Source organism: Pseudoalteromonas sp. C12FD-1 (genome assembly GCF_037414265.1).
Taxonomy (GTDB): Bacteria; Pseudomonadota; Gammaproteobacteria; order Enterobacterales; family Alteromonadaceae; genus Pseudoalteromonas.
Genome location: NZ_JBBEVD010000039.1, coordinates 1 through 56,290, shown reverse-complemented (window position 1 = coordinate 56,290; position 56,290 = coordinate 1). Strand labels below are relative to the sequence as shown.

The 56,290-nt window shown below is 40.6% G+C and carries 54 protein-coding genes and 1 pseudogene; 25 read left to right on the top strand and 30 right to left on the bottom strand.

Translation table 11 applies throughout. The features are described from left to right. Window positions 1-336: 336 nt before the first annotated feature. The 6 genes from WDB87_RS04065 to WDB87_RS04040 form a co-directional block, all read right to left on the bottom strand. Window positions 337-1,026, bottom strand: a complete 690-nt coding sequence (locus WDB87_RS04065; RefSeq protein ID WP_337849136.1) for a LuxR C-terminal-related transcriptional regulator — start codon at window positions 1,024-1,026, stop codon at window positions 337-339. Between the two features lie 271 nt (window positions 1,027-1,297). Then, on the bottom strand, window positions 1,298-1,819 hold the full coding sequence (locus WDB87_RS04060; RefSeq protein ID WP_337849135.1) for a hypothetical protein: 522 nt from the start codon (window positions 1,817-1,819) through the stop codon (window positions 1,298-1,300). Between the two features lie 58 nt (window positions 1,820-1,877). After that, entirely contained in the window at window positions 1,878-3,428 is a 1,551-nt protein-coding gene (locus tag WDB87_RS04055) for an EAL domain-containing protein (RefSeq protein WP_337849134.1), read from the bottom strand. A gap of 123 nt (window positions 3,429-3,551) precedes the next feature. Then, window positions 3,552-4,175, bottom strand: coding sequence for a GDSL-type esterase/lipase family protein (locus WDB87_RS04050; RefSeq protein ID WP_337849133.1), 624 nt, complete (start codon window positions 4,173-4,175; stop codon window positions 3,552-3,554). Continuing rightward, the gene (locus WDB87_RS04045; RefSeq protein WP_286248858.1) at window positions 4,175-4,687 is read right to left on the bottom strand and encodes a DsrE family protein; all 513 of its coding nucleotides are present in this window, start codon (window positions 4,685-4,687) and stop codon (window positions 4,175-4,177) included. The genes WDB87_RS04050 and WDB87_RS04045 overlap by 1 nt, the downstream gene beginning before the upstream one ends. A gap of 64 nt (window positions 4,688-4,751) precedes the next feature. Continuing rightward, window positions 4,752-5,225, bottom strand: a complete 474-nt coding sequence (locus tag WDB87_RS04040) for a flavodoxin family protein (protein ID WP_286248856.1) — start codon at window positions 5,223-5,225, stop codon at window positions 4,752-4,754. Window positions 5,226-5,302: 77 nt separating this feature from the next. Here WDB87_RS04040 and soxR point away from each other — a divergent pair, with 77 nt between their 5' ends. The 3 genes from soxR to WDB87_RS04025 all read left to right on the top strand — a co-directional run bounded on the left by soxR (window position 5,303) and on the right by WDB87_RS04025 (window position 7,584). Beyond that, the gene (gene soxR, locus WDB87_RS04035) at window positions 5,303-5,767 is read left to right on the top strand and encodes a redox-sensitive transcriptional activator SoxR (RefSeq protein ID WP_337849132.1); all 465 of its coding nucleotides are present in this window, start codon (window positions 5,303-5,305) and stop codon (window positions 5,765-5,767) included. 94 nt (window positions 5,768-5,861) lie between these two features. After that, a complete protein-coding gene (locus tag WDB87_RS04030; RefSeq protein WP_337849131.1) occupies window positions 5,862-6,509 on the top strand; it encodes a hypothetical protein in 648 nt (215 codons plus the stop codon). Continuing rightward, window positions 6,499-7,584: a rhomboid family intramembrane serine protease gene (locus WDB87_RS04025; protein ID WP_337849130.1), complete on the top strand. Its 1,086-nt coding sequence runs from the start codon at window positions 6,499-6,501 to the stop codon at window positions 7,582-7,584. Before WDB87_RS04030 ends, WDB87_RS04025 begins: the two co-directional genes overlap by 11 nt. A gap of 60 nt (window positions 7,585-7,644) precedes the next feature. On the opposite strand, the gene WDB87_RS04020 is transcribed toward WDB87_RS04025, so the two are convergent. Both WDB87_RS04020 and WDB87_RS04015 read right to left on the bottom strand, forming a co-directional pair. After that, window positions 7,645-8,151 carry a DUF6795 domain-containing protein gene (locus WDB87_RS04020; protein ID WP_337849129.1) on the bottom strand — a complete coding sequence of 169 codons (507 nt, stop codon included), beginning with the start codon at window positions 8,149-8,151 and terminating at the stop codon, window positions 7,645-7,647. A gap of 25 nt (window positions 8,152-8,176) precedes the next feature. Further along, a complete protein-coding gene (locus tag WDB87_RS04015; RefSeq protein WP_337849128.1) occupies window positions 8,177-8,548 on the bottom strand; it encodes a DUF1294 domain-containing protein in 372 nt (123 codons plus the stop codon). 53 nt (window positions 8,549-8,601) lie between these two features. Between WDB87_RS04015 and WDB87_RS04010 the strand changes: the two genes are divergently transcribed. Then, the gene (locus tag WDB87_RS04010) at window positions 8,602-9,132 is read left to right on the top strand and encodes a hypothetical protein (protein ID WP_337849127.1); all 531 of its coding nucleotides are present in this window, start codon (window positions 8,602-8,604) and stop codon (window positions 9,130-9,132) included. 60 nt (window positions 9,133-9,192) lie between these two features. Here the strand turns inward: WDB87_RS04010 and WDB87_RS04005 are convergent, their stop codons facing one another. Next, window positions 9,193-9,735, bottom strand: a complete 543-nt coding sequence (locus tag WDB87_RS04005) for a carboxymuconolactone decarboxylase family protein (protein WP_337849126.1) — start codon at window positions 9,733-9,735, stop codon at window positions 9,193-9,195. A gap of 112 nt (window positions 9,736-9,847) precedes the next feature. On the opposite strand from WDB87_RS04005, the gene WDB87_RS04000 reads away from it, so the two are divergent. Continuing rightward, window positions 9,848-10,435 (top strand): TetR/AcrR family transcriptional regulator, encoded by a 588-nt coding sequence (locus WDB87_RS04000; protein ID WP_337849125.1) that lies wholly within the window; start codon window positions 9,848-9,850, stop codon window positions 10,433-10,435. A gap of 87 nt (window positions 10,436-10,522) precedes the next feature. On the opposite strand, the gene WDB87_RS03995 is transcribed toward WDB87_RS04000, so the two are convergent. The 5 genes from WDB87_RS03995 to WDB87_RS03975 all read right to left on the bottom strand — a co-directional run bounded on the left by WDB87_RS03995 (window position 10,523) and on the right by WDB87_RS03975 (window position 16,009). Continuing rightward, window positions 10,523-12,643 carry a methyl-accepting chemotaxis protein gene (locus tag WDB87_RS03995; RefSeq protein WP_337849124.1) on the bottom strand — a complete coding sequence of 707 codons (2,121 nt, stop codon included), beginning with the start codon at window positions 12,641-12,643 and terminating at the stop codon, window positions 10,523-10,525. Between the two features lie 97 nt (window positions 12,644-12,740). Next, a complete protein-coding gene (arsJ, locus tag WDB87_RS03990) occupies window positions 12,741-13,964 on the bottom strand; it encodes an organoarsenical effux MFS transporter ArsJ (RefSeq protein ID WP_286248766.1) in 1,224 nt (407 codons plus the stop codon). A gap of 29 nt (window positions 13,965-13,993) precedes the next feature. Then, entirely contained in the window at window positions 13,994-15,004 is a 1,011-nt protein-coding gene (locus tag WDB87_RS03985; protein ID WP_337849123.1) for an ArsJ-associated glyceraldehyde-3-phosphate dehydrogenase, read from the bottom strand. Between the two features lie 38 nt (window positions 15,005-15,042). After that, window positions 15,043-15,396 (bottom strand): metalloregulator ArsR/SmtB family transcription factor, encoded by a 354-nt coding sequence (locus tag WDB87_RS03980; protein ID WP_286248758.1) that lies wholly within the window; start codon window positions 15,394-15,396, stop codon window positions 15,043-15,045. A 184-nt stretch (window positions 15,397-15,580) separates the two neighbouring features. Beyond that, the gene (locus tag WDB87_RS03975) at window positions 15,581-16,009 is read right to left on the bottom strand and encodes an organic hydroperoxide resistance protein (protein WP_337849122.1); all 429 of its coding nucleotides are present in this window, start codon (window positions 16,007-16,009) and stop codon (window positions 15,581-15,583) included. Window positions 16,010-16,145: 136 nt separating this feature from the next. Here WDB87_RS03975 and WDB87_RS03970 point away from each other — a divergent pair, with 136 nt between their 5' ends. Then, a complete protein-coding gene (locus WDB87_RS03970; protein ID WP_337849121.1) occupies window positions 16,146-16,604 on the top strand; it encodes a MarR family winged helix-turn-helix transcriptional regulator in 459 nt (152 codons plus the stop codon). Here the strand turns inward: WDB87_RS03970 and WDB87_RS03965 are convergent. Beyond that, window positions 16,593-17,492 (bottom strand): LysR family transcriptional regulator, encoded by a 900-nt coding sequence (locus WDB87_RS03965; RefSeq protein WP_337849120.1) that lies wholly within the window; start codon window positions 17,490-17,492, stop codon window positions 16,593-16,595. The two genes, WDB87_RS03970 and WDB87_RS03965, sit on opposite strands and share 12 nt — an antisense overlap. 147 nt (window positions 17,493-17,639) lie before the next feature. Between WDB87_RS03965 and WDB87_RS03960 the strand changes: the two genes are divergently transcribed. The 3 genes from WDB87_RS03960 to astB all read left to right on the top strand — a co-directional run bounded on the left by WDB87_RS03960 (window position 17,640) and on the right by astB (window position 21,515). After that, complete coding sequence (locus WDB87_RS03960) at window positions 17,640-18,650, top strand: zinc-binding alcohol dehydrogenase family protein (RefSeq protein ID WP_337849119.1); 1,011 nt, start codon at window positions 17,640-17,642, stop codon at window positions 18,648-18,650. A 2-nt stretch (window positions 18,651-18,652) separates the two neighbouring features. Next, on the top strand, window positions 18,653-19,756 hold the full coding sequence (locus WDB87_RS03955) for an L-dopachrome tautomerase-related protein (RefSeq protein ID WP_337849118.1): 1,104 nt from the start codon (window positions 18,653-18,655) through the stop codon (window positions 19,754-19,756). A 412-nt stretch (window positions 19,757-20,168) separates the two neighbouring features. Continuing rightward, window positions 20,169-21,515 carry an N-succinylarginine dihydrolase gene (gene astB / locus WDB87_RS03950; RefSeq protein WP_337849117.1) on the top strand — a complete coding sequence of 449 codons (1,347 nt, stop codon included), beginning with the start codon at window positions 20,169-20,171 and terminating at the stop codon, window positions 21,513-21,515. A gap of 251 nt (window positions 21,516-21,766) precedes the next feature. Here the strand turns inward: astB and WDB87_RS03945 are convergent, their stop codons facing one another. Further along, window positions 21,767-22,618 (bottom strand): mechanosensitive ion channel family protein, encoded by an 852-nt coding sequence (locus WDB87_RS03945; RefSeq protein ID WP_337849116.1) that lies wholly within the window; start codon window positions 22,616-22,618, stop codon window positions 21,767-21,769. A 283-nt stretch (window positions 22,619-22,901) separates the two neighbouring features. On the opposite strand from WDB87_RS03945, the gene WDB87_RS03940 reads away from it, so the two are divergent. Next, window positions 22,902-23,582: an SDR family oxidoreductase gene (locus tag WDB87_RS03940; protein ID WP_337849115.1), complete on the top strand. Its 681-nt coding sequence runs from the start codon at window positions 22,902-22,904 to the stop codon at window positions 23,580-23,582. 154 nt (window positions 23,583-23,736) lie between these two features. On the opposite strand, the gene WDB87_RS03935 is transcribed toward WDB87_RS03940, so the two are convergent. From WDB87_RS03935 to WDB87_RS03920, 4 genes are all read right to left on the bottom strand, one after another. Beyond that, a complete protein-coding gene (locus WDB87_RS03935; protein WP_337849114.1) occupies window positions 23,737-23,913 on the bottom strand; it encodes a DUF6429 family protein in 177 nt (58 codons plus the stop codon). Window positions 23,914-24,103: 190 nt separating this feature from the next. Next, complete coding sequence (locus WDB87_RS03930; RefSeq protein ID WP_286248739.1) at window positions 24,104-24,367, bottom strand: Txe/YoeB family addiction module toxin; 264 nt, start codon at window positions 24,365-24,367, stop codon at window positions 24,104-24,106. Continuing rightward, window positions 24,360-24,614 carry a type II toxin-antitoxin system Phd/YefM family antitoxin gene (locus tag WDB87_RS03925; RefSeq protein ID WP_286248737.1) on the bottom strand — a complete coding sequence of 85 codons (255 nt, stop codon included), beginning with the start codon at window positions 24,612-24,614 and terminating at the stop codon, window positions 24,360-24,362. Before WDB87_RS03925 ends, WDB87_RS03930 begins: the two co-directional genes overlap by 8 nt. 186 nt (window positions 24,615-24,800) lie before the next feature. Beyond that, entirely contained in the window at window positions 24,801-25,259 is a 459-nt protein-coding gene (locus WDB87_RS03920) for a hypothetical protein (RefSeq protein WP_337849113.1), read from the bottom strand. 706 nt (window positions 25,260-25,965) lie between these two features. Between WDB87_RS03920 and WDB87_RS03915 the strand changes: the two genes are divergently transcribed. Beyond that, window positions 25,966-27,279 (top strand): M20/M25/M40 family metallo-hydrolase, encoded by a 1,314-nt coding sequence (locus WDB87_RS03915; RefSeq protein ID WP_337849112.1) that lies wholly within the window; start codon window positions 25,966-25,968, stop codon window positions 27,277-27,279. Window positions 27,280-27,294: 15 nt separating this feature from the next. Here WDB87_RS03915 and WDB87_RS03910 read toward each other — a convergent pair whose 3' ends face one another. Next, window positions 27,295-28,194: a LysR family transcriptional regulator ArgP gene (locus WDB87_RS03910; protein ID WP_337849111.1), complete on the bottom strand. Its 900-nt coding sequence runs from the start codon at window positions 28,192-28,194 to the stop codon at window positions 27,295-27,297. 105 nt (window positions 28,195-28,299) lie between these two features. Here WDB87_RS03910 and WDB87_RS03905 point away from each other — a divergent pair, with 105 nt between their 5' ends. After that, a complete protein-coding gene (locus tag WDB87_RS03905; RefSeq protein WP_337849110.1) occupies window positions 28,300-28,902 on the top strand; it encodes a LysE/ArgO family amino acid transporter in 603 nt (200 codons plus the stop codon). Between the two features lie 58 nt (window positions 28,903-28,960). On the opposite strand, the gene WDB87_RS03900 is transcribed toward WDB87_RS03905, so the two are convergent. The 3 genes from WDB87_RS03900 to WDB87_RS03890 form a co-directional block, all read right to left on the bottom strand. Next, a complete protein-coding gene (locus WDB87_RS03900; RefSeq protein WP_286248733.1) occupies window positions 28,961-29,758 on the bottom strand; it encodes a response regulator transcription factor in 798 nt (265 codons plus the stop codon). A 121-nt stretch (window positions 29,759-29,879) separates the two neighbouring features. Beyond that, on the bottom strand, window positions 29,880-30,596 hold the full coding sequence (locus tag WDB87_RS03895; RefSeq protein ID WP_286248732.1) for an SIR2 family NAD-dependent protein deacylase: 717 nt from the start codon (window positions 30,594-30,596) through the stop codon (window positions 29,880-29,882). Then, entirely contained in the window at window positions 30,593-31,609 is a 1,017-nt protein-coding gene (locus WDB87_RS03890; protein ID WP_286248731.1) for a Kelch repeat-containing protein, read from the bottom strand. The genes WDB87_RS03895 and WDB87_RS03890 overlap by 4 nt, the downstream gene beginning before the upstream one ends. Before the next feature lie 405 nt (window positions 31,610-32,014). Here WDB87_RS03890 and WDB87_RS03885 point away from each other — a divergent pair, with 405 nt between their 5' ends. From WDB87_RS03885 to WDB87_RS03875, 3 genes are read left to right on the top strand one after another with little or no spacing between them, the layout of a single operon-like run. Continuing rightward, the gene (locus tag WDB87_RS03885; protein WP_337849109.1) at window positions 32,015-34,075 is read left to right on the top strand and encodes a TonB-dependent receptor plug domain-containing protein; all 2,061 of its coding nucleotides are present in this window, start codon (window positions 32,015-32,017) and stop codon (window positions 34,073-34,075) included. Window positions 34,076-34,083: 8 nt separating this feature from the next. Continuing rightward, window positions 34,084-34,617: a YfiR family protein gene (locus WDB87_RS03880; protein WP_286248729.1), complete on the top strand. Its 534-nt coding sequence runs from the start codon at window positions 34,084-34,086 to the stop codon at window positions 34,615-34,617. A 2-nt stretch (window positions 34,618-34,619) separates the two neighbouring features. Further along, window positions 34,620-36,653 (top strand): putative bifunctional diguanylate cyclase/phosphodiesterase, encoded by a 2,034-nt coding sequence (locus WDB87_RS03875; protein WP_337849108.1) that lies wholly within the window; start codon window positions 34,620-34,622, stop codon window positions 36,651-36,653. Window position 36,654: 1 nt separating this feature from the next. On the opposite strand, the gene WDB87_RS03870 is transcribed toward WDB87_RS03875, so the two are convergent. The 5 genes from WDB87_RS03870 to trhP form a co-directional block, all read right to left on the bottom strand. Continuing rightward, on the bottom strand, window positions 36,655-37,290 hold the full coding sequence (locus WDB87_RS03870) for a methyltransferase family protein (protein WP_286248727.1): 636 nt from the start codon (window positions 37,288-37,290) through the stop codon (window positions 36,655-36,657). A gap of 97 nt (window positions 37,291-37,387) precedes the next feature. Further along, the gene (locus WDB87_RS03865) at window positions 37,388-40,333 is read right to left on the bottom strand and encodes a TonB-dependent receptor (protein WP_337849107.1); all 2,946 of its coding nucleotides are present in this window, start codon (window positions 40,331-40,333) and stop codon (window positions 37,388-37,390) included. 394 nt (window positions 40,334-40,727) lie between these two features. Continuing rightward, window positions 40,728-42,065, bottom strand: a complete 1,338-nt coding sequence (locus tag WDB87_RS03860) for a methyl-accepting chemotaxis protein (protein ID WP_286248725.1) — start codon at window positions 42,063-42,065, stop codon at window positions 40,728-40,730. Between the two features lie 133 nt (window positions 42,066-42,198). Further along, on the bottom strand, window positions 42,199-42,453 hold the full coding sequence (locus WDB87_RS03855) for a YfhL family 4Fe-4S dicluster ferredoxin (protein WP_337849106.1): 255 nt from the start codon (window positions 42,451-42,453) through the stop codon (window positions 42,199-42,201). Window positions 42,454-42,461: 8 nt separating this feature from the next. Then, the gene (gene trhP / locus WDB87_RS03850) at window positions 42,462-43,853 is read right to left on the bottom strand and encodes a prephenate-dependent tRNA uridine(34) hydroxylase TrhP (protein ID WP_337849105.1); all 1,392 of its coding nucleotides are present in this window, start codon (window positions 43,851-43,853) and stop codon (window positions 42,462-42,464) included. A gap of 393 nt (window positions 43,854-44,246) precedes the next feature. On the opposite strand from trhP, the gene WDB87_RS03845 reads away from it, so the two are divergent. From WDB87_RS03845 to der, 10 genes are all read left to right on the top strand, one after another. Then, on the top strand, window positions 44,247-44,921 hold the full coding sequence (locus tag WDB87_RS03845) for a DUF4760 domain-containing protein (RefSeq protein ID WP_055020189.1): 675 nt from the start codon (window positions 44,247-44,249) through the stop codon (window positions 44,919-44,921). Window positions 44,922-45,111: 190 nt separating this feature from the next. Beyond that, window positions 45,112-45,543, top strand: coding sequence for a nucleoside-diphosphate kinase (gene ndk, locus WDB87_RS03840; protein WP_004586996.1), 432 nt, complete (start codon window positions 45,112-45,114; stop codon window positions 45,541-45,543). 183 nt (window positions 45,544-45,726) lie between these two features. Next, window positions 45,727-46,857 (top strand): bifunctional tRNA (adenosine(37)-C2)-methyltransferase TrmG/ribosomal RNA large subunit methyltransferase RlmN, encoded by a 1,131-nt coding sequence (locus WDB87_RS03835; protein ID WP_286248722.1) that lies wholly within the window; start codon window positions 45,727-45,729, stop codon window positions 46,855-46,857. 126 nt (window positions 46,858-46,983) lie between these two features. Beyond that, the gene (gene pilW / locus WDB87_RS03830) at window positions 46,984-48,888 is read left to right on the top strand and encodes a type IV pilus biogenesis/stability protein PilW (protein ID WP_337849104.1); all 1,905 of its coding nucleotides are present in this window, start codon (window positions 46,984-46,986) and stop codon (window positions 48,886-48,888) included. After that, the gene (locus tag WDB87_RS03825; RefSeq protein WP_337849103.1) at window positions 48,885-49,781 is read left to right on the top strand and encodes a RodZ domain-containing protein; all 897 of its coding nucleotides are present in this window, start codon (window positions 48,885-48,887) and stop codon (window positions 49,779-49,781) included. Before pilW ends, WDB87_RS03825 begins: the two co-directional genes overlap by 4 nt. Before the next feature lie 5 nt (window positions 49,782-49,786). Further along, the gene (ispG, locus tag WDB87_RS03820) at window positions 49,787-50,905 is read left to right on the top strand and encodes a flavodoxin-dependent (E)-4-hydroxy-3-methylbut-2-enyl-diphosphate synthase (RefSeq protein ID WP_055016093.1); all 1,119 of its coding nucleotides are present in this window, start codon (window positions 49,787-49,789) and stop codon (window positions 50,903-50,905) included. A gap of 395 nt (window positions 50,906-51,300) precedes the next feature. Then, complete coding sequence (hisS, locus tag WDB87_RS03815) at window positions 51,301-52,581, top strand: histidine--tRNA ligase (RefSeq protein WP_286248716.1); 1,281 nt, start codon at window positions 51,301-51,303, stop codon at window positions 52,579-52,581. A gap of 19 nt (window positions 52,582-52,600) precedes the next feature. Next, the gene (locus WDB87_RS03810) at window positions 52,601-53,221 is read left to right on the top strand and encodes a YfgM family protein (RefSeq protein WP_286248713.1); all 621 of its coding nucleotides are present in this window, start codon (window positions 52,601-52,603) and stop codon (window positions 53,219-53,221) included. 10 nt (window positions 53,222-53,231) lie between these two features. Further along, window positions 53,232-54,410, top strand: a complete 1,179-nt coding sequence (bamB, locus tag WDB87_RS03805; RefSeq protein ID WP_337849102.1) for an outer membrane protein assembly factor BamB — start codon at window positions 53,232-53,234, stop codon at window positions 54,408-54,410. 74 nt (window positions 54,411-54,484) lie between these two features. Continuing rightward, a complete protein-coding gene (gene der, locus WDB87_RS03800; protein WP_089349382.1) occupies window positions 54,485-55,951 on the top strand; it encodes a ribosome biogenesis GTPase Der in 1,467 nt (488 codons plus the stop codon). 58 nt (window positions 55,952-56,009) lie between these two features. Here the strand turns inward: der and WDB87_RS03795 are convergent. Continuing rightward, window positions 56,010-56,228 (bottom strand): annotated as a pseudogene (locus tag WDB87_RS03795) (zf-TFIIB domain-containing protein); the annotation flags it as partial. Window positions 56,229-56,290: the final 62 nt, after the last annotated feature.

Here is a 56,290-nt window from a genome sequence, read left to right as displayed (position 1 = left end):
GAAATAGCTTAATCATTTTACTGAGTTACTGGCAGGTGTATTTTGCTAGACGCTTACGTTCAAACTAAACTCTAAGAGCTTATTAGATTTATCGTAAAACAAAAAAAGCCCAGCAGTGCTGGGCTTAAGGTCACTTTAGGAGTAGTTAATTAAATGACACTGTAATGATGTTAGAACATACATTTTCAGTTACACATAATTGGTAATCGTACGATGGTAATGTAGCACCACGTACGTAGTCGCGGTAACGACCGTTGTCTGATGTAGTATCAACCAGCTCACCGTATATAAAATATTTTTGCTTAAACCGACATTAAATGTATCCAATTAGCATAATTACTTAGCCATAGGTAATAAAACCGATATATAACGCTGAGCCCAATTTGCCAATTCTACACGGTTGCGCGAATTGGTTTTTTTAAAGGCACTGTACAAATGCGTTTTAACGGTGTGGTCACTTATATTAAGCTTATCGGCAATAGCGTTATTGCTCGCCCCTTGGGCAATTAAATGAATAACCGATTTTTCTCGCTTCGTTAAATGTGCGTAATCGTCTTGCTTAATCTCTATATTATCGCTTAAGTTATTAAATGAAGCTGCAACAGCCAGTAAATCGTTAAATGCTTGAGAAATGACCTTACGAGTAAACCAAAGCTCTCCGGCACTTACCCTTACCAATCCTTTAAAAATATCTTCAGGCTCGTCTGATTTATAAAACACACCATTTATATGATTTAGTAATAAGTTTTTTTCACAAACACTTTCTTTATCTACATTAAAAACAACAATGCTGTATTGCTTAGCTAAGCATATTAGATCTGCTGGAATTAAGTCGTGCCAATTATTATTAGCACCATCAATTAAAAACAAATTATAATGACCGCGTTGCTCTGCTTTAGGCAAAGTATCATCCATTTTGATATTGCCAAAAAGCGCCTGGATAGTTTTTAAAATAGCTGTGTAGCTTTCAGTGTGAAAAGATGATTGGAATGTGGTTTTTACAAAAATGGCCTGCTGCAGTGACATAAATCTCATCCTTGAAATGTTTATGATACGTTAGCTAAATTATATACAATTTACAATGCGATTTTTGTATGAAATATGGCACTACGAATACTCATACTATTTAGAGGAATTTCTTATATTGCATAGTGTTACAAAAATATAATCGTTAAAACCTGTATGAGTTACTGCTCTGATCAGTGAGTTCAAGAAACATGCAAGTATCTTAATTCTACAAATAGCGCTATTCTCATATATTAAATGGCTGCATCAAAACATCACTGGGTTACACCTGTTACTTTACATTCGCTTTGAATTTATTTAATGCCTCTACCGAAAAGCCCCTATCGTAAAAATATAAAATTTTACCTTGGCTATCTATTAAAATAACGCGTGTATTGTTGGGGTTTTGATTACCTGTAAATTTTTGCACAGTTTCACCATCTTCATAAATAGTGATTACCCCACCCCATAACTCTTTTGGAATGCCCTTACGCATACCGCTGTCTATAAATGTACTAAACATTCGCGGAGCCATGCCTGCTATGGTGGGCAGTTCGTAAGTTGGCAATGTAACCCCTGTCATGTCTAAGCCAATTAACCAACGGTCTATGTCAAATTGGCTGTCTTGTTTATAGCCAATGAGTAACAAGGTTTTACCGGTTTTAAAATCACTTGGTATAGTTACGATTTTTTCATCTAGGCTTTGGCCGCTAATGGTTGGAAACTGCTTACCTAAAATTTGCTGGTTTGGGTATTGGGCTGAGCATGCGCTAAGCATTAACACCATAAATGCGCTGGTTATTATTTTAATCATTTTTAAACCTTACACTGTTATAAATACCCTACTGATACGTGCGTGAGGTAAAACACGTTTAAATTGTTTGTAATTTTAAATACGCTTTAAACTCACTAAGCGCCATGGGTTTGGCGTATTTCCAGCCTTGGCCGTAATGTACGCCAGCTTGTTTTAGTATGGCTTCTTGCTCATTTGTTTCTATGCCCTCTGCTACACAGGTGTAATTAAATTTACGTACCAAGGCCATTATATTAGGGATCATCGATGCCTTTAAGCCTTGTGTGGTTATGTCTTGCACAAAGGTGCGGTCAATTTTAAGTTGATGAAAGCTCAAGTTTTGTAGATTTTTTAAGTTAGAATAACCCGTACCAAAATCATCTATCGATAAATTAAAACCCGCCTCAACCAAGCTTTTAAAATGAGTATGGGCAACTGTTGAGTCTAAATATTCGTCTTCTGTTATTTCTAGGCAAATAATAAAGCGCGAATCAGTAAGTGCCGGTATGTCTTTTAAAAGCGCAATGTTGCCTGTTTCTACATCGTAAGGAAAAATATTAATAGAAACTTTAAAGTTACGTGGCAACTCCTCAACGGTAGTTAGCTCATAAAGTACTTTTTCAATCATAGCTTGAGTAAAGCGCCACGTTAAATTTGTTTTTCGGATAATAGGGATAAATTGGTCTGGGAACAAAACCCCGTATTTATCTTCAAAACGGGCCAATGCCTCACAACCAACAACTTTACCTGTTTGCAAACAAATAATAGGTTGGTAGGTCCAATAAAATGAGCCTTTTTTTAGCCCCTTGCGCACGCGCGTAATAGTTGAGCGCCTAGCCGCTAAGCTGTAGTCAATTAATAGCCCACTCGATACACCAGCTAACGAAATTAAAATAAGCGAAATAATCAATAAAAATTGATTATCTGCAAAAAATTGGCTCCACGGTAGTTGCGCTGCTGCGCAGTATCCTGGGTTATCGGTACTGCATTTAATAATTGACTCATAAGGTAAAAATGCATTACTTTTTACCTGCTCATAAACCCCTTTAGAGCCTGCTAGATGAAACATGTTATCGCTGTTTTTATAAAGCACTTCCCACTGAGGAGAAACAATCACTTTGTCGTTAAAGGCCCGCGTATCTACAATTAAATTGTAGCTGCCTTGCCTTACAATGATTACTTCCATTGCTCGACCACTAAACAAAAGCAAATACAACTGCGGTTCGTACCTTACTCTTACAGATTTATTATCGTTAGTGTCAGTGCGGATATAATCAGGTGGGTTATCTTTAATAGCCTTGGCTAATTTACCAGCTCCAGTCGTACACACAAGTTCATCATTTATAAAAAAGCCAATATCTATCACGTATTGTGCATCAAACAATGCGCGGCGCATTTCTATTAGTGTATTGTTGTTACATTGTTTAGCGTTCGAGTTATTAAGGCGGGTTAAAATGCTTCTGCGCTCTGTAGCTGCAGCATCAATGTGTTGAACAATATAATTTGAGTCGCGCGCTAACTGACGGCCTAGTTTTTGTGCAGCAAAATAAAGTAATGTACTAGCACATATCGCAAAAACTACGACACCGCTTATTACAGCAATTAACGACCTACGTTGATATTGTTTCATAACACCTTTTAAAGAAGCAGTGTAAGACAGGTGCAATAATAATTGCATATCTGTGCATAAAAGCAATTAAGCTTGTAAAATAATTAAACCACATTACATTTTTAATTTATTGATTTGGTTGCATTATAATTGCAAAACCACTTGGCTTATCAGCTCGCTTAACTGCTTGTGGCCTTGGGAATTTAAATGTATACCGTCACTCCCTAGAGGGGCTTTAAGTTTTGAAATATCAACATAATTAAGCCCATATTCTTGTGCTATACGTTCAAAGAGTGCGTTTAAAGGCAACAACTTTTGTTCGTAATTTAAATAAATACGACTTAACCCAGGCTGAGGATTAATAAATAAAGGACCAATAATAATTATTTGGGGTAAATCTGCAGGCGAGTAAAACTGCTCAATAGAGCTGATTAACTGTGTAACGCTAGTTGCTATATCTGCAGGTGCTAAGTTAAAACGCTTTTTTAAATCGTTAGTACCAAGTGCTATAACAATAATACTCAGCACATGCTGCTCTAAGTAGGGTTTTAAATAGCGAATCCCATTAAGCTCCCCCGTAAAAGGCGGGTTATTCACTAGCGTACGATTTGGCTGTCCTGCCTCTATTACTTTATATTCAGAGCCAAGCTGCTGATTTAAAAGCATTGTCCAACGAGCACTTTCATCATAGCGCTTACCTGTTTCGGGGTTTAAGCCCCACGTATTAGAATCCCCAAAGCAGAGAATTTTTTTTGTTATTTGTGTCATTAAAATGGATTGAGCGTATAGCCTTGTTGTTGTAACTGAGCGTGCGCGGTCATGGCAGAAAGCGACATGTTTACGCCATCAATTAACTGCGCTGGCGTTACTTTAAAGTGAGTAGCAGATTGCCCGCACACATACACTTTAGTGTTCTTAGCAAGTAGCTGTTCAATTAAGGCTTGGTTTTTATTGTTAGCACTAAAGCGTTTTTTATATTCGCTATTAGCTAACACATCAACACTTGCGCTGCCGTGCACAACTAATGCAAGTTGTATGTTTTCAGGCTTTACACCATGCGCTACATGCATATTAATAAAGCGCGCTAACGAATTTATTGCATGATTTTGCTCGCCTTTTTTAGCGCCATCGGCAACATCAAATGCTATTTTAAATACCGTAGAGCTATTAATTTTATCGTGCTTAGGTACATCATAATAATTACCAAACCCTTTAATTGGTTGCTCATTAGCACTAACAAACGAGCTATAAAGCAGTACTAACCCTAATAAATATTTCATAAAACAATCCTGTGTTTTTAATATGATTACTAAACTACCAGAGACAACCAAAAAAGGCTGCAATTTAAGCAACCTTTTGGGTACTTTTATGGCTGTGGTTAATAAACTGCATACCTAAATAGCTAAAGGTATTTTTAAACTGCTCTATAAAACACGCAGGCGCTTCGGTTGATGACGCATTAGAAAGCACAGAAAAATGCTTACTACGCAGCGTTCGTAACTTTGGTTTTAATGCTTCATCGTCCATGTAGTCGGTTATTCTATCAATAAATAACTTCATTTGTACTGTGGTGCTGTACCAATAAACGGGTGAGGCAAACACCCAGTGGTCATACTTTAAAAGCGCTTCAAATACAGCGTAAAAATCATCACTTTTATAGTTTTTGTTATAACAGTACGGCGCTATTTTATAATCATCTAAGCATATTACCCGCACATTATTTTGCTCAGCAAAGCTGTTGACGTGTGCCTGCGTATTACCATTTTTACGTGCGCTTGAGTAAATAATAACAGTGCTACGCTCAAGTTTTAGTTGCATTTAGTTAGCTCCTTTTTTAATGTTGCAAGAAGCTTAAAACCTCAAGTTATATTGAGGTCAAACGGAAATTTAAAATAATGCCAATACAGCAAAAAAAATTAACTGAAGCCAACCTAACCGTAGGTTATGTCGCCAAGCGCAGCGGCGTAAAAGTATCAACCTTGCACTTTTACGAAACAAAAGGGCTAATACGTAGTTGGCGCAATAGCGGCAATCAACGCCGCTACAAAAAAGATGTACTGCGCCGTATAGCGGTAATAAAAGCCGCACAAGCCATGGGAATAACACTTGATGAAATTAAACTCACTCTGGCCACATTACCTGAGCAGCGCACACCCACACAAGAAGACTGGGCAGCCCTTTCAAAGCAATGGCAAGCACAGCTAGATGAGCGCATAGCGTATATGCAGCGTTTGCGCGACCGCGTTGATGGCTGTATTGGTTGTGGGTGCTTATCAATGAGCAAATGCCCTATTTATAACAAAAACGACCACTTAGGCGAAAACCAAAGTGGTGCTGTGCTGTTAAATTCATCCAGTTAGCATTAAAGGAACATTTATCGGCAAGTCGCATTGATAATTAGCTACAATGTAAGTACTCTATTACGTCTAAAAAGGAAGCAATTATAAGGATATAGTGTTGGAACCTACTAACCAAGCCCCACACAATAACAGCTCTAAAAACCCAGCGACCACACAAAAATTGGCACAGGCCTTAAAAACGGTCGATAACAAAGAGCTCAAAAGTACTGGCTTTTGGCTAAATCAGTTTTTTATGGTGATCTCTACTATTTTTGGCGTGTATTTAGCCGCTCAGAGCGGTTTAGAGCAAGCACTTAAATTTGATAATTTTAGCAAAATGGAAGATAACTATTATTTACGTACATCATTGTTTGATGAAGTAACCGATAATGTTAAAAATGTAAGTGAATATGCCGAACTTTTAGCTAAGAGCCCACCAAAATCTGAAATGGAATATTTTAAGCCAACGCTTGAAAAATACATATGGCAAACAATGCAATACTCGCCAACAACGCTTGAAACCCCCAGCGAACTGTTGACCCAAATACGCCGTTTTTATTCTCGTTCAGAGTTTTTAATTAATGCAGCCGTTAGTAGAAAAACCTCAGCTAAGCATGCTGCAAGTGAGCTTAACAAAATAGCAGAACAACTAAAAACAACGACCCTTCCTCAATTAAAAAATAGTGCCGAACAATTAAAAAAAGAGCTAAAGCAAAACGATATTTCAGTCGGCTCATTAAAGGAGTTAACACATGCCAACTAAACGCTGCCCTCATTGTAAAGATCATCCATTAGAAGTAACCCAATATCAAGGTGAAGAAATTGACATATGCCGAGAATGCGGTGGCTTATGGTTTGAAAAAAACGAAGTTAATAGAATGATCAGCGAAATAAATGAAGGGCCAGAAGGTGATAAATTTGAAACACATTTTGGAGAATCTTTAGGTGTCTCTGAACTTGATTGCCCAGATTGCAGTAAAAGTTTAGAGCGTTTTCATCTTCTTGAGGCCTATCATACCGAAATTGATGTATGTAGACATTGTGATGGCACATGGATTGATAGAGACGAGTTGGAAAGCGTAGAAAAAAGCCCCGAATTAAAAAACAGCTTACGTGAGCTTAATCAAAAAGTAAGTTGGAAAACCTATCTTTTTCAATTTTTAACGCAAATGCCAGTTGAATATAATATAAAACCACAAAAAACACCGTGGGTGACCCGCAGCCTTATTGCTTTAAATACACTCATTTTTGCACTGTATTTTTCAAATCCAAATGCCTTTAATTATGTTATTGATAATTTTGCGATGACACCCGCAGATTTAAGCCAAGGCAAAGAGGTATGGAGTGTTTTAACGTGTGTATTTTTACATGGCTCTATTATGCACTTAGTGGGCAATATGTATTTTTTACACATAGTTGGCGATAACCTAGAAGATGTATTAGGCCATAAGCGCTTTTTAATGTGGTATTTAGTGTGCGGATTACTTGCTTCGTTTGCCAGCTTCATTGTAAGCCCTATGTCGTCGATTCCTGGTGTAGGTGCAAGTGGCGCAATTGCTGGTTTATTTGGTATGTACTTAATGTGGTTTAGGCATGCAAGCCTTACTTTTATGTTTGTAATTTACCAAAAAAAGCTTTCTGCGGTGTGGTTTTTCGCGATTTGGTTAGGGTTTAATATTTTTGGTGCAATAACAGGCCCAGATGGAATTGATTATGGCGCACATATTGGTGGGTTTATAGCAGGCTTAATTATTGGTTACTTACTAAAAAACAAAATTTTAGAGGGAAACCCAATAATTCGTTTGCTTAATCAAAGCGAAGCACAGTTAAAACGTTAACAGTTGCTATAAAGCCACTGATAGATAAGCATTAGTGGCTTTATTAAGCTAACTTAATCCCTAGCGTATACAACGCGTATAAACTGTATGAAATTGGCCAGAGTTTTTTATCGGTATATCGTACGTTATGGCCTCTTTTCCTAGTTCGCATTCAAAGTTATTTAATATATCAGACAGCAGTGCTTGCTCTTCTGTAAACTGTATTGTGGCGTACCACAAAATTGAATTTTCATCTTGTTCGTTACCAATATAAATACTCTGTAGTAACGAGCTATTAAAAAACATACTGGAAGGGTTTGAACTACGTATAGTTTTATTATCAAAATAAAAATCCCCATTGCTATCGCTTACCACTTCATCTATGTAGGTATCTCCATAAATAAGCTCTCGGGTAATTTTAACACCCACCTGTGGCTCCCCATTTTTTAATAACCGACCTTTTATTTGCAGTGATAGTGTTACATCGTGTTTATTAAAAAAGCCAAACATATCTGCGCATCCTTGTATCGGGAATAGTAAAAATAAAATAAGCGTTAAAGTAATACCTGCTAATTTTGAAATAACCATAAAAGTCCTTTTGGCGTTTATACTTTTAGCCTAACAGAAAAAGTAGTGACAGTATGCTCACTGCATTTAAAATAATACACAGCCATAACACCACTATAAAACGACGTTTTTGTGATTTATGTCTAAGCCATTGCTGTGCAATGAGTGCACCGGGCCATCCTCCAAATAATGATAGTAATTGCAACGTACGCTCGCTCGTGCGAGTTACTTTTTTATGCGTTGATTGTTTAGCTTGTCGCTTATCCCATGCGTACATTATAAAAGTGATTAAGCTCAGTGCACTTATATAAACGGGTGCATAAATAGGTATGTAAATAGGCAAGTACTGAGATAGATACGCGAGCCAGATTACAGCTAAAAAAAGCAATGAGAAGGTGATTAATGTTTTCTTTATCAATTCATGATCGCCTATACTAAAAAGAGTTAAAGCAAAATAATAAGAGCCAAATTATGACATATTTTAAAGCGCTATTTTTAGTATTATGTTTATACACCTTTAATAGTTACGCCACTGATACACCCACTAACCTTGACAAAGAACTTGCTGTATTTAAGCCTTATTTAGGCACTTGGCAGGCCGATTTTAAAGTGCCTGAAGGTGCAAAGCCTGTACAAGATGTAGGCCGCTGGGAGCGCGCTTTAAATGGTAAAGCAATTCATACTACACACTCTATAAATGAAGGCGAGTATGGTGGTGAATCGATGATTTTTTACGATAGTAAAAAAGACTCTTTGGTTTTTTACTATTTCACTACCGCAGGGTTTTATACAAAGGGTACCATGAAAGTGCTAAGCCCCACCCAATTTGTGGCCTATGAGGAAGTAACGGGCAGTAAAGAAGGTATCACCAAAGTACGCTCAACCAGTGAATTAAAAAACGATAAATTTGTCGTCTCAACATCTTATTTAAAAAAGGGTGAATGGACTAAGCCTGAGCAACGTACTTATACACGCAGTACAAAAACCGTAAAATTTAAATAACTTTGCATTTAAAACACAAAAAGGCAGCCTAGGCTGCCTTTGTTATTTATTAAGTTGGTATTATTTAGCAAACTTTTTAAATGGTTCGTCAACTGGTGTATCAGCAAGGTGGTTTGTGTAATTGCTCATTACTTTTTGCGATAAGCCAACAATAATTTCTAGTAGTTGCTGTTTACCGTAACCTGCTGCAAAAAACTTCTCAATTTGCTCATCACTAATTACGCCGCGATCACGTGTCATTGCAAGTGTGGTTTCACGTAGTGTTTCAAGTTTTGCATCTGCAAGTGGTGTTTTGTTTACTAGAGCATCAACAATATTTTGGTCAACTTTCATTGAAGCGGCAATTGCGCTGTGCGCTGGTACACAGTAATGACACTCATGCTCAACGTTGATTGTTTGCCATACAACTGTTAGCTCTTCTGCGTTAAACGATGTTTTTTGGAATAAGTCGTGCAGTACTTGGTAGCCTTTAAGCAGTGTAGGTGCTTCTGCCATTACTGCGTGAAGGTTAGGCAACATGCCAAATGCGGCTACTGAATCAGCCATTAGCGGCTTTGATTCTTCAGGTGCGTTGTCTTGAGTATATAACGTAAATTCTGCCATGTTCTGCTCCAATAAATTAATGTGTTTGAGTAACTTCGAGACACATACTATTTGATTTTGAGCGACTGTTCAAGTTAAAATTGAGCATATGTTCAAAATAGTTGAGATGAAGATGGCTAACAAAGTTAAATTTGAACGCGAGAATGTCATTCGCGTTGCAAGCCAGTTATTTTGGGAGAAGGGGTTTACAGCTACTTCAACCCGCGATTTACAAGAAGCAATTAATATGCGCCCAGGCAGTATTTATGCGGCGTTTGGCTCTAAAGAAGGCTTATATAGTGAGTCTTTAAAAGACTACACAGTACAAATGAAAAGCCAAATTGACGGGTTTTTAGCAAGTTCTGACACTGTTATAGGTGGTTTGCGTGCGTTTGTAGAAAACGTAATAATTAAAACAAAAGACTGTAGCCCAAGTGCTATTTGTATGTTGGTAAAAGCAAACTGTGAATTTGCAGAAAAAGATGCCTCATTATATGAGCTGAGTTTAGACCTATCGGCAAAGTTTGAAGCCTACTTAACCACCTTGTTTGCTCAAGCTATTAAAAATAATGAGCTGAGTAGTAATCTTACGGCGCTTGAATATGCGCAGTTTTTTCAGGTGCAATTTACTGGGCTACGTGGCTACTTTAACCGCCCAGGGGTTGAGCAATTAGCGCAGCCAATGATTAATCAAATGTTTGCCTTGATCAAAAAGCTATAACTTTTTGCATTACTCACAACTAAAAAGTCTCAACAAAAAAAGCGGCTAACTCAGTGTGAATTAGCCGCTTTTTTATATCTTACTTTTTTACGTTTTAAGCTTATTAAGCTCGCTATCTTGTTGCGCTACCAATGCATTAAGCGCTTCGCTGCTATCGCCCGCTTGGGTAGATAAATCAGCAAGCTGCGATGCGGCATCAGAAATAAGCGTTAGGTTACGGTTTATCTCTTCGGTTACTAAGCTTTGCTCTTCAGCGGCGGTGGCTATGTGGGTTATTTGATTTGTAATTTCATCCACTTTTACTACCACGCTATGCAGTGCTTCAAACGCAACTGAGGTTTCGTTAACTGCATTTTCAGCACGAATAACACCGTTTTCAATGACGGTAGATGCATTTCCTACCTCTGATAATAAGCTATCTATAAGTTGGCTAATATCATCGGTAGATGAACGGGTTTTAGAGGCAAGTGCACGTACTTCATCAGCAACTACCGCAAAGCCTCGACCATGCTCGCCAGCGCGAGCAGCTTCAATAGCAGCATTAAGTGCAAGTAAGTTTGTTTGCTCTGAAATCGTTCTGATCACATCTAAAATTTGTGTAATGTCTTTACTACGCGAAGCCACTTTTTCAACCGCTTGGTTAGCTTCTTTTATTTCTTCAGACATGGTTTTAACTTGGCTCATAGCCGACGATAAGCTCGACTCACTGCTTACTACTAAACCATTTATTTCATCCGCTTGTTGAGCTGATTGCTCAGAGGCTCTTGCAACTTCAAGTGCAGTAGCGCTCATTTCGTTCATGGCGGTTACCACGCTTTCAATTTCTTGAAATTGTGATTGCACGTTGTGCTTGGTATCAATAGCAATATGCTGCGCTATTTCGCCTTGATGCTTAGTTTGCGATGAAACATCTTTTAGCTCTGCAATTAAGCCTCGTAACTTAGTTAAAAAGGCATTAAATCCACCAGCAAGTGCAATAAGTTCTGCATGCGTATCAACATGGAGTGTATGAGTTAAGTCACCTTCTGAGCTGGCAAGGTTATCTACACGCTGTTGAATTTGCTCAAGTGGCGCGACCACAGTGCCTACTACTATTTTCATAATAATAAAAGCGATTAGCGCTATTACAGCTCCTGTAATTAAGATCATTACACCTAAGTAGCTTGCTGTATCTTCCATTCCTTTAGCTAGAGCATCAGGCCCTTCAAGCGCTAAATTAGTAGGTACTTCAATAAGTAAAGACCACTGAGTATTAGCAAGTTTAATATTTATAGGATAATTAACTAAATACTCTGACGACATTTTAAAAATGCCTTTTTGACCTTTGAATCTTTCGGCTTCTTTAAAAGTAGCGGCACTAACAGCCTCTTTAAATGGGCGCCCTAATTTAGATTTATAATGGCTACTGCCCACCACTAAGCCTATGTCGCTTAAAAGCGTTACTTTTGCTTGCCCGTTATATAACTCGCTAGACAATTGCTCGGTCATTGCTTGAAAGGTAGGTAGGGTTAAATCAGCACCTGCTAAACCTAAAAACTGACCCGATTTTATTATTGGCACAGTTAACGAGGTCAACATTACTGAATCACCCGATGGGATTTCGTATAAGTAAGGTTCCATAATACACGGCTTTAACGTGTCTTTTGCACATAAGTACCAATGCGCTTCGCGAATACCAAACTCGTTTAATGAAGTTATATATTTATCTGCGGCGCTGGCTACTTTTTGCTGCTCAATGGTGCCGTTTTGATCGCGAGTAATATATACCTCTAAAGTGCCATCGCCATTTACTGAGTGTTTATACCCTTGCTTAAAGCTGGAATCTTGCCCATCAAAAGCATTAGGTTCAAATTGCGAATATATAGAAGAAAGCAACGTATTTTGCTCTAACATCGAACGGTTAATGCTCACAACCGTATCGCGGTCTAAATTTTGACTTTGTGCAGCGTCGCCTAATAAAGCGGCTAATGAATAAGGTACGCGATAGGCTTCATTAATAAAGCCTGCTATTTTTTCACCATAAGCGGCTGCATTTGAATTAAGTTTGTGCTCAACCTCGGCAACAATGTACCCTTCTGACTTAACAGCTAAGTCTTTGTTACTTGTTGATAATTGCCACCACAACGTAACCGACAATACTATTACTGTTATTAATATACTTGAGACTGTAAGCCACAGTAATTTTTTTGCTAGCGATAATTCCCGCATTCATTTCACCCTTTAATTTAAACTACGGCTACAGTTTAGTAGATCTGAGAAATGAAGCTATGAATATCGCTAAGAAAATTAAATCTAATACAAACGTTTAGCTTTTATTTTTGGTTAAAAAGGCAGTGGCTATAGAGGCCAAAACAAGCAAAATTACGCTCACCCACAAACACACTACAAAACCATAAACCTGAAACACCCACCCCGAAAGCACGGTGCCCAGTAAACGCCCCATGGCATTGGCCATATAATAAAAGCCAACATCAAGCGATACACCATCGCTTTTAGCAAAGCTGACAATTAAGTAACTATGCACAGATGAATTAACAGCAAATACACCGCCAAAAATAAGTAAACCTATAATCAGCGTGGCATGCACGGCCACATCAAGTTGCATAAAAAGTGCTAATAGTGCTGTTACACCACTTAGCAGCAACACCCATAAATAGGCATGTTTAACGGTATCAACACTTGAGTTACTGGTGCCGGTAATACGCGGCGCTTGCGATTGCACACCACCGTAGCCAATTACCCAAAGTGCCATAAAGCCACTTACCCACCAAAAGTTCCAGTTAAATTGCTGGGCTAAATAAATAGGTAAAGCCACTACAAACCATACGTCACGCGCGGCAAACAAGCATAATCGTGCTGCACTTAGTAAGTTTATTGCACGGGATTTAGAAAATAGCTCTTTAAACTTAGGCTTATTTTTAGCCTTGCCCATGTCGCCTTTTAAAAATACAACGCTAATCATCCACGCAATAGTAAGTAGTATAATAAGTGCTTTTAAAGCCCCGACAAAGCCCAGTACCGTAAGGAGTAACCCGCCTAAAAAGAAGCCCACCCCTTTTAGCGCGTTTTTAGAGCCCGTTAAAATAGCCACCCATTTGTAAAGCTGGCCTTGGCCGCTTTCTCCCTCGGGCACTAAATGTTTAATGGCGCTTTTGGCACTCATTTTGTTTAAATCTTTTGCTATACCACTAAGTGCTTGCGCCGCCATAACATAAGCAACTGTAAGCCATTCACTTGGCGCGCATAGCATGGCAAGCGCCATTATTTGCAGCGCCAAACCAAAGTTCATGGTTTTATTAAGGCCTAAATGAGCCCCTAGCCAACCGCCCACTAAATTGGTGATCACACCAAAAATTTCGTAAAACAAAAACAGCATGGCAATAGCCAGTGCACCATACCCTAACTGATGAAAATGCAGCACTACCAGCATACGTAGTGCGCCATCGGTTAAGGTAAATGCCCAGTAATTACCGGTAATAATTAAATACTGTTTTATTGCTGTAGGTAAATTAGCAAGTTGCTCAAACATGGGTAAAGCCCTTTAAACCTTATAAATGGTTAAACCAAGTCGCTTTTAGCAACTTTAAGCATAAGCTCGGCGGTACGATTAGCGTAGCCCCATTCGTTATCGTACCAAGCGTATAATTTAAGCTGGGTATTATTAATAACCATGGTAGATAGCGCATCAATAATGCTACTACGTGGATCGGTTTTGTAATCAATCGATACCAGCGGTTTTTCTTCGTAACCTAATACACCTGCAAGCTCGTTTTTAGACGCTTGAGCAAACCATTCATTCACCTCAGTTGCTGTTACACCACGCTCAAGCTCAAATACACAGTCGGTAATTGATGCGTTAGTTAAAGGTACGCGCACGGCATGCCCATTTAACTTACCTTTAAGCTCAGGGAATATATGCGTAATGGCTGTTGCGCTACCGGTTGTGGTGGGTATTAAACTAGTACCGCACGAACGAGCACGACGTAAGTCTTTATGTGGCGCATCAATAATAGTTTGGGTATTGGTAATATCGTGAATAGTGGTCATTGAGCCGTGCTTAATGCCTACTTTTTCTTGTAGTACTTTTACAATTGGCGCTAAACAGTTAGTAGTACACGAAGCCGCTGTAACAATTTTGTGCTCATCTGGGTTATATAAATCATCGTTAACACCCATAACCACATTTAAAATGCCGTCTTCTTTTACTGGTGCGGTAACTACAACGCGCTTAACACCTTGTGCTAAATATTGATTTAACAGCTCAGTGGTTTTCATTTTACCGCTGGCTTCTATTACTACATCGCAATCAGACCAATCGGTATCGTTAATGGTTTTGTTATTAGTAACGGCAATAGTGTGTTTACCCACACTAAAGCTATTCTCGTTTGCTGTAACGCTGTGCGCTAAACGCCCGTGTACTGAGTCAAACTCTAATAAGTGGGCATGTGTTTTAGCATCGCCTGCAACATCGTTTACTTTAATAAATTCTACTTCTGGCCACTCAAGTGCTGCGCGCAGTGTTAAACGTCCCATACGGCCAAAGCCGTTAATACCTACTTTAATTGTCATAATAAATACCTTTAGTAAAGTTATATCAATTTGCTTAATTAACAGCAGCTTGCTGCACGCTCAGGGCGATTACCCATTGCATTGAGTCGATTTAAATCGTCGTTATAAAACGCAGAATTTTCATCTTTGGTTTGTGTTAGTACACTAAGAGCCCACTCTGGCAGGGCTTTATTAATGCTGTAGTACACCCATTGATTTTGCTTACGGTCGCTCAATAAGCCACATTGCCTAAGCTGTGCTAAGTGGCGCGACACTTTAGGTTGGCTAAGTTCAAGTGCAGCAACAAGCTCACACACACATAGCTCTTGCTCATGGCTAATTAATAACATGGCTTTTAAGCGCGTATCGTCGGCTAAGCATTTGTAAAATTGAAGTGGGTTGAGTTGTTCCATAGCATCCTCGTTTAGTTAATGTGCATACAATAAAACAAAACGAGAATATATGAAATAGTGAATATACGATTTTCCGTATATTTTTTAGAGGAGTTTAATTAATATGAACTTTGCTAAATTTCAGCGCACAAAAAAGCCCAGTGGCAAAACCACTGGGCTGTTAAAGCGTTAACTAATTAGTAAATTAAATAACCGAAAGCGCTACTTCAATGTTACCGCGAGTAGCGTTTGAGTATGGGCATACTTGGTGTGCTTTATTTACCAGCTCTTGCGCTGCTGTTTTATCCATATCACCGAGTGATACAGCTAATTTAACTGCAATACCAAAACCACCTTCAATCGCGCCAATAGAGACTTCAGAATTAATGTGTGTATCACTTGGTAGCGCAATTTTTTCGCTACCGGCTACAAATTTTAGTGCGCCAATAAAACACGCTGCATAACCTGCTGCAAATAATTGCTCTGGGTTTGTGCCTTGTCCGTCGTCGCCACCTAGCCCTTTTGGGGTTGATAGTTTTACATCTAAACGGCCATCGTCAGATTTAGCTACACCTTCACGGCCACCGGTTGCAGTTGCTTTTGCTGTGTAGGCAACGTTTTGTAATACATTCATAGTGAACTCCAAAGTTTATCAATTAATTTATTTTGCATGCAAAATAATAGTGCAGATAAATAGTAATTGCAAATACTTTGCATGCAAATTAAAATGTTTTTTTGAGTTTAAAGTATTAACGCGTTGGGAGTTGGGTATGTCGTTTGAGCAATTAAAATTAAAAAATCAGCTGTGTCATAGGCTATATATGGCATCAAATAGCATTGCTCGCGCTTACCGTGAGCCTTTGGCTGCACTTAACTTAACGTATCCGCAGTATGTAGTGATGATGGCGCTTTGGGAGCAAGACCAAATCACCATCGCGCAGCTAATAGATAAAACCGCTATTGATGGCGGCGCTATGACCCAAATACTCAAAAAAATGACCGAAAAGTCTCTGCTGGCTGTTATTAAAGACGAACACGATAAGCGTAAACGCCTAATTCAGCTTACCCAAAGTGGACAAGCCCTTAAAAACGAAGCCGCTGATATTCCAAAAAATATATTATGTAAGTTTGAAAGTGTAGACCCTACGCAAGCTAAACAGCTTATGCAGCTGCTTGATTTAGTGGTAAACGATTTAAATACTAAAAGTGACGATGAGTTAGCCAACTAACGCGGTTATTTTTTGTTGAATAAACGCCCTAAATGCCGTGATCACCGGGGTCATTTGGCGCCGGTCGGCGTACATCATATAAAGCGGTAGTGGATCGCTTTGCCACTGTGGGCATAAATGAACGAGCTCCCCGCTTGCTAAATTATCAATTACATCCAAGTACGACTTATACGCAATGCCTTTGCCCTCTAGCGCCCAGCGTCTAACCATTTCGCCATCGTTTACTATGTGTTGGCAATTTAGCTGCACTTTTTGCACCGCGCCATTTTTATAAAATCGCCACTCTTTAAACACCTCACCAAAGCGCATAAACGTAATAGTGGTGTGCTGCGTTAAGTTAAGGGGGTGTGTAAGCAATCCATTTTTTGCTACATACTCAGCAGAGGCCACTAAAATACGCGCATTATTTAAAAAAAGTGGCGCTGCAATTAACTGCGAATCTTTTGGTACACCAAAGCGCAGTGCAATATCAATTGATTGGCTGTAAATGTCGCTTACTTCGTCACTTAAGTGCAGTTTAAGTTTTACATGCGGGTATTGCGCTAAAAACTCATTAAGCCATTCACTTAGTTTATTACGCCCTAAATCGCACGGGGCCGATACCTGTAGCGTTCCTGTTACTTCGCCTACTACAGTTTGCACTGCGGCTACACCTTGTTGAATAAGCGAAAGTGAATCTTTGGCGTAACTTAAAAACTGCTCCCCTGCCACACTTAAGCGTAAGCTGCGGGTAGAGCGAATAAACAGCACGTTTCCTAAATCTTTTTCTAGGCGCTTAATAGCTGCACTTACCGCCGCTGGGGTTTGCGCGTTTTGCCGTGCGGCTTCAGAAATACTGGCGCAACTGGCTACATCTATAAAAGTTTGAATATCGTTAAATGATCGCATATTTTCAATTAAAATTTGAAAGTGCTTTAGTTTTTCATGTCTTTTTCTATTTTTCAACTGAGCTATAGTGCTTAAATATAAAAAGTGCTTAAAGGTTAAAAGCACTTACACGTTAAAAACACTTGGTTAAAAACATCAGGAACGCACATGAAAGCATTTGGCTATACCAAAAACTCAAAAACGCTTACAGCAAGCTCAATACAGGCTATTGAGCTTGATACTCCAACCGCCAGCGGGCACGACCTACTTATTGAAGTAAAGGCTATTTCGGTAAATCCTGTAGATACAAAAATACGTGCCAATGTAGCGCCAGAGCAAGGCTACAAAGTATTAGGTTGGGACGGCGTAGGCATTGTAAAAGCCGTTGGCGAGTCGGTTTCGTTATTTAATGTGGGGGATCGCGTATTTTACGCCGGCGATTTATCGCGCCAAGGCAGTAATGCGCAATTTCAATTAGTTGATGAACGTATTGTAGGCCTTGCGCCTAAAACATTAACCGACGCACAAGCCGCAGCGCTGCCGCTAACCAGTATTACCGCCTACGAAATGCTGTTTGACCGCCTGCAAGTGCCTAAAAATAAGCATAATACTCAGCAATCTATTTTAGTTATTGGCGCCGCAGGTGGTGTTGGCTCTATTTTAGTACAGCTTGCCAAGCAGCTTACGGGGCTAAACGTAGTAGGTACTGCATCACGCGAGCAAAGCGTAACCTGGCTTAAAGAGTTAGGTGCCGATCATGTGCTCGATCATTCTAAAAACTTAAATGAGCAGCGCAAAGAAATGGGGTTAGCTGAGTTTGATTACGTTATTGGCTTAACCCATACCGACCAATACCAAGACCAAATAGTGGAGTGTATAAAACCCCAAGGTAAATTTGCGCTAATAGACGACCCTACATCGTTCGATATTTTAAAATTTAAGCGTAAGTGTATATCGGTGCATTGGGAGTTTATGTTTACCCGCTCGCTATTTGCTACCGCCGATATAACAGCGCAGCACACCTTACTTAATGAAATTAGTGAGCTGATAGACGCAGGTACACTTAAAACCACGCTTGGGCAAAATTTAGGCCCAATAAACGCCGCTAATTTATATAAAGCGCACCAAATTTTAGAATCGCACACATCACGCGGTAAACTTGTTTTAGAAGGCTTTTAAACATGATCGAGATTAAAAAATTACTTTTAGTTGCAGCCTGCAGCACCACGTTTTTAACCAGCAGTGTGTTTGCTAATACCGCTAATCAAAATGCTGATTTAAAAACAGTAGCCACATTCGACGCGCAACACCCACCGGGTAACATTGCTATTACGCCATCGGGTCGTAAGTTTTTATCGGTACATGGTTTTTACGGCCAAAAGCAAAAAATTATGGAGCTATTAAGCGATGGCACCACCAAACCCTACCCTAATGAAGAATGGGCATACGCGTATAAAAACGGCAAAGGGTTTTACGATGTGCTTGGCATAAATGTATCAGCCGATGGCGTATTATGGATGCTTGATACATCAGGCCCTGATCATGCTGGGCGTTTAGTCGGTTGGGATACCAATAAAGAGCAGCTGCATAAAATAATTTATTTAGCTAAACCCACCATTACCGACACCTCGTTTTTAAACGATTTAGTCATCGATAATAAACACGGTGTTGTATACATTGCCGACACCGCACAAGGCAGCCAAGCCGGTATTATTACCGTAAATTTAAAAACTGGTGAGGCGCGCAGAGTATTACAAAATAGCCCATACACCACAGCCGAAAACATCGATATGGTCATTGAAGGGCGCACCATGAAACTAGGCGGCCAACCAGCTCGTTTAGGCGTAAACCCCATCACGCTCGACCCAAGCGAACAGTGGCTTTACTTTGGCTCTATGTCTGGCACGTCGGTTTACCGTATTGCCACCAGCGACATTAACAATAAAAGCCTGAGTGCAAGCACCCTTGAGAGTAAAGTAACGCGTTACGGCACTAAACCCATTTCCGACGGTATTATTGTTGATGGCGGCGGCAATGTGTATGTTACCGACATAACCAATGACGCAATTGGCGTAGTAAAACCAAGTGGTAAATACCAGGTATTATTTAAAGACGAGCGCTTAAGCTGGCCTGATGGCTTTAGTTATGGCGCCGATCATAAAATATATTTTACCGTAGATGAGCTACATCGCTCGCCAGTATTAAATAACGGTAAAAATGCCAGCCAAGGGAAATTTAGTGTGCTGTCGTTCGACCCGCTAGTAAAGGGTAAAGTAGGGCGCTAATTTCCGCGTATAAAACATAAGCCACGCACCTGCTGCGTGGCTTTTTGGTGCAATTTTTAAGCCCTTGAGCCCCAAAGTAGTGCTAAACGCTAAAAAGTTATTTTTAATGTTTTAATAAATTACTGATTTATATTCATAAAATATTCAATTAACAGTTGGCATAATTCTTCCAAAGTACAAATGTGTTCAGTGAAACTTTCAAGGAAAATACCATGGCTAACCTATACCACACCCTTTACCTACTCTGGCGTTTAGACATTAGCGTATGGCAGGTAAACGATCCGAGCAATACCCATACTACGTGCGACAAAGAGCGAGTTTACAGCCGATAAATTTAGTATTTATAGGCTTTGCAAGCACAGCCATTGCGTTGTATTGTTAAGTAACTAAAAACAATATGATTGGAACGTGTATGCACGCCTTAGAAGTAAATTTTGATGGCTTAGTTGGCCCTACTCACAACTATGCGGGTTTATCGTATGGTAACGTTGCCTCGTTAAATAATGCGGCAAGTTTTTCAAACCCTCAAGAAGCTGTGTTACAGGGCCTTGAAAAAATGAAAGCCATGCACGACAAAGGCCTAACACAAGGTGTGTTTGCGCCCCACGCACGCCCCGATTTAAACGTACTACGTCGCCTAGGTTTTACCGGCAACGACTCGCAAGTTATTCATAAAGCATTTAAAGCAGACCCTATTTTATTGCGCGCGTGTTATTCGGCCTCTGCAATGTGGACCGCCAATGCCGCTACTGTTTCACCTTCGCCAGATACCCTCGATGGCAAAGTACATTTTACCTCAGCTAATTTAAACAATAAGTTTCATCGCTCGCTAGAGCCTGCTACCACTACCCGCTTACTAAAAGCCATGTTTAATAACGATAGCTACTTTGCACACCACACGCATTTACCCGATCAGGGCTTTTTTGGCGACGAAGGCGCGGCTAACCATACCCGCCTTTGCGACAGCCACGGCGAGCAAGGCCTAGAAATGTTTGTATTTGGCGCAAGTGCCTTTAACAACCAACTACCAAAACCGGCTAAGTTTCCTGCCAGGCAAACTCTTGAAGCCTCAGAAGCCATTTGCCGATTACATAATTTAAAAGAATCGAGCCAAATTTTACTGCAGCAAAATCCAGATGTTATAGACCAAGGCGTGTTTCATAACGATGTAATTGCAGTAGGTAACGCAAACGTACTGCTTTGCCACCAGCAAGCATTTTTAAACCAACAAGATGCCCTGCAAGAAATTCGCGATGCCTACACCGGCAGCAAACAGCTATACATAATTGAAGTACCTACCGATAAAGTAAGCATTAGCGATGCAGTAAGCAGTTACTTATTTAATAGCCAATTAGTAAGCCTAGATGATGGCTCAATGCTATTAGTAGCGCCACAAGAGTGCCAACGTAATAGCGCAGTAAACGCCTACATTGAAGAAATGATTTTAGCCGATAACCCAGTAAACCAAGTGCAGTTTTTTGACCTGCGCCAAAGTATGCAAAATGGTGGCGGACCTGCCTGCCTGCGTTTACGTGTAGCCCTTAACGAGCAAGAACTTGCTGCAGTAAACCCTGAGGTTATTTTAACTGATACTAAATACACCCAACTTTGTGACTGGGCAAAACGCAACTACCGCGATAGATTAGGCGCCAGCGACTTTGCCGATTCAGCCTTATTAACCGAAAGCTACCAAGCACTGGATGAACTAACCCAACTGCTTAACTTAGGCTCAGTGTACGATTTTCAATTAGAAGGTTAATACTCGTCAGCAAAAAGCTGATACAAAAATAGCGAGCCAAGGCTCGCTATATTTATTTGTGCTTATGCTAATAGAGTTTAAAAGTTTTTTATACCAATTCGCTTAATTAAGAGATCTATTTTGAGGCTGGAAAAACGTGTTGATAACTAGGCAAAAAATTCGTTATTTAGTTGTTCTAAATGAGAATTTTTTAACGCAGGTAGCGACACGTTTAGCCCCGCAAAATGATTAAGTATTATTGCGGATTGGTATTAACCGTTATTTACCGTTATTGCCGATGCCATCGACTCAGATATATGCAGCGTTCGCTGCGGGAAAGGAATGCTCAGCCCCGCACCTTCTATGGCTTCTTTAACGCGTTTATTTAAATCCCACACGGTTTGCCAGTAATCGCCATTTACAGCCCATGCACGTAATTGTATGTTCACCGCGCTTTCGCCTATTGAGGTAACCATTACTTTAGGTGCTGGCTCTGCAAGTAATCGGCTTTCTGATTCGGCGATTTCTTTAAGTACATTTAAGCCTACATCAATAGAGTCGGCGTACGAAATTCCCACTACTATATCCATGCGCCTTTTACCGTTGCGGGTAAAGTTTTTAATGTTGCCGCCCCACACTTTACCGTTAGGCGATGCGATATAAAGGCCGTCGGTGGTTTTAAAAATGGTCGTAAATAAGTTTATTTCGTTCACAGTGCCAAGTGTGCCGCTCGCATCTACAAAGTCGCCTATTTTAAATGGCCTAAGTATGAGTAGCATAATGCCAGCGGCAATATTACTTAAGGTGTTTTTAAGCGCCAAACCAATAGCTAAACCCGCCGCGCCCATTAGCGCTATTAAGCTTGCCGTATTAACACCAAAAATATCTAAAATAAACAGCCCAGCAATTATGTAAACTAAATACCCCGCAATGCTCGATAGAAGCGGCAAAAGTGTTTCGTCTACCTTTTTTAATGGCGACTTAGAGTTTTTAATCGCTTTTTTAACCGAGCGCGCAATAAGTGCACTCGCAACTAAAATAGCCAACGCTAACACCACTTTGTAACCCAAAGTGATAATGGTTTCTGAATGGCTTTGCCAAAACACAATAAGTTTGTCTTTCATACATATTCCAAAAAATGGGCTGACACTCAGCACAATTTAACAAGGAGCAAAGCTAAATACGCTAACCCCACAAATTAACCTTAATGGCTAAAAAACGGCGCGAGTATATAGCTATAAATCAGTTATACCTATTGTTTTTGTATTAAATTAAAGCATTAAATAAAAGCTATGTTCCTCTAACGTTACTATTCAATTTAGGTTAACCCTACACTGTTAGTGTTAGTACAAAAGTTACTGTAAATACTGTCCTCATTTTGAATATGAAAACATAGGAGAAATAATCATGGCGAAAGAAAAAGTAGTTCTAATTACAGGTGCTTCAAGTGGTATAGGTGAAGCAACTGCTAAAACACTGGTTAATAACGGCCACAAAGTAATACTTACAGCCAGAAGCGAAGACAAATTAACTAAATTAGTACAATCATTAGGTGAAGATAACGCACTGAGTGTACCCGCAGATGCCACCGACTTTACCGAGCTTGAAAACGTAGTAACAAAAGGGCTCGAAAAATTTGGCCGACTAGATGCCGCATTTGCCAATGCAGGTATGGGCGTTTCAACCGCAGGCACCGAAAAAGGCGACCCTGATGAATGGTCAGCCATGATAGACATAAACATTAAAGCCCTGCTGTGGACGGCAAAAGCAACACTGCCACATTTGCGCCAAAACAAAGGGCATTTTATATTAACCAGCTCAGCCGCTGGCCGTAAGCCTATTAAAGGCTCTATTTATGGCGCAACTAAATGGTTTGCTTACGGGTTTGGCCAAAACTTAGCTGAAGAAATGAGCGAGTGGAACGGCCGCTGTACCACCATAGCCCCTGGCATGGTAAACACCCCATTTTTTGATGAAGCAAAACCCGACAAACTCGACCCGCAAGATGTAGCCGATGCGGTATTGTTTGCAATAGAAGCAAATCAGCGCAACAGCGTACGCGAGATTTATTTAATGCCCACTAACTAACATTGATTGGTTGAGTTTGAGCTGTCAGGTTTAGTGCCAATGGTGTTAAACCTGACGGTTGTTAACTTTAAATACCGCCTAGGTAGAAGAAAGAGTTTAGAATAGATGTTTAGCTTATTTATATCCCAAAAAAGCTGACTTTTACGCATACAGCTCAATCACTTTTGACAAATAACTTTTTGAAGAGCTCTTCTGATCTTAAAAGGCCTTCCTCAGTTAAAACAACCGACTTTGTTTTACCAACGGGATCGTGAATATAACCTTTTTCATAAAGCCGATCGGTAATACTCCAATCTATTTGTTTCCAAGCCCTACCAAACTTATCATGCAAAGTAAGGTAAAATAGCGCTAAGCTGCTTCATCAATTTTATTTTCATCTATTTCCACTGCGATCTCCATTATTCACATTGATACTAACACCCAAGTAGGGGCATTACACGTGAGCTAACATACGTAACGAAGTGACGGGAGCCGACCACAAATACGGGTGAGGGGCATTATCTCGCTTACTTTGTTAACTACTAGTAATGGTAACGACACGAAATAACTGTAATTGCTGTATCATCCACGGCATATACTAAACGATTGGTATCATCTATTCTGCGAGACCAAAAGCCTGAAAGGTTTTCTTTAAGGGGTTCCGGTTTTCCAATCCCATCAAAAGGAGAGCGCTTAACATCGGTTATTAGCTTATTGATACGCTTCAAGGTTTTCTTATCTTGAGTCTGCCAGTAGACGTAACTATTCCAAGCTTCATCAGTCCATGATAATAACCTGTTACTCATCAATCAGTTCTCGCGTGGTTGTTTTACCCGCTTTAAACTGTGCAATTGAACGGTTTAAGTGTTCAACGTTCGCTGGAGAGCGAAGTAAATGAACAGTTTCCATAAGGCTGTTATAGTAATCTAATGACATTACAACCGCATCTTCAGTGTCACGACGAGTGATGACTGTCGTATCTGCATCATTAATTACATTATCCAAAACGGCTTTTAGACTATTTCGGGCTTCGGTAAAAGAGACTATTCTCATTTTGCACCTCACTTGTACATTATATAAGCCAAGTTTAGCTGGAAAAACATTACATGTACAGGATGCTGTGCATTACTTTGCCGTGGTAGCAAATTTCTATATAAGGCGCAAAGACATACGAGCTAAAATATTTGATGAACGAGCAAAAACCAACTGTTTTTTGTCCGCTTAAGCAACTTGTATGGGTTACAAAACATCTTGTTTGATTGAGTGTGCTTTGAGTTCCTTAGATATTGAATTTCGATCCATTTTTTCAGGTAATAAGAATGTAATTTCACTATCATCAGTAAACTTAAAAACGATGCCTTTAAAAATAAACCTGTATGAAGAGATCAGTTCCCAAGGTATCAAAGTAATGTTATCCGCTTTAATTCTAACAAGGCCTTTGGGGCCTGAGTCAATTTTAACTGGTGACAGCCAAGTAATCGTATACAAGACCCAAGCTAAAATGAAACCTCCCACAGGCGCAATCCAAATAATTTTAGTTACGTGATGGATAAAGTCATCTTTAGTCAGCAGACTTATTGCGGCCAAAAAAACAAAAAACAGCGTCCATAATAAGCAACTAATTAACAGCCCCTTTGAAATGAGGCTGTATTTCTCTTGATTTTGGATTGATTTAATCCAAGGTTCAGTCCATTTCATTGCCTAATTTTAACCCTAACAATTTAGTCTACGACATTTGTCGCTTTACAAACCGAAAAATGTCCCTATATTACAGTGATTTTATCCTAGCTATAAAATAAACACATGTAAACAGATAGTTAGCTTCGACTTTCCTTTCCTAAATGCAGCAAAACCCCAAAATGGTGGAGATCAACAATGTCAGACAAATCGCTGTTTAGTTATACTGGCTGCTTAATTAAGAGGTTTTATTTTAAATACCTGAGTTTAAACCAGTAACGCATACACCCTATAACCCGTAAACTTGTAACCTGTTATTGCTTATAAAATTAGTTAAGAATCACAATCTACTTCTATTGAATCCTCAGTATTTTTACTTCATATTGGGGCGTGTTGACCTTTGCGGATTGAAATTTGTTCAATCTAGGGGTGATTAAATCGCGGCGCGAGGTTTGTAACCTAGTGGGCTCGATAACTGCTCCTGCGTTATTCTAATGACTTACATCCATGTAAGAATAAGTAAAAACCGAGCAACAAAGAGTTAATCGTCCCTAGAAAGAACCCATAGGGCAGCGCATGTTTGGCATTTATGCTACGTTATCGCCTATTTATGGGGAGTAACCACACTACATAGGCTCTGCCTTGCCTAAAAACCAAACACACTGCTGCAAATTCAACCATCAAAGATAAACACGCCCTAACTCTTTTCTTCAATTATGAGGCTGTTATGTCACTTTTAAAATTTAGCCAAGCACTTATATTTACCCTTGCGAGTACCGTGTCGCTTACAAGCCATGCGGCGCTTGATAAAAACGAGCGTGAAATAGTAAAACAGGTCGATAAAAATATTCCTCAAGCGCTTAAAGAAATAGAACAAGCGGTAAATATTAATAGCGGCTCACTTAATATTGAAGGTGTAAAAAAGGTAGGCGCACTTGCAAGTGAGCAACTAAAAGCGATTGGTTTTAAGGTTGAGTGGTTAGATGGCAGCGCGTTTAACCGTGCAGGGCATGTATTAGCAACCCATGAGAGTAATGATCCCGATGCAATAAAAATACTGATGATCGGCCATCTTGATACGGTGTTTGCCAAACACGATAACTTTACTACCTACAAACAAATTGATGAACACACAGCGAGCGGCCCAGGTGTAGCCGATATGAAAGGCGGCAACACTATTATAATTACCGCACTTAAAAGCTTACAAGCCCTTAATTTACTTGAAAACGTAAGCATAAAAGTACTGCTTACCGGCGATGAAGAAAGCAGCGGTCGCCCGCTTAGTTTATCTAAAAAGGCTATTGTTGATGGCGCAATTTGGGCTGACGTAGCGCTAGGTTTTGAGAACGGCGATAACAATATTAAAACCGCGATGGCAGCGCGCCGTGGTTATACCGGCTGGACGCTAAACGTAACGGCCAATGCTGCACATTCATCGCAAATATTTAGTGACAGTGTGGGCTATGGGGCTATTTATGAGGCGTCGCGTATTTTAAATGACTTTAGAGAGCAACTTGCCACGCAACCTAATTTAACCTTTAACCCTGGGCTTATTGTGGGTGGCACTGATGCACAGTACGACAGTGCTAACTCATCAGCCTCAGCGTTTGGTAAAAGTAATGTAATTGCACAAACCGTGCATGTAGCGGGTGATTTACGGGCGCTTTCGCCAAAGCAGGTAGAGGGCGCTAAAAAAGTGATGCAGCAAATAGTGGCTAAAAGTTTAAATGGCAGCCAAGCTGAGCTTATTTTTGAAGACGGCTACCCACCAATGGGGCTCACCGAAGGTAATAAAAAGCTGCTTGCACTGTATAGCCAAGCAAGCCAAGACTTAGGTTATAACAAAGTGGTGGCTGCAAACCCACGTAATGCCGGGGCTGCTGATATTTCGTTTGCTGCAAACCATGTTGATATGGCGCTTGATGGCCTTGGCCTAATGGGCAGTGGCGCGCACACTAAAAACGAAACCGCCGATTTAACCAGCCTAAATAAAAACACCGCTAAAACAGCGCTGCTTATATACAGATTAGGCCAGTTATAAACGCAGGCTTAGCCTTTATGGGTTAATAGGCTCTAACCGTTTGTTCGCTACTTGCAATGCAAATTTGCGTAGCGTTTTAAGTTGCGGGCTTTCGGTTTGCCAATAGTGCCAATACAAAGGTGTATCAATATAATATTCTGGGAATAAATCGACTAACTCTCCTTTTGTTAACGAATCTCCTAGCTGTAATGTAGGTAATAACCCATAGCCTAAGCCTGCGATCATGGCTTGTTTAAATCCCTCTGATGAAGGGTATATATGGGTAAACAGTGGTGTTGAGCCGTTAATGTCGTTTAAAAACTGATTCTGTAGCTTATCAAGGTCGCTATACACTAAACACGGTAAGTGCGCTAACTGCGAAAGGTCGTTGATTTTATGCTGCTTTATAAATTCAGGACTCGCAATGGCTTTATAGCGTATAGCGCCAAGTGGGCTAACAAGCCCGCCATTTACAGGCTCGGGTGATGAGCTAATACACACCATAACCTCGCCGTCTTTCATTCTTTTATGGGCGACTGATTGATCTTCACTAATTACTTCAAAGCGTAGTTTGCACGTAAGCTCACTATCAAGCACAGCGAGTGCTTCGGGCAACCAGGTGGCAAGCGAATCCGCATTAGCAGCTAGCCTTACGCTAAGTGGTGTATTTAAATCAGTATGCTCGTTAAGCGCTCCCACATTAAGGGCTACTTCTAGCTGTAATACTTGCTGTAAATGATTAAGTAAGCGCTTGCCTAATGCTGTTGGCAATGGTGGCTGGGTTCTTATTAATACAGGCTCACCTAGTTTAGCTTCTAGCTGATGAATACGCCGGCTCACTGCCGATTGGGTAATAAATAATTTTTTAGATGCCTTTTCAAATCCGCCTTCACTTATTACGGCGCTAAGCGCATTGAGTAACTGATAATCAATCATGAGTTTTACGCATATAACAATAAATATATTCATTGGATTTGTAACAGAATACTCCCTACCCTGCAAGGCATTGAATAGCAGGTTTTATTTATTTGGATTTAAAGTATGTCGTTTTTGTCGGGTGTGATGCTGGGGCTGAGTTTAATTATTGCCATTGGGGCGCAAAACATTTGGATTTTAAGCCAATGTATGGCGGGCGCTAACCGTTTTGTATTAGCTGTAGTTTGCATAATTTGTGACGCCACATTAATTATTGTAGGGGTATTTGCAGCTAATGAGTTAAAGCTATGGTTGCCGGGGTTATTACCGTGGTTAACGTGGGGCGGTATTGCTATGTTACTTTATTTAGCATTTGGCTCTGCACGCAGTGCAATTAAAGGCACATCGGGGTTAAAAGTAACTCAAGTAATAAAAGTGAGCTGGTGGAAAACAGCCCTTGCGGCCTTTGCAATAAGTTTACTAAATCCACATGTTTATTTAGATACCGTATTACTGCTTGGCAGTATTGGCGCACTACAACCAGAGCCTATGCACTTTGCTATTGGCGCTTGCGTTGCCTCTGTTATTTGGTTTAGCAGCTTAGTATTGTTTGCGCCAAAGTTAAAAAAGGTTTTAAGCTCCCCGTTTAGATGGCGCGTATTTGATAGCTGCATTGCGGTTATTTTATGTTTTGTAGCGTTTCAGTTATATAACGTGCCCAGCCAATAAGCCAAAACAGCGGTAATTATGTATTTAACTACCGCTGTTGTTAGCCGTTTATTATCGACTAAGACATTATTTTATATAGAAGCTCTCGCACTGTGGCGGGTTCAAACGGCTTATCACAAATGGCATCAACTCCCGCTTGCGCAATATTAGCCAAATGGGTTTCGTTTGCCTCTGAGCTCACCATTAAAATTGGAATATGCGAGTAAGCATTAGAGCCACGCACTGTTTCGGTTAGTTCGCGCCCATCCATTTCCGGCATGTTGTAATCGGTAACGATTAAGTCGAACGACTGCTCGTTAAGGTGCGTTATGGCTTCTTTACCGTTTTCGGCTTCTACTGGCGCAGGAATACCCATGCCAGCAAGTACGCGTATTATGTGTTTACGCGCAAAGCGGCTGTCGTCAACCACGAGCACACGTAGTAGTGTTACATCAAAATGATCAAGCTCTACTTCTTCTTCGCTTATAATATCGAGCGTTGCTTTTAGTGCGCGGGTAATGGCTTTTGCGCTAAAAGGTTTAGGTAAAATAGCCAGTACACCCGATTGGCGTAATTGCTCAAGATACTTTTTATTACGTTCGCTCGATATAAGCATAAAGGGTTGATGCTCAGTGGCTGGGTTTGATCTTATTTTTTGCAACAATGAGTCGGCAGTGCCGTCAGATAAATACATAGAGCTTATTACTAGGTCTGGGTGATAACTTGCTAATAAGCTAAGCGCTTGTGTTTGTGTAGATGCAGTTTCAACTTGTTTTACACCGCTTTCTAAAAGCGATTTTATTATTATTTTTTGCTGAACCTCCGAGGGCTCTACAAGTAAAATTGACAAGTTAGCTATTGCAGTTAAGTCGCTCATTTAGATCTCTTTAGTATTGTTGTAATCAGGATAATAATATCATTGTTGGCTCGTTAGTATTATAAAAAGAGATTGTAATATTTAAGAAAACATTAGCAATCTCTTTAAAATATAGCACTTTCTAATTAGATTGAATGTATTCTAGTGCATTCATTTTTTTGAACGTTACATTACTGTGCATTATATGAACAGGGTTAGGGTCAACAACCTCAACAGGTATATCGTAATTACGAGCTATTTCTAATGCCATTTGAGTGATATTGACGCTAAATGAAGTGCCCATAAATACCATTTTATCGGCATTGAGCATACGCTGCTGTGCTTCGGTTATTCTGTAAAGCTCGGTGTAAAATTCATCAAACAACAACACAAAAGGCTTAAACGAATGGTTGAGCTCAGGTATTTGATTTTGAATGTTAAACAGCTCAAACAATGATGCGTGTAAGCGGCTTTCGTCTACGCTATCCCATGGGGTCATTAGCGGTTTAACGGCTTCGCCTTGCTCATGAAATAACGTCATCTGATCGAGCCTGCCATGTATAGCAATATAATTTTTGTTACCCGCTTTGCCATCAAGCCCATCTATATTTTGGGTTATTAAGTTTTTATCGCTAAGCCAATGGTGAACGTCGTTAGGGCCATGGTTACGATACGCTGCAAAGCGGTTGTAATACCAAGCTAAAAACTCGCGCGGATTGTTTTGATACATAGCACGCGTGGCCATTTCCATAGGTGTATAGTTTTTACTGCCTATCGTCCAAAAGCCATCTTCGCCCCTAAAAGTAGGTATACCACTGGCAGCGCTTACCCCTGCTCCGGTAATATAAAGGGTATTCACTGTGTTACCTCATAACCTGTTACATCGCTTATTACTTGCTGTTGGTTGTTCATACCGCCAATACGATACAAAGCCCCGTTGTGCTCAAGTAGCCCGCGGTGATCCATGCTGCCTTTGGCTAAAGGCGGTAAAACTAGCCATTTATTTTGCTCAATATTAAAGCGCCACACATGTTTACTTGCCGGAGCGGGCTTTTTATTGTAACCAATACCGTTGTAATTATAGGGGTTATTAGAGCCGCCAATCATGTAAATATTGTTATTGTAGCTAGCAGCGGCCATACGGTAATGCGACTCCCCCGTTGGGTGAGGCAAAGTACGCCAATCTATTTTTAGTGGATTTTGAGTATCTATTGTGCCTTTTAAACACTGCGCAACACCTGCAAAAGAGCGGCGTGAATTGGGGTTGGCTTGGGTTTTAACGCCATCGCATATAACAATGGTGTTACCACTAATAGCAGCTGCTTGGCCAAATACTGGCTCACCTAAAAAAGGCGACGCCTGTTGCCATGTGTCGGTTTGGGTGTCGTATACTTGTACTAAATTTACGTTACCATCGTTATGCCAACCGCTAATAAGGTATATGTAACGCTCTTTGTAGCTTAGCGCTACGCTGTCATCAACCGGTACAGGCATACTTGCAAGGTGCTTGTATGTATTACTTTTAATATCAAAACGGTACACGTCGGGGCTTGAAATTTCAGTATGGTCGCTATCTACCGTATAACCACCAAAAATATAAGCGTATTCACCTAAGCCAACCGCAGTACTCGCTAAACGTCCTTTTAACGGCAAACTTGAAGGTACACTCGCTTGTTGTTGCCATGCGCTCTCACCTAATTTAAGTGAAAACACCTTGTTGTGTACATCGGTATGTTGTTTGTTTTTACCAAGCCCCATAAAACTTAAAAAATAGCTTTGCTTTTCAACAGTAACCTTGGCGACTGCATTGTTTGCAACGGGTTCAGGTAAAGCAGGAAGGCTTGCTAACGCAATAGAAAAAAGAAGGCTCATAAACAAATAATATAAAAGTGAAGAATACACTTAGGGTAAATTATTTTGCCTGTATGAACCAGCTAACTTGAGGTAATTTATCATATTAATATGCGTATCCCGGTGTGCTGTGTTTTCACTTCAGCTCATGAGGCTTTACAATAATCAGCAACCTTCACCCCTAAAGTAATTTACACGACCCAATCATTAAATTTTGAGACTTTTTTAGTAATTTTTATTTAGAAGATAACAAATTTTAATAATTTAGCGCTAAGTTTAAAACATACTTGCTACTAAGCAATTTATTTTAGTTAACCTAATAAAGTGTACTTTTAGCAATATAAAGTATGCTAATATTTTGTGGTAACAAATGTTTTACAAAAATATATCCTGTTTTTGATTTTTGATCCCTGTGGAGAAACCTAGGTGAAAATACCTAAAAAGTTATTGTGCTTACTGATTATTGGCTCACCAATAATTGCTGCAGAACCATTAAACGACGATGATTTAGACCTTGACGCGTTAATGGAAATGGATGTTCAAGCAACCTCTGCAATGAAACGAGCACAGTCGGCCTTTACTACCGCCTCTTCTATTTATGTGCTCAGCAAAGAGCAAATTACAAGCTCGGGCGCTACCTCTATTCCTGAGGCGTTAAAAATGGTGCCTGGCCTTGCAGTAAGACAACTTGATAACAATCAATGGGCTATTTCTGCTCGCGGTGTTGCTTCACGTTATTCAAGCAAATTATTAGTAATGATAGATGGGCAAAGCCTATATACGCCAAAATTTGCAGCTGTGTACTGGGAGTCGTTACACGTGCCTTTATATGATATTGAGCGCATTGAGGTTATTCGCGGTCAGGGCGGGTTGTTATGGGGTAATAACGCAAATAATGGCGTTATCAATATCATTACTAAAAATAGCTTAGATACACGCAACACTTACGCTAAAGCAATTACAGGTAATCAAATAAATGCCGACATAAGCCTTCGCCATGGTGGTGATATTTCTGATATTGGTAGTTACAGGGGCTACTATAATACTAAAAATACCGCACCTTCTAAAAAAGGCAGCCGCATTAAACCTAATGACTTTACTAAACAGCACGCTGGCGGCTTTAGAGCTGATTTTACGCCAAGCGATGAGTGGTCAATCCTTCTGCAAGGGGATCATACTCACACAGAGCACGGCCAAAACCTGACTGGCGTAGTAGATGCGTCTAACCGCAGTCAGCAGTTTCCAACTATTGCAGATAGGCGCGATACGCGATTAATGACCCGCGTTGAGCATCGCCTTTCAGATAATGCAAACCAAATGCTGCAAATGTCGTGGCTTAAACAACAAGGTGATCAGCCCTTTATAAATGAAGATTTTGAATCGATTGACGTTGATTATCAAATGAACTTTATTACCGGTGAGCTACAGGTAGATTGGGGGCTAAATTATCGCTTTAATGATATTTCTTTCCAAGATAGTATTTTTATTAATAGTGACAGAGACTTCGATAACCTTTATCAATATGGTGCCATGCTACAAGCGCAATACAGTGTGATTCCTGATACGTTAAATCTCATTGTAGGCACCAAAGTAGAGCATAACGATTTAACTGGCTGGGAAAACCAACCCCTTGCCCGCTTGACCTATCAGCCATATGACGACCACCTAGCTTGGGGTTCAATTTCTCGAAGCGTGCGCATTCCTACACTTATTGAATATAATGATAACTTTAGAGTAAATGGCCAAAAAGTCTCAGATGTTGTTGGCATGCAAACGGGTATTGCCGAAATAGATCAATACCATATAGCTACATTTTTAAATGGTAACGATAGCGTAAAAGCCGAAAACTACACCTCGTACGAGATAGGCTACCGTATATCTAAAGCAGACTGGTCTTTAGATGTTTCTGCATTTAATACGCAAGCGGATGATGTTGCCGTAATTAGTTTAAACCCTCACATAGAACAATTTATACCTGCATTAAACCTTTACCTTACAGGGCAAATACCTCAAGCATTTGCAGCGCTTCAAACAACAAGCTTAGACTACGACTTTGTTTCAGTAGGCAAAACCACCACAACCGGCGGTGATTTATTATTTTCGATGCAACTAATGGATAACTTAAGTAGCGAAATAGGCTACAGCTATACAAAAATAGATTACGACTTACCTAATGCAACCCGCCCTTCCATTGGCTACGACTCAGTAAACAGACAATTATTTACTAAACTGAATTACCAATTGAGTGAGCAGCATTCTATTTATGCCACGCTAAGAGCCGAAAACTCAAACACGTACAATACAGATAACTACACCGCAGTAGACCTTACATGGAACTGGAAAATAAACAATAACTGGGCCACTGCCGTATCAGGCAAAAACTTATTTGCAGGCTCACATATAGAATACGGTAATACTCGCGAAACATTTACAGTTCCAAATTACATTGACGAGTGTGTCACGTTTTCAGTTAGTGCAACATTTTAAGAGAACCAATGCTTAAGCTTTTAAATCGATTGCTTTACCTATTTTTTGGCCTTGCGCTTTGTACAAGCGCAAGCGCATTTGCTGTGCAAAAAGAATATGTGCTTAAAGCAGGCTTTTTATATAACTTTGCTCGTTTAGGGCAATGGCAATCTGCACACGAAAACACACCCGACTTTTTAATTTGTAGCCCCGACAGTCAATTTATAGCAATAGCCAATGCCGCCCTAGAAAATAGAAAAGTACATAATCGCCACTTGCACAATAAATATACCCCACTTGAGGCAACTGCACTTGAGGATTGTGATATAGTATTTATTACCGATAATACATACAACCAGTGGTTAAATGCTCACACCACGCTTAATTTAAAAAATACAATGATAGTTGGCGAAACCGATGGCTTTATAGCCGCACAGGGACATATTCGATTTTTTCTTTCAAGTAGTAAAGTGCGTTTTGAAGTTGCCCCAAGCAAGCTTAAAAAAGCAGGCATTACTATGAGCTCAAAAGTGCTGCGCTTAGCACGTGTAGTTGAGGGCTAATAATGAAAAACTACTTCTCACTAAATTCAATGAGTAAAAAGCTGCTGTTTATTTTAATGAGCGTTGCACTTACCTCTACGGCTACCGTGACTGCAGTTTTTAGCGCGTATGAGCTAAAAACCGCAAAACAAGAACAAACACAAAGCCTAAAATCACTCTCGCAAATATTAGCCCCCAATATTAGTACTGCTTTAATATTTTACGATACCGCCGCAATAAAAGAGCTCATTGAGCCGCTATTAATGCGCTCCGACATTGTATCGGTAGAAGTGTTTAACAATTTGAGCCAACAAATAGCAAGCGTAACGTCACCTAAATACAACCAAGAAAGCTCAGCACCGCATACAATAGAAATAAAAACAGCATTAACAATTGACGCTCAACACTACGGTACGCTGATTGTGCGGGCCGACGACAGTGACCTAAACGACAGAGCCGATTTTTATGGCCGGTTTATTATTGTGTTAATGATTTTTAGCTTTATTTTAAGTTTGCTTGTATCGCTAATGCTCAGAAAACGTTTTTTAAACCCCATTTTATATTTAGCACAAACAGCAGAGAAAATTACCTCATCTAACGACTATAGCTTGCGTGCTAAAGAGCTTTCGAAGGACGAAGTGGGTAAGCTAACTAGTTGTTTTAATACCATGCTACAAACTATAGAACAGCGCGATAACCTGCTAGAAAACCAAGTAAAACGAAGAACAACAGAGCTTGAGAATGCCAATGTTCAACTGCATCAATATGCTTATCAAGATGGCTTAACCGACCTACCTAACCGCCGTTATTTTTATGAGCACCTGCAACAGCTTGTAAGCACACCTGAACAAACATTTTCTTTGGTATTTATTGATTTAGATGGCTTTAAAGAAGTAAACGATAGCTTAGGCCACGACTTTGGTGATTTATTACTTCACGAAGTGGCTAAGCGACTTCGCCGATGCTTAAAACAGCAAGACATAGTGGCGCGCTTAGGTGGTGATGAGTTTACCTTAATTCTCAAAGGAATAAGCGATACAACAGCGGTTTCGCACATTGCACACGATGTAATGAAAAGCCTGACCCGAACAATAACCATAAAAAACGAACATGTGCAGGTAACAGCAAGTATTGGCGTGGCGTTTTTTCCGCATGACGGTACATCGGTCGAAACCTTAGTTAAACGAGCTGATCAAGCGATGTATTTATCTAAAAGTAAGGGGCGTAACCGGTTTGAGTTTTTTTCATACGAAATGGAAGAGCTAGCGATTGAAAAACGCCGCCTCATAGAAGAAATACGCACAGGTTTAAATAATAACCAATTTGAACTTTACTACCAGCCAATATGGGATCCGCATTCACACACACTAAAAAAAGCAGAAGCGTTGATCCGTTGGAACCACCCAGAGCGAGGCATTATTGGCCCTGTCGAATTTATCGACATAGCAGAGCAAAATGGCTTGATAAAAGATCTTGGCGAATGGGTTAAGTCGCAAGCTGTTCGCGATGCTGTAGAGTTTAATAAACTAAGCTATACACCGGTGCAAATTAGTGTAAATACCTCACCTTTAGAAATTGATCGCGACGGAATATGGGTTACCCAATGGGTAGAGGCTTGCAAACTTTATAAGCTGCCACCTCATACGATTTTAATTGAGATAACTGAAAACAGCTTAATGGATCCAGATAACGCTATTCAGCACCACTTAAAACGCCTTAACGCGCTTGATATAGATATTGCTATTGATGATTTTGGCGTTGGGTATTCATCGCTTGCATACTTACAGCAATTAGACATTGATATACTTAAAATAGATCAATCTTTTATACAAAATATTGAAGCCAATAGCAGCAGTATAACGCTAATTAAAGCTATAATTACTATGGCGCATAACTTAGGGGTAGAAGTGGTCGCCGAAGGGGTAGAAACACCTACCCAGCAAGCGCAATTAATCGCGTTGGGCTGTGATTACATTCAAGGCTATTTATATTCAAAGCCGCTCTCAAAACAAGATTTTATAAATAGCCATCTGCAAATAAAAGCAACCGTTGAATAAGCTACAACCAGCGCGGTACGGTTTGCTTATATTTTAGGTAGTCATTTTTAAAACGCGTTACTAAATGCGCTTCCTCCACGGCTATTTGTTTATAAAGTGCATATAAGCCCACAGCAAGGCAAATTAAGCTAAATAAGCTCGGTAATGCCAAAAAGAACCCCAACTGAGCAGTTGCCACACCGACATACATAGGATTACGCGAAAAACTGTATAATCCTGTAGTTTTAAGCGTTTGTGGCCCATTTGGGTCTATACCCGAGCGCCAAAGTGACGCCATATGAAAATGAACAACCATACTGAGCACAAAGCCCGAGGTGAGCAATATATTGCCAAACATAACACCTGGCCACCCATTTAAGGTATTAAATAGACCTAAGTAGTTATCAGTGGCGGGAACAAACACACGCAGCACACACACAAACCATATAGCAGTCCTAAAAAACTTAAACGCCATATGATTCCACCAGCTAGTGCAAAACTTAGCGCCTGGAAAAATAACCCCCGCAGGGGTTGAGCGGTTTTTATGAATAATTCTAACGGTGTAAAACCCCGCCACAAACGTATAAAAAAGCGCTAAATACACACGCGTAAATTCAATTAGCGAAACAGAATCATCTATCAACGGTTGGTAGCTCATTAATTTATTTTCTTCATCCTTTTTAATAATTTCATCATAATAGCCATGCTATTCATTAACAAGGTTAGTGTGCTATAAACGTATAGTGGGTTTTTCTTTAAAAACTATAATTTATACCTGCGTAGTAACGCCTGCCAGAGTAACTTGAACTTAATAAACGCGCGTCGGTATCATTGCCTAAACGCGTAACTGTCTCCGATTTAGTTAAATTAATAACAGAGGCAGTTAAACTTAAGCTATCAGATATATTAATGGCGGCATTTACATCAACTTGCTCGTAAGGGTCTTGGTAGACATTTAAACCGCTGTTTAAGCCAAGGACCGTTTCGCCGCGTTTATTGTACGACGCGCGAAGAGTAAAGTACTCGCCTTCGTAATAAGCTGAGGTGTTGTACTGGTATTTAGCACTGCCTATTAATGGTGATTGGCCAAATTCTTCACCATTTACACTTACATCGGCTTTATTGGTTTTGTTATAGGTGTAATTAGCATAAAAACCAAAACCACCTGCAAATGCATGTTGAATAAATACTTCTGCCCCTTTTGATACCGCATCGGTGCCATTGCCCACTGTGCTGTATGGCGCAACGGTAATTATACCGCTCTCTACTATATTTTCTTTGCCTGCAAAATCTTGCTGAGCATCTATTACCAGCGGCACAACAAAGTTATCAACCTTTTTATGAAACAGCGCTAAACCTAATGCCGAGCCCTCGTCGTAATAATATTCAATAGATAAATCGGCCTGTACTGACTCAAAAGGTTTTAAATTTTTATTCCCACCACTGCCACTAAAGCCTGCTAGCTCGTTGAATGCCGCTCTGTCATCTGCCCACTCATTTGATACAAACGTGATACGCTGCTGCGAGCCTAAATCGCTGTAATTTGGTCGCGCCATCACTTTAGCAATAGCGCCTCTAATCACTAAATCGTCGGTGGCATCCCACGCTATATTAAAGCTTGGTAGAATTTGTGTGTCCGTATTTTTTTGTGTAACCAACTGATAGTCTTCTACAAAACGCGCATCACCAGTAACCGGCTCGCCTGTTTCATCATTGGTGTGATCAAGTTGATAAGTATATAAATCGGTAGAAGAGGTTAAGGTTTTAGTTTGTACTACGCGCACACCTAAATTACCCCTTACTTCACTAAACTCAAAATCGCCTTGAATGTAAAACGCTGATATTTTTTCTTCAATATCGTATACAAAGTTATCTTCTATGCGAGTATATGGCATGTAGTTGTCGGTTACTAAACTTCGGTATTTATCCCAATCTATGCTGGGCATTTGGTTTATGTTAAACCCGCCAACTATATTGGTTTGATTAATAAACACATCCTCGGCAAGTGGCATACCGCCATTCCATTGATAGCTATCAAATTGCGTTATACCTTGCTCACTCGCTTCACCTGCAGCAATATCAAAGTTAGGATCTAAAAAAAACGTATTACCGGTCTCGCGGTGTAAATTGGCATGACGATATTTAGCGCCGGTTCTAATTGTTTTTAAAAACCCCCAATCAACATAAAAGTCGATATCGGCCTGATAATAATCCTCTTCGAGTTCACTGCGCACAAAGCTTGAATTTGACGAACCAGCATCACGCCCGCCGCCCAAGCCACTTTGCAGGTTAGCCAATGTGTTGGGATCAATACTCAGCGATACATTATTTTCATTTAAAGACCACGCTGCGCTTTGCGATGCGTTTTGAATAACGGCTTGGTTTTCACCGGCGTTTGAGCTTTTATAAGCGGCTTCCCAACTTTCTTCAGGGCCGCCCTCAGATTGAGTGTTACCAATAACAAACCGCGCTTTAAAGCTATCGCCTTCGTAGGTTAAATTAAAATCTATAGTATCGGAGGTCGACTCTTCTCGTACATAACTGCCACGCATCCACGGAAATTGCATATCGTTTTCAACACCGCTAGCACTGGCATTATATTGCATACCCGTTGCAATAGTGCCTGTTTCATCCAGGTTTACGGCGGTTAAAAAATCAGGATTGAGTGACCACTCAGGAATATCAATCACTGATTCGGTTCTGTCTTGTCCGAGTGTAAAACCAAAGTAGTTAAATCCTAGTTCTAAGCGATTAGTTGGGCGCCATTGTGTACTAAATTGAATACCTTCGCGCTCACGTTTTTCATTAAGCACTGAGCCACGTACAACTTGCGGAAACCACACGCCATCATAACGATTACCACTAGCATCACTTATCGTATCCCAACCATTATTGTTATCAACGGCATTACCATTAACATCAGTAGGTTGACCGCCACCGGTGTAACGCCATACATTTGCATCGGTGCTGCCTGTTAACGTGCGATTAGTACGCTCTTGATAGGTATAACCCACTAATACGCCAAAGGTGTCGTCATCATTTTTCCACGAATATAAGCCATTAAATTGCGGTTCGTACTCTTTTGTCACATCAGCGTAAGTAGATTCAACATTAAATACACCTGAATTGGCTTCCATACTTAAAGGCTTGCGGCTATGCATTAATACTGTGCCGCCTACGCCGCCTTCATCTAAACGTGCTTCTGGCGATTTATACACTTCTACGCTTTCTATCATGGCAGAGGGAAGTAAAGTGTAGTCGAACGAGCGAGCGGGCTCTCCCGCAGAGGAAGCAATAAAATTGCCATTAAGCTGAGTAAATGTAAGCTCAGATGATAAACCACGAATACTAACCGATGATCCCTCTCCCCCATCGCGTTCTATTACAACGCCAGGTACCCGCTGCAACGAATCCGCTACATTTTTATCAGGAAATTTGCCAATATCTTCGGCAGTAATTGCATCTACCACAGAGCCAGACATACGCTTAACATCTAAGTTCTCAGCCATACTTGAGCGTATACCCCGAACTTCAATGACTTCCATATTTTTTTTAAGCTGGGTTTTAGCATTTTGTGAGGCAGCATCATCCGCTAAGCTAAACGAACTTGCAGTAACAACAGATACACAAAATAAAGATTTATACACTTTAGATAAGGAGTAATGACGTAGGCAATTAATCATCTTTGACAGCGATTCCATTTACATTGCTATAGGTTGAGCAAATAAGTGATTCCGTAAACGTATTGAGATACGTAATGGTAAATTGCTGCAAAGTTTACATAGCGAAACTTAATCTATTGTTAACGCATGCCTAATTTTAAGTGAACTGCTAATAATCACGACTAATCAAAGTAAAATTAATAAAAATAACGCACAAAAAAACCGCTTACGCGGCTTTTTAAAACACTTATATAAATAACAACGAGTAATAAGTGCTGCTAATTAGTTATACCAATCCGCATAATTAAGTGATTTATTTTGAGGATGGATAAACGAGTTGATAGCAAGGCAAAAAATTCGCTATTTAGTTGTTCTAAATGAGAGTTTTTTAACGCAGATAGCGACACGTTTAGCCCCTGAAAATGATTAAGTATTAATGCGGGTTGGTATTACTTGAGTTTAATTGGCTAGTAAATTGCCCAACTGCATTCACTACTTTTTGAGCACCATCTTGAATTTCAGCCATAACCTCACCCGACTCTTTAGAAAGCGCTAAACCTTGCTCTGCTTTTTCTTTGCCTTGTTCAATAACGGCTACGGTACTTTGTGTTTGTGACTGATTGCGCTGCACAACCTCCACAATTTCTTCTGTTGCTTTTGATGTTCTTGACGCTAAATGCCTTACTTCGTCAGCAACCACAGCAAAACCACGCCCTTGCTCTCCGGCACGGGCAGCCTCAATGGCAGCATTAAGTGCAAGTAAGTTGGTTTGCTCAGCAATACTACTTATGCTTTGCACTATATTGGCTATTTGTTGAGACTGTTGATCCAACGCCGATATTTCACTCGCCGCTTGCTCCATATTGATAGCCAGCTCGTTCATAACAGAAACAGTTTCTTGTAACACGCTACTACCCCGCTCTGCTGTTTTGTCTGTTTCTGTGGAGGTGCCATAGGCTATTTCGGCTGCTTGTGAAATAGCCATTTCACGGTTTACTTGCTCAGTGATCACTGTGGCAAACTTCATTACCTTATAAAGCTGATCCGCATCATTTGATATAGGGTTATAAGTGGCTTCTAACCATATTACATTGCCATACTTATCTATGCGCTTAAACCTATCGGCAATAAATTGGCCCTGTCTAAGCTTGCTCCAAAAGTGTTGGTATTCGGCCGAATTAGCTTCTTCGGTTTCACAAAACACGCGGTGATGCTGGCCAATTATTTCTGATTCACTGTATCCCATGGCTGACAAAAATTGATCGTTAGCCGTTAATACATGCCCTTCTAAATCAAATTCAATCACAGCCATAGACCGATAAATTGCTTTTATTGTGTCGCTTTGCTCGCGAGAGGTTGTTATTGTTTTAGTAAGCACAGTGCCAAACACCGAAAAATACAATAACTGGTTTTGTTCACCCACCACTGGGTGCACAATTATCCTCAACCACTCTTTATTACCATCTTGGCGAACAAACTCAATTGCTCCACTCCAGTGGCCTTCTTTTTGGAATGCTTTTTCAAGTGCTGTGTATTCAGGTGATAAACGCGATTGATCAGCAATAAAATCGCTTAGCTGGTTATTTGTTAAATTATCTTCGTTATAACCTAATGCGTTTAAAAAGTTATCGTTAGCATGCGAAATGCGCCCATCATAAAGTACATTAAGTACCAACATTTCTTTGTAAAGCCCTTCCCACACTTGCTCTAAAGGGTACAACTGGGCTTTTAAAGCGGCTATTTCGTTTTGCTTACCTTTTGAAAAAAACATTAATTTCCCTACCAAAAAACACTAAATCAAGTTACTTCCAGTATAGGAGGTATTAATGATAACGCGATAATTAATAAGTAGTTTAAGCTACTTTTTTGCTAAATTTGTAAGCATGTGTTCCTTTTTTATATGCTTAGCCTTCACTTTCAACTAGGTTTACATACTTTTGTGCGAGCTGCTCAAGTGACTCCCTATTTAAAGGATCGCTTTTAATGCAGTTAATGGGGCACACTATGACACACGTTGGTTTATCGTAATGCCCCACACACTCTGTGCACTTAGCTGGGTCTATTTGGTAGATTTCTTCTCCCATAAAAATCGCGCAGTTGGGGCACTCATCTACACATACATCGCAATTAATGCACTTGTTATTAATAAATAGGGCCATGCTACCGATTACTCACTTGCTACATTTTTATAGGGATTGCGGGTATCTTGGTGCTCATCTAAATTGCGCATCAATATTGCGTGCTCTAAATTAATGCTCACATCTAATGGAATTTTTACAATATGCCCAGAACCTTTTGCATCACTAATACTTTCGCCCTTTTTGTTTTGCATGTATTCAAGCTCAAAAGTCATATTTCCCTTTGGGGTCATTAGCTCTAAAGAATGCCCAACGCAAAATTTATTTTTTACCTCTACTTCAACTAAACCCTCTGCATGTCGCCCTATTACTTCTCCTACAAATTGCTGCTGAGTAGAGACCGAATGACCGTATTCGTAATTTTGATAATCTTGATGAGCATGGCGTTTTAAAAAGCCTTCGGTGTAGCCTCTATGCGCTAAGTTCTCAAGTGTTTTAAATAAGTGAGTATCGAATGGTTTACCCAAAGCCGCATCATCTATGGCCTTGCGATACACTTGCGCAGTGCGGGCTACGTAATAAAACGATTTAGTCCGCCCTTCTATTTTTAAGCTATGTACGCCCATTTTTGTAAGCTGTTCTACGTATTGCACAGCACGTAAATCTTTTGAGTTCATAATGTAAGTGCCGTGTTCATCCTCAAACGTGGGCATATACTCCCTAGGGCGTCCTTGCTCCTCAAGCATGTAAATATTATTGGTTGGCGCACCTTCGCCAAGCGTTGGTATAACTTGGTTAGGGTCAACTTTGTGCACCATATCGCCCATTTCGTTTTCAGTGCCTGGTTTTACATCATAATCCCAGCGGCAGGCATTAGTGCAGGTTCCCTGATTTGGGTCGCGCTTATTAATATACCCCGAGAGCAAACAGCGCCCAGAATACGCCATACATAACGCGCCATGTACAAACACCTCAAGATCAGTATTTGGGCATAACGTGCGTATTTCTTTTATTTCTTCAAGCGAGAGCTCGCGCGATAAAATAACCCGCTCAATACCTTGTTTTGCCCAAAACTGAACGCTTGCATAATTAACGGCATTTGCTTGCACCGATAAGTGAATAGGCATGGCTGGCCAATTTTCACGTACCAGCATAATTAACCCAGGATCTGACATAATCAGCGCATCGGGTCCCATAGCTATCACCGGTTCTATATCGCGTAAATACGATTTAACCTTTGCGTTATGCGGAGCAATATTAGAAACCACATAAAACTTTTTGTTTTGCGCATGGGCTTCATTAATCCCTATTTTTAATGTTTCTAAATCAAATTCATTATTACGTACCCGTAAGCTATAGCGGGGCTGACCGGCATAAACGGCGTCGGCCCCATACGCAAAGGCGTAACGCATATTTTTTAAACTCCCCGCAGGACATAACAGTTCAGGTATAAAAGAAGTGACAGAAGAAACAGCTGGCATATGCGCTCCATAAGTTCAACCGAGTACACATCGGCTGCATGGTTAGTTAATATTGCAAGCGCGGCATTATAATAAGTTTCTTTTTATCTATTTTGATCAAAATCAAAGTTGTCCATTTTTCAAGAGAGCAGGATAAGTGGCTGCTGTACCAATCGTTAGACCTCATAAAATACCCGTAGGTCTTGTTTAGTAATGGTTGATTTAAGCTAATTTATTAGCCATACTTATTCTTATTACCAACTGTAAACAACAGTATTCGGTAACTATAGGAGAGTTAAAATGTTAATTTCAAAACATAACCCTGAAGAAGAGAAGTGGACTTAAATCCAACATAACGATTAAAAGTAAGAGGCCTAGCCTCTTATTTTGTTTTAAATGGAGCAACTGTAACTGATGGTCAGGCCTTTTTATGTATTTTCATTTGCCCTAGCTTCCTTAATTCTACTGACGTATATATTCACAATACCCGCTCCGATTATAGCTTCTATAATCGCCTCAATAGTTGCGATATTAGGCTTTACGCTTCAAAAACTTATTTCAAGAGAAAAAAACTCTTTAGATTTTGAGGCATCTTACAAGCACAACAAAACAATAGTAGAAGCTTTCCGTGCCACCAAGGAGCTTAGGACAGCAAAAAAGTTACCTATAAGTAAATACATTCAACTTTCAGACGATCTTGACTTATTACTGAACGAGTGGGAAAGTGTAGCAAATGGTATCTTGTCAAAAACTTTTGATGAGAAGCTATTATACCGAGCATACGGCTCAACCATAATAAACATGTATGACTCATTTCAACCCTACATAATATATTCGCAGCAAGAAAATCCAAAGTATTTTCTAATGTTTACTAGATTAGCTATACAATGGAAAGTTAGAAGGTTAAAAGAAAAGTCAATTCAATCAAACTTATTGCACTCAAATTTAAAAGAGCTACATACTGCAGCTACAAATTTGAACCTGGCCTTGAATGAAAGCTACCCTTACAACCCCAGCAAGAAGCAAGCCATAAAAGAGCTACAAAAAAGAGAACAAGAGCTAATTAAAACAATAAAATCTTTGAATTGAAGCTATAAATCCCGCTTTAAGATTCTTACTTAATACCTTAAAAAAGCTTTATTTTAAAGCAGCATTTACCTACACCACAAAACTGCAACCAAACTGGTTTTTAATAAAATTAGGTTTTTTCAATTAAAACGCGTATAATTCGCGCCCGTAAATATTCACACTTTTATTTAAAAATTATTGGAGCATAAAGATGGCTTTAGAGCGTACTTTCTCAATCGTAAAACCTGATGCAGTAGCAAAAAACCACATCGGTGCAATCTACAACCGTTTCGAAACTGCAGGCCTTAAAATCGTTGCAGCTAAAATGGTTCACCTTTCAAAAGAGAAAGCTGAAGGTTTCTACGCAGAGCACAGCGAGCGTCCTTTCTTCGGTGCTTTAGTATCTTTCATGACATCTGGCCCAGTAATGGTTACTGTTCTTGAAGGCGAAAACGCTGTTCTTAAAAACCGCGAAATCATGGGTGCTACTAACCCAGCTGAAGCACTAGCAGGTACTTTACGTGCAGACTACGCTGATAGCATCGACGAAAACGCTGTTCACGGTTCTGACGCTGTTGAATCTGCTGCTCGCGAAATCGCGTACTTCTTCGCTGACGAAGAGCTTTGCCCACGTACTCGTTAATTCGAGTTTTACAGTTAACGCTGTAATGCAAAGTAAGAAAAGGGCTTTCGAGCCCTTTTTTAGTCATTACGTAAAGTATTCATAAGTACATTTTGATATTTTACTTAATGATTAAAGTGGGTAAATTGTGTACAATTCGCCCTTGTAAATTTTATCTCCACCGTCACCGATTGAGGTTGTTTCATGACCGAGCAAAAAAAGATTAACTTATTAGATTTAAACCGAGATGCAATGCGCGAGCTATTTGTATCATTCGGTGAAAAGCCATTTCGTGGCGACCAGGTGATGAAATGGATTTATCATTTTGGCGTTGATAACTTTGACGATATGAGCAACGTGAATAAAAAGCTTAAAGAAAAGCTTAAAAACGAATGCGAAATTGTTGCGCCAGAAATCTCTGTACGCCAGCAAGCAAGCGACGGCACAATTAAGTACGCATTAGTGCTTGATGGCGGCCAAGAAGTGGAAGCTGTATGGATCCCAGAAAAAGACCGCGCCACCTTATGTGTATCTTCACAAGTAGGTTGTGCCCTTGAGTGTACGTTTTGTTCAACTGCGCAACAAGGCTTTAACCGTAACCTTAAAGTATCGGAAATTATTGGCCAAGTTTGGCGTGTAGCTAAAGACATAGGCCTTGATGGCAACAGCGAAAAACGCCCCGTTACCAACGTAGTAATGATGGGTATGGGCGAGCCACTACTTAATATTAAAAACGTTGTGCCAGCAATGGAGCTAATGATGGACGACTGGGGCTTTGGTTTATCTAAGCGCCGCGTAACATTAAGTACCTCAGGTGTTGTACCTGCACTTGATTTACTAAAAGAAAAAATAGACGTAGCACTTGCTATTTCACTTCACGCACCCGATAACGCACTGCGTGACATACTTGTGCCAATTAACAAAAAGTACCCTATTGAAGAATTTTTAGCTGCGTGTCGTCGTTATATCGATGGCTCTAAAGCAAATAAAGACGTGACTATTGAATACGTTATGCTAAATGGCGTTAACGACAGCACCGACCAAGCACATGAGCTGGTTAAAACGCTTAAAGGTACCCCTTCTAAAGTTAACCTTATTCCGTTTAACCCGTTCCCGGGTAACGAGTACACGCGCTCTAGCAACAGCCGTATTGACCGTTTTTCTAAAGTACTACAAGCTGCGGGTATTACGTGTATTGTTCGTCGTACTCGCGGTGACGATATTGACGCCGCCTGTGGGCAATTAGCTGGCGATGTTGTTGACCGTACTAAGCGTATGGCGAAAAAGAAAATGCGCGACGATAACGCCATTAGCGTAAATATCCAACAAGCATAAGCCTGTTACCACCCTGCGTATTTTCTCTATGCAGGGTGGATAAGTTGTTTATTTTTAAATAAATGATGCAACACCAAGGGTTTTAGGTAAGATAGGCGCTATGGATAGAAAAACAGAGACAAGGTAATGCGATCTTTACTTGCTTTAACACTTTCAACACTTACCCTTACAGGCTGCGTAAGTGAAAGTAGTTATAACGGCAGTGACAAACCCGTCGTCGAAAATAAAATCAATAATGCAGGCGCAGCACGCACACGTATCGCTCTGGCTTTACAATACTTAGAAACAGGCAATAACTCGCAAGCAAAGTATAACCTTGAGCGAGCTATAGAGTTTGCCCCTAATCTTCCTGAAGTACATTACTCTCTTGCTTATTATTACCAACAAGTAGGGGAAAACGAGCGTGCCGATAAAGCTTATCAAAAAGCATTAGCAATCAAGCCTGACGATCCAAATACGCTTAATAACTACGGGGTATTTTTATGTAGTATTAAAGAGTATGACCGCGCAACTGATCAGTTTTTAAAAGCTATTGATATCCCAAGCTATATTCGCGTTGCCGAAAGCTACGAAAACCTTGCACTATGTGCCATTGAATTTAACGACTTTGAAAATGCAGAGAGTTACTTTACACAAGCACTTAATCATAGCTCGCAGCGTACATCGACCCTAATTAGCTTAGCAGCCCTTTTTTATGCTAAAAGTGACTTACATAAAGCCAGCGACGTTTTAAAGCGCCATGACGATACTGGCCGTGTGTCTGCACGGGCTTTATTACTTAGTTATTTAATTAAACAGCGTATGGGCAGAATAGAAGAAGCAGAAAAAATTGCCGCCACCATATTGCAAACTTACCCAACAAGTAACCAAGCTTATGCTATTCGCGATAATCGTACTAAACAAACTGAGTTTGAAATACTGCGCGAAAAATACCGTAAAGCGCAGCTTGAGGAGCTTCAAGAGCAGTATGGTGAAGAGCAAATCAGTGTTGAGCAACCAAAAATTAAAATTATTCGTAAAAAACGTCCAACTACCGATAATTCTACCAGCTTAATTTCCCCTGGCGTTGAGCCATCTAGCCCAGTATTAAATGAGACGGCAAAAGCACAGGCAACCATTGCCGCAGCAAACAAACAAAAAAGCGTAGCTGGGCAAAGTGATGAAGTAAAAGCGCACACATCACCGGCTCAACCAGCGCAAGCTAAAATAGCAACAACTAATACAGAAGTACCTGCTGTGGTAGCGGCCCCTAATGTTACAAATAAGGCAGAGGCATCTGAAGCAAACAAAAACCAACCTGCCCAAGCAGTAGATACACCGCCAGCCATAAGTGCGCCTGCAGAGACTAAAACAGATACCGCAGCGGTACTTTTAGCATTAACAACTGAGCACCAAGATCAGCAAACATCATCTGCTATAGCAGTGCCGCCAAAAGCCGCCTCTACGCAATCCCCAAAAAATGATGACGAAGTTAAAATAATTTCGTTTGGCGCTCCCAAACAAGCTAACTTTAATGCGCCGCAAAGTACGCGTTCTGCTGCAAATGGCCCACAAAATTCGGGCTTAAACAATGCTGTTGTATTTTACGAAGCTAAAAAAGACAGCGCGGTATTTAGTGATAATTCGTACAACGATAATCAAGACATTACACTAAAAAACTACCAACCTAGTGTAAAACAAGCGCCACCAATGCTTAATCCAAAAGTACCACCGTTAGAGGTGCCTTTTCATATTATTGAATTTGGTGAAAACCTATTTAGCATTTCGGTGCGATACAATGTTAAACTACAAAAACTCCTGCAGTGGAATGGTCTAAAGGAGTCGGATCGTGTTATCAACGGAAGTAAAATTTATTTAAACGATCCTAATATTTATTACGAGATTAAAGCTGGCGATACCCTTTACGACATAGCTACCCAGCGGCATGTATTAATTGATGAATTAATGCGGTGGAATAAATTAAGCCCAGATATAGAACTTACACCCGGGCACAGACTATTACTAGTGGATCCAAATTCGTACTTATTATGACAGAAGAAACTACGCAACAAAGCGATGAACCAAGTGTTGGGCAGCTATTAAAAGCGCACAGAGAACAAGCTAATATAAGCTTAGAGTCACTGACTGGCCCGCTTAAACTTTCTATTTCTCAGTTACAACGATTAGAAAGCGATCAGTACCAAACGTTAGGCCCTATAACCTTTGTAAAAGGTTATATAAAAAACTATTGTCGCGAACTAAACGTCGACAGTGCCCCTATTTTAGCTAAGCTGCCTGCACCGCCTGAGCCTACAAAGCCGGCTAACATGCAAAGCTTTTCGCGCCGCACAGAAAAAGAGGCTCACGACAGCCGCTTAATGCTGGTGAGCTACATTATTTTAGCCATTGTTATTGGCTCATCTGCCATGTGGTTTTGGCAAAATGCCACGCCTATTGATGAACAAACTAGCACTATCAATATTGAAAATTCAATTTTAGATAACCAGCAAAATAACAATGCGCTTAATAATGAAAGCCAGAGTAGTTCGCAAATGCAAGCAACACAAATTGCACAGCGCACACCGGCTATAACACCTACAAGTGATGAACAAGTGCCCTTAAGTGAAGCCGTAAATACAACAACACCTATTGCAGCAAGCACGCAAGCAGCGACTAGCGAGCCCGACACGCAAAGCAACATCAGTACAATTAACATGGTGTTTAACGATGAAAGCTGGGTAGAAATACATGATGGCGAAGGTGAGCGCATTGCATTTGGCGTAAAAAAAGCAGGCTATAAAATGACTGTAAGCGGTACCCCGCCTTTTTCAGTTGTGCTGGGTAAGCACGGCGTAGTTAGTGTTTCTCTAAACGGCGAGCCAGTTGATATTTCTGGCTATCCTAAAAATCGTTTAGCCAAATTTAAATTACCATTAGCAGAGTAGTCGCTATGTTTTCAGAATCTCCAATTAAACGCAGAAAATCAACCCGCATCAATGTAGGCAACGTGCCTATTGGTGACGGTGCCCCTATTGCCGTGCAGTCGATGACCAATACCGACACCCTAGATATAGATGCCACGGTAGCGCAAATTCAGGCAATACAAGATGCCGGCGCCGACATAGTCCGAGTATCTGTACCAACAATGGATGCTGCAGAAGCGTTTAAAAGTATAAAAGAGCAAGTTAGTATACCGCTTGTAGCCGACATTCACTTTGATTACCGCATAGCGTTAAAAGTGGCAAAATACGGCGTAGATTGCCTACGTATAAACCCGGGGAATATAGGCAGTGAAGAGCGTATTAGAGCCGTTGTAGACTCAGCACGCGAGCATAATATTCCTATTCGTATTGGTGTAAATGGCGGCTCATTAGAGCGCGACCTACAAGAAAAATACGGCGAGCCAACTCCCGAGGCATTACTTGAATCAGCAATGCGCCATGTAGATATATTACGCCGCCTTGATTTTGACCAATTTAAAATATCGGTAAAAGCATCAGACGTATTTTTAGCTGTAGGCGCTTATCGCTTACTTGCTAAAGAAATAGATCAACCCCTGCATTTAGGGATCACCGAAGCCGGCGGCATGCGCTCAGGTTCGGTTAAATCGGCTGTAGGTTTAGGCATGTTACTTGCCGAAGGGATTGGCGACACCCTACGTGTGTCACTTGCTGCCGATCCAGTTCAAGAAATCAAAGTAGGTTTTGATATTTTAAAATCGCTGCGTATACGCTCACGCGGTATTAACTTTATTGCCTGCCCTAGCTGCTCACGTCAAGAATTTGATGTAGTAAGCACCATGAACCAACTTGAAGAACGCCTAGAAGATGTGGTTGAGCCAATGTCTGTTTCGGTGATTGGTTGTGTAGTTAATGGCCCAGGTGAAGCTCTTGTTAGTGATATTGGCCTTGCCGGTGCAAATCGCCGCTCAGGTTTATACATTAATGGCGAGCGCCAAAAAGCGCGTATTGATAACAATAACATTGTTGACCAGCTCGAAGGCTACGTACGCGACTTTATTGCCCAAAAAGAGCAGCAAACACCTATCGACATTAAAATAGTCGAATAAATACCGTATAAAGCGCCAAACAGCGGTGTTTGGCGTTTACCTTTATAGTTAGAGGATACCCAAACGACCCCAAGATACAGAATTCAGCGTTTCACAGGCTCTTAATATCAAGGCGTTACTTTGCAAGAATGGCAATCCCTTTTAAAAAGTAACAACGATGAGAGTAAGTGTCTGTGAACCGCCCAACGGGTTGGTTTAAAAGCGATTTATACTGCGTTATTGATTTTAACAATAGAACCACTATTACTTTCAATCAATGCCTTGCCTAAATCGCTTTTAATTCCAACGACGCTCGCATCATGGGGTCATTTGGGTATATAATGACGGGTCAATTTTTAGCATTCTTGTTGTGTAAGCATTTTTTATTACACATAAACAGTAATTAGGATTTATCAGTGGCAAAACAAATTCAGGCAGTTCGCGGTATGAACGATTGTCTGCCGGGCGACACACAAGTTTGGCAGAAAGTAGAAAACATTTTACGCGAGACAGTAGCTTCGTTCGGTTATCAAGAAATTCGTTTTCCTATTGTAGAATCAACCGACTTATTTAAACGCTCTATTGGTGAAGTAACCGATATAGTAGAAAAAGAAATGTACACCTTTGCCGATCGTAACGGCGACATGCTAACCCTTCGCCCAGAAGGCACCGCAGTGTGTGTACGTGCAGGTAATCAAAATGGCTTGCTCTATAACCAAGAGCAGCGTCTGTGGTATATGGGCCCGATGTTTCGTCACGAGCGCCCACAAAAAGGCCGCTACCGTCAGTTTCACCAATTTGGTTTAGAAACATTTGGTATTGCCACAGCCGATATAGACGCAGAGGTTATATTACTTACCGCGCAATTATGGAAAGCATTTGGCATTAACGAACACGTTCGTTTAGAGCTTAACTCATTGGGCTCTAACGAAGCCCGTGCTGATTACCGCGATGCACTTGTAGCCTACCTTGAACAACATACCGACGTGCTTGATGAAGATTCAAAGCGCCGTATGTACTCAAACCCATTACGTGTACTTGACAGCAAAAACCCAGACGTGCAAGCAATTTTAGTGGATGCACCTAAATTGTCTGAGCATTTAGATGCTGAATCAAAAGAACATTTTGCAAATTTATGTGAACGTTTAGACGCAGCTGGCGTCATATATACGGTTAATGAAAAGTTAGTACGTGGCTTAGACTACTACAACCGCACCGTGTTTGAATGGGTAACAGATAGCCTTGGCGCACAAGGTACAGTATGTGCCGGCGGGCGCTACGATGGCTTAGTTGAGCAACTTGGCGGCAAAGCCACCCCAGCGGTAGGTTTTGCAATGGGCCTTGAGCGTTTAGTGCTGTTACTTCAAGCCCTTGAGTGTGTAGGTGACATTCGTCGCAATGCTGATGTATATTTAGCGGCAATGGGTGACAAAGCAAGTATTCAAGCCCCTGCCATTGCAGCGCAACTGCGCAGCGACGTACCGGGTTTACGCGTTATGGTACATGCTGGCGGCGGTAACTTTAAAAAACAACTAAAACGAGCTGATAAAAGCGATGCACTTGTTGCCGTAATTATTGGCGAAGATGAATTAGAAAAAGGCGTTGTGACCATAAAATATTTACGCGAGCGTAAAGAGCAAGTCACACTAGAATTAGAACAAGCTAAAGCGCTATTAGCTGAGCTTATAAATAGCTAAGCTAACATAAGAGGTAGTAATGGACATTTATTCAACAGAAGAACAACAAGCAGAAGCCATTAAGCGCTTTTTTCGCGAAAATGGTATATCACTTGCGCTAGGTGTAATTGTAGGTTTAGGTGGCTTATACGGCTGGAAAGCATATAACCAAAACCAAATTACAACTGCTGAGCAAGCATCTGACGAATATACAACACTTGTGCAGGGTGATGATGTACTAGGCGCAGCTGATACATTTATTAAAAATAATCAAGACACAAGCTATGCAACTTTAGCCGCTTTTGTTGCAGCAAAAGATGCTGTTGATGCAAAAAAATTAGACTTAGCTAGCGAAAAACTAAGCTGGATTGTTACAAACGCCCAAAGCGAAGAGCTTAAAGCCATCGCAATTACGCGTTTAGCCCGTATTCAACTTGCGCAAAGTAAGTTTGACGAAGCGCTAAGCACATTAAACTCACCACTACCAGAGGCATATAATGCCAATGTAGCTGAGCTTAAAGGCGATATTTACATTGCACAAGGTAATAAAGACCAAGCTCGCACTGCGTATCAAGCCGCTGCCGATGCAGGTGGGTTAGCAACAAACCCTTTATTACAAATTAAATTAGACGACCTAGCAGTAACTAGCCCAGCGGCATAAGGTTTTAGGTATGAAAAAAATAACAACAGCAACTCTAGCACTGTGCATGGCAACACTAATGGGTTGTTCATCAAGCGATGACGAAGACGAGTTGGTACTCCCTGAAATTGTTAATCAGTTTGAAACAAACGTAGTATGGCAAGAGTCGGTTGGCAGTGGTGTAGAGCATTATTTTTCTCGCTTATCGCCTGCTGTATACAAAGACACTGTTTTTGTAGCCAGCCGTGAAGGCCAAATTGAAGCGCTTTCGCTTACTAATGGCGACACGTTATGGGAAACCGATGTACGTGAAAACCTATCGTTTTGGCCATGGTCAGATAATGGCACAGCAAAATTATCGGGTGGTATATTACAAGCTTATGGTAAAATTTACGTAGGCTCTGAGCACGGCTTTATTATTGCTCTTGACCGCGAAACGGGTGAAGAAGTATGGCGTAAAAATGTACCTGGCGAAGCACTATCTAAACCCGCTGCTGGCGATGGCTTAATTTTTGTTAATTTAGGCTCGGGTAAATTATTAGCGCTGCACCCAGATACAGGCGAAGAACGCTGGAACTTTGAACAAGAAGTACCTCCACTTACACTGCGCGGCCAAAGCTCGCCAACAGTTGCAAACGGTGGTGTGTTAATGGGCTTAGAAACAGGCAAGCTGAGCGTACTAATTTCAGAAAGCGGTTACTCAGCATGGAGTGCAGAAATTGCCGTAGCTAAAGGTGCATCAGAATTTGAGCGTTTGGTTGATGTAGACACGCAACCACTTATTAGCGGCCCTTACGCTTATGCTATTGCTTATAACGGTAATCTAGCAGCGGTAGATATTCGCTCAGGTAATGTAGTATGGAAGCGTGAATACAGCAGCTACCGCGAAATAGCGATGGATGCACAAACTATTTACCTAGTAGATAGTGATGGCGTAATTTACGCATTAGATAAAAATTCAGGTATTGAACGTTGGAGCCAACCCGCTCTACGTGGTTGGTACCTTACAGGCCCTGCCGTTGCAGGTAGCCACTTAGCTTTAGGCGACCAAGAAGGTAACCTGCATTGGCTAAACAAAGACACTGGCGAGTTAGTATCTCGTGAAGAATTTGACAGCTCAGGCTTTTTTGTAGAACCCGTTGTAGCCGAGGATAAGCTAATTTTATACACCCGTGATGGTGAAGTTAGTGTGGTAAACATACCTAACTAACTAGCTAACACTTAAAGGTTTTTTGTAAGGCTTCGCACTGCGAAGCCTTTTGTTGTTTTTTAAAGAGGTAGTTTATGCTTCCCGTGATCGCTCTAGTTGGGCGACCCAATGTGGGCAAATCCACATTATTTAACCGTTTAACACGTACTCGTGATGCACTCGTAGCCGATTTTCCAGGTTTAACACGAGATAGAAAATATGGCCAAGCTAATTACGATGGCTATGAATTTATCGTGGTAGACACGGGTGGTATTGATGGCTCAGAAGAAGGCATCGAAACCGAAATGGCCGACCAGTCTTTACTTGCCATTGAAGAAGCCGACATTGTGTTATTTTTAGTTGATGCCCGCGTAGGCATGACCGTAGCAGATCAAGCCATTGCTAATCACTTGCGCAAGCAAGAGAAAAAGTGCTTTGTGGTTGCTAACAAAACAGACGGCATTGACGCCGACTCAAACTGTGCTGAATTTTACCAATTATCATTAGGTGAAATACATCACATTGCAGCTGCACATGGCCGTGGTATTACATTGCTACTTGAGCACACGTTACAACCTGTGATTGCAGAACTTGCCGCACTAGATGAAGACGTAGCCGATGATGACGAAGAGCTAATTGATCTTTATCAAGAAGCCGAAGGTGACGATACAGACCATCAAGCATTTGCAGATAAACCTGTAAAACTGGCGATTATTGGTCGCCCTAACGTAGGTAAGTCTACACTTACAAACCGTATACTCGGTGAAGAACGTGTAATTGTATACGATATGCCAGGCACAACCCGCGACTCTATTTATATTCCGATGACCCGTAACGACAAAGAATATATTTTAATAGATACCGCAGGTGTTCGTAAGCGTAAAAAAGTAAGCGACGTAGTTGAAAAGTTCTCAGTAATTAAAACACTTCAAGCAATTGAAGATGCAAATGTTGTACTACTTGTTGTTGATGCGCGCGATGGTATTTCTGATCAAGATTTAAGTTTATTAGGTTTTGCGCTTAACTCAGGGCGTTCATTAGTAATTGCTGTGAACAAATGGGATGGGCTTGATGATTACGTTAAAGACCGTATTAAAACAGAGCTTGATCGCCGTTTAGGTTTTATTGACTTTGCACGCTTACACTTTATATCTGCGCTTCATGGTACAGGTGTTGGTCACTTATTTGAATCGGTTGATGAAGCGTACGAGTCAGCAACTAAACGTATTAGCACCGCAATGCTTCGCCGTATTATGGACATGGCACAGGCCGATCACCAGCCGCCTCTTGTTCGTGGTCGTCGTGTTAAGCTTAAATATGCGCATGCCGGTGGTTATAACCCGCCACGCATTGTAATTCACGGTAACCAAGTTCACGATTTACCAGATAGCTACAAACGCTACCTTATGAACTACTACCGTAAAGCACTTAAAATTATGGGCACCCCAATCAAAATTGAATTTAGAGAAGGTGATAACCCATTTGCAGGGCGTACTAACAAAGTAACGCTTTCGCAAAAACGTAAAATACGTGCCTTTGCAAAAGAAAACCGTAATAAATAAACTGCATAAGCGTTAATTTATTACAAAAAAAACGGCGTACTTTTTAGTACGCCGTTTTTTATTGGAGATTAAGTAATGCCAATTGCACAAGCCGTTCAACAGTGGTGCCTTGGGTATTTTTAGGCGCTTTGGGGGAATACTTGGACTTTGGCGGCTTAATAGTTATAAACCCATGATTGGTTGCCATTTCGTGGGCTAACAACTTTCTCTCTTTGGGTGTTAAATGGTTTTCGTGTATTTTTGCAAGCTCCCCACTATCAAGCCATATTCCTGCACAACCTGTTCTGGTCAACTCCAGCCGGACACTTTTCTTAAAGAGTTTTCATACCTTACTGGTGA

Coding starts and splice junctions, on each gene's coding strand:
- WDB87_RS04065 (WP_337849136.1), bottom strand. CDS start 1,026: ATGTCACTGCAGCAGGCCATTTTTGTAAAAACCACATTCCAATCATCT.
- WDB87_RS04060 (WP_337849135.1), bottom strand. CDS start 1,819: ATGATTAAAATAATAACCAGCGCATTTATGGTGTTAATGCTTAGCGCA.
- WDB87_RS04055 (WP_337849134.1), bottom strand. CDS start 3,428: ATGAAACAATATCAACGTAGGTCGTTAATTGCTGTAATAAGCGGTGTC.
- WDB87_RS04050 (WP_337849133.1), bottom strand. CDS start 4,175: ATGACACAAATAACAAAAAAAATTCTCTGCTTTGGGGATTCTAATACG.
- WDB87_RS04045 (WP_286248858.1), bottom strand. CDS start 4,687: ATGAAATATTTATTAGGGTTAGTACTGCTTTATAGCTCGTTTGTTAGT.
- WDB87_RS04040 (WP_286248856.1), bottom strand. CDS start 5,225: ATGCAACTAAAACTTGAGCGTAGCACTGTTATTATTTACTCAAGCGCA.
- soxR (WP_337849132.1), top strand. CDS start 5,303: ATGCCAATACAGCAAAAAAAATTAACTGAAGCCAACCTAACCGTAGGT.
- WDB87_RS04025 (WP_337849130.1), top strand. CDS start 6,499: ATGCCAACTAAACGCTGCCCTCATTGTAAAGATCATCCATTAGAAGTA.
- WDB87_RS04020 (WP_337849129.1), bottom strand. CDS start 8,151: ATGGTTATTTCAAAATTAGCAGGTATTACTTTAACGCTTATTTTATTT.
- WDB87_RS04010 (WP_337849127.1), top strand. CDS start 8,602: ATGACATATTTTAAAGCGCTATTTTTAGTATTATGTTTATACACCTTT.
- WDB87_RS04005 (WP_337849126.1), bottom strand. CDS start 9,735: ATGGCAGAATTTACGTTATATACTCAAGACAACGCACCTGAAGAATCA.
- WDB87_RS04000 (WP_337849125.1), top strand. CDS start 9,848: ATGGCTAACAAAGTTAAATTTGAACGCGAGAATGTCATTCGCGTTGCA.
- WDB87_RS03995 (WP_337849124.1), bottom strand. CDS start 12,643: ATGCGGGAATTATCGCTAGCAAAAAAATTACTGTGGCTTACAGTCTCA.
- arsJ (WP_286248766.1), bottom strand. CDS start 13,964: ATGTTTGAGCAACTTGCTAATTTACCTACAGCAATAAAACAGTATTTA.
- WDB87_RS03985 (WP_337849123.1), bottom strand. CDS start 15,004: ATGACAATTAAAGTAGGTATTAACGGCTTTGGCCGTATGGGACGTTTA.
- WDB87_RS03980 (WP_286248758.1), bottom strand. CDS start 15,396: ATGGAACAACTCAACCCACTTCAATTTTACAAATGCTTAGCCGACGAT.
- WDB87_RS03975 (WP_337849122.1), bottom strand. CDS start 16,009: ATGAATGTATTACAAAACGTTGCCTACACAGCAAAAGCAACTGCAACC.
- WDB87_RS03970 (WP_337849121.1), top strand. CDS start 16,146: ATGTCGTTTGAGCAATTAAAATTAAAAAATCAGCTGTGTCATAGGCTA.
- WDB87_RS03965 (WP_337849120.1), bottom strand. CDS start 17,492: ATGCGATCATTTAACGATATTCAAACTTTTATAGATGTAGCCAGTTGC.
- WDB87_RS03960 (WP_337849119.1), top strand. CDS start 17,640: ATGAAAGCATTTGGCTATACCAAAAACTCAAAAACGCTTACAGCAAGC.
- WDB87_RS03955 (WP_337849118.1), top strand. CDS start 18,653: ATGATCGAGATTAAAAAATTACTTTTAGTTGCAGCCTGCAGCACCACG.
- astB (WP_337849117.1), top strand. CDS start 20,169: ATGCACGCCTTAGAAGTAAATTTTGATGGCTTAGTTGGCCCTACTCAC.
- WDB87_RS03945 (WP_337849116.1), bottom strand. CDS start 22,618: ATGAAAGACAAACTTATTGTGTTTTGGCAAAGCCATTCAGAAACCATT.
- WDB87_RS03940 (WP_337849115.1), top strand. CDS start 22,902: ATGGCGAAAGAAAAAGTAGTTCTAATTACAGGTGCTTCAAGTGGTATA.
- WDB87_RS03930 (WP_286248739.1), bottom strand. CDS start 24,367: ATGAGTAACAGGTTATTATCATGGACTGATGAAGCTTGGAATAGTTAC.
- WDB87_RS03925 (WP_286248737.1), bottom strand. CDS start 24,614: ATGAGAATAGTCTCTTTTACCGAAGCCCGAAATAGTCTAAAAGCCGTT.
- WDB87_RS03920 (WP_337849113.1), bottom strand. CDS start 25,259: ATGAAATGGACTGAACCTTGGATTAAATCAATCCAAAATCAAGAGAAA.
- WDB87_RS03915 (WP_337849112.1), top strand. CDS start 25,966: ATGTCACTTTTAAAATTTAGCCAAGCACTTATATTTACCCTTGCGAGT.
- WDB87_RS03910 (WP_337849111.1), bottom strand. CDS start 28,194: ATGATTGATTATCAGTTACTCAATGCGCTTAGCGCCGTAATAAGTGAA.
- WDB87_RS03905 (WP_337849110.1), top strand. CDS start 28,300: ATGTCGTTTTTGTCGGGTGTGATGCTGGGGCTGAGTTTAATTATTGCC.
- WDB87_RS03900 (WP_286248733.1), bottom strand. CDS start 29,758: ATGAGCGACTTAACTGCAATAGCTAACTTGTCAATTTTACTTGTAGAG.
- WDB87_RS03890 (WP_286248731.1), bottom strand. CDS start 31,609: ATGAGCCTTCTTTTTTCTATTGCGTTAGCAAGCCTTCCTGCTTTACCT.
- WDB87_RS03880 (WP_286248729.1), top strand. CDS start 34,084: ATGCTTAAGCTTTTAAATCGATTGCTTTACCTATTTTTTGGCCTTGCG.
- WDB87_RS03875 (WP_337849108.1), top strand. CDS start 34,620: ATGAAAAACTACTTCTCACTAAATTCAATGAGTAAAAAGCTGCTGTTT.
- WDB87_RS03870 (WP_286248727.1), bottom strand. CDS start 37,290: ATGAGCTACCAACCGTTGATAGATGATTCTGTTTCGCTAATTGAATTT.
- WDB87_RS03865 (WP_337849107.1), bottom strand. CDS start 40,333: ATGGAATCGCTGTCAAAGATGATTAATTGCCTACGTCATTACTCCTTA.
- WDB87_RS03860 (WP_286248725.1), bottom strand. CDS start 42,065: ATGTTTTTTTCAAAAGGTAAGCAAAACGAAATAGCCGCTTTAAAAGCC.
- WDB87_RS03855 (WP_337849106.1), bottom strand. CDS start 42,453: ATGGCCCTATTTATTAATAACAAGTGCATTAATTGCGATGTATGTGTA.
- trhP (WP_337849105.1), bottom strand. CDS start 43,853: ATGCCAGCTGTTTCTTCTGTCACTTCTTTTATACCTGAACTGTTATGT.
- WDB87_RS03845 (WP_055020189.1), top strand. CDS start 44,247: ATGGTCAGGCCTTTTTATGTATTTTCATTTGCCCTAGCTTCCTTAATT.
- ndk (WP_004586996.1), top strand. CDS start 45,112: ATGGCTTTAGAGCGTACTTTCTCAATCGTAAAACCTGATGCAGTAGCA.
- WDB87_RS03835 (WP_286248722.1), top strand. CDS start 45,727: ATGACCGAGCAAAAAAAGATTAACTTATTAGATTTAAACCGAGATGCA.
- pilW (WP_337849104.1), top strand. CDS start 46,984: ATGCGATCTTTACTTGCTTTAACACTTTCAACACTTACCCTTACAGGC.
- WDB87_RS03825 (WP_337849103.1), top strand. CDS start 48,885: ATGACAGAAGAAACTACGCAACAAAGCGATGAACCAAGTGTTGGGCAG.
- ispG (WP_055016093.1), top strand. CDS start 49,787: ATGTTTTCAGAATCTCCAATTAAACGCAGAAAATCAACCCGCATCAAT.
- WDB87_RS03810 (WP_286248713.1), top strand. CDS start 52,601: ATGGACATTTATTCAACAGAAGAACAACAAGCAGAAGCCATTAAGCGC.
- bamB (WP_337849102.1), top strand. CDS start 53,232: ATGAAAAAAATAACAACAGCAACTCTAGCACTGTGCATGGCAACACTA.
- der (WP_089349382.1), top strand. CDS start 54,485: ATGCTTCCCGTGATCGCTCTAGTTGGGCGACCCAATGTGGGCAAATCC.